We start from the raw sequence: 57,671 nt of genomic DNA, 5'->3' as shown, positions 1-57,671 counted from the left end.
TCTGCTCGCCAGTCGGCGATCTCGGGGTCGTCGGTTGCGGGGTCGTCGGTGGCGGGGCCGCCGGTTGCGGGGTCACTGCTGCGGACACCGGCACCGCCGGTATCGGCGGCCGGTGCCTCGAACAGTGCCGGGGCGCTGCGGCCGGCGATGGCGTCGAGAACCAGTCGCGCAGCCGCGTCGACCCCGGCCCGTCGCGCACCCAACCGGTCGGCGGGCCACGACGAACGAATGATCCGTTCGGCCAACGGGTTGGTGGCACCGTCCTCGGGCGGCGGTGCGAGTTCGTCGATCGCGAGGCCGTCGGAGTCGATGGCCGGATCGGCGATCGCGTCGGAGACGATCGCGACGAGCTCGTCGAAGAACTCCGATCCACCGCGCGGCTTGTCACCGGACTCGCCCCAATGATGAGCCGATACGAGCAGGTCGTGGCGAGCTCGCGTCAATGCGACGTAAAGCAGCCTGCGATCCTCTTCGAGTCGACGCTCGTCGATGGCCTCCTTGTGCAGCGTGAGTGCCTCGGCGAGTTCTTTGCGATCGCCGATGCCTGCCGAGGCCAGGTCGAAAGTGGGGAACCCCTCCCCCGTTCCCTGCTCCGCCAGGTCGCCGCGTAGCGGCCCCGGCAACTCCTTTGCACTGCGCATCCACGTCGTGTCGGCGCGTCCGCCCGGAAAGATCCGCGCAGCCACGTGCGGCAGAGCGACGACGTCCCATTCGAGCCCCTTCGCCGCGTGCACGGTGAGAATCTGCACACGTTGCTCGGCCACCTCGATCCGGCCGGGCTCGAGTCCCTTCTCGATGGTTTCCGCGGTGTCCAGAAAGGCCAGCAGGCCCGGCAGATTCGCGCCTGGGCGTTCCGCATAGACCGTCACGTACTCGGCGAACGCATCGAGATGCTCACGACCAGTGATTGCTCCACGCATACGACGTGCGCGAATCTGCGCCTCGATACCGACCCCGATCGTGTTCTCGACATCGGCCACGAGTTCGGGCAGGGGCTGGCCGATGCGCCTTCGTAGCGCTTCGAGCTGGGCGCCGAACGCCCGGATGCGTGCGTATCCCTGCGGCGTGTAGGCCGCGGGATCACCGGGATCGACGACGGCGTCAGCGATCCCGGCGCGATCGACGACCTCCGTCGGCAGCACCGCAACGAGTGCGGCGTCGAGTTCTTCACGGCTGGTGACCGTGCCACCCGACGCCGCGAAGGCGTCGGCCGCGAGACTGGTCGCCCGACGCCACAGTGCGGCGATGTCGGCGGCTCCCAGTTGCCATCGCGCTCCGGTGAGCAGCCGCATCGCGGCTGTTCCGGCCATCGGGTCGGCCATCAACCTCAGCGTGGCCACGACGTCCTCGATCTCGGGTACGTGCAGCAGGCCGCCGATGCCGATCACCTCTGCCGGGATGCCCCGGCTCTCCAGTTCCGCGGCCAACGGTGCCGAATCCTCGTTGCGCCGCACCAGGATCGCGATGGTCGGCGGGTCGACGGCGTCGCGCTCGGCGTCGCGATAGTGTCGCTCGATGTGGTCGGCGACCCAGGACCGTTCGGCGGTCACGGTATCCGTGAGTGCCATCGACACCGTCCCCCTCGGGGCGTCGGGTCGAGGTCGCAGCACGCTGACCGGAATACCTCTGCGCCGCAACTCCTCCGATGTGCGGTTGGCGAGATCGAGGGTATGTGAGGGGTTGCGCCAGCTCGTCAGCAGTTCGAGTCGGTCCGACGGGCTGCCGTCCGAGCGCCGGAAGTCGGCGCTGAAGCGCGGCAGATTGGCCGCCGACGCTCCGCGCCAGCCATAGATGGACTGGATCGGGTCGCCGACCGCAGTGACCGCGACGGTCGGATACTCGCCCCCCGCATGCCCGGTGTTCGCGCCGGCGCCGCCACCGAACAGCGTCGACAGGAGAATTCGCTGCGAGTGTCCGGTGTCCTGGTACTCGTCGAGTAGCACGGCGCGGAACATGCGCCGTTCCGCCGCGGCGACATCGGGATTGCGCTGCACCAGTTGCGCGGCCAGCGACATCTGGCTGCCGAAGTCGAGAGCCGACTGCTCGCGCATCGCCGCCCGCAGTGCGGCGACCATCGGTAACAGTTCGCGACGTTCGTCGATGACCTCCTGGATCTTGAGCAGGTCTTTGCTGGGTGCCGCGCGCTGGCGTGGTCCCGGCGGCAGCGTGTCGACCATCGATCGCAGGTCGTCGCCCCAGGCGGTCACGGTGTCGAGGTCGACGAGGTGCTCTGCCATCTCGCCGTGCAGGCGCAGCACGGCTTCGGTCACGCTGGAGGGCACCTTGGTGGTGTGCAACGGTCCGGTCCAGGTGGACACGATAGAGAAAGCGAGCTGCCATAGCTCGGTCTCGCTCAGCAGTGTCGAGCTCGGCTCGACGGGCAGCAGCAAGCCGTAGTCGGCGATGAGTCGGCCCGCGTACGCGTGATAGGTACTCACCTCGGGATCGGCGGAGCGCAGCCGGGCCGCGAGCGAGCCGTCGGGGTCCCAGTTGACCAACGCGGGCGAGCCGGCGAGCATCGACAGGCGACGCCGGATACGCGCCCCGAGTTCACTGGCCGCCTTCCGGGTGAAGGTGAGTCCGAGGATCTCGTCGGGGGCGACGAGTCCGTTCGCGACCAGCCAGACCACCCGCGAGGCCATGGTCTCGGTCTTGCCTGCGCCCGCGCCCGCGACCACGAGCAAGGGCTCGAGCGGAGCCTCGATGACGGCGACCTGTTCGGCTGTCGGCATGGGCAGGCCGAGCGCAGCGGCCAGCGAGGTCGCCGAGACACGCACGCCGGTGACGTCGAGGTCAGTCATCGATCACCGCCTTGCCACGCAGCTGTGCCGGGCAACTCGTGTGCAACGCGCAGTGCACACAGCCGGGGTTGGGCGTCGCGTCGAACACCGGCCCGACACTGGCCTTGGCCGCCGACCGCACCACCGTGATCCACTCGTCGAGCAGTTCGGGCGTCAACGGCGGCTGCACCCGCTCGGACGCCCCGGTCGACGTGTTGGTCGCCGACACGAACACCAGCCGCCCACCGCCCGGCTCGAGCGTGCCATCCGCCCCTGGCGGGAACTGCGACGCGCCACCGTGGGCCAGCGCCACCTGGTAGGCGGCGAGCTGCGCGTGTTCCTCGGCATCGGCACGTGAGACCGCGGTCTTCGCGGTCTTGACGTCAACGACGACCGGCCTGCCCGACGAGTCGGCTTCGAGCCGGTCGACGCGACCGCGCAACCGGACCGGCGGATCGTCGTCGACGCCGGGCAATGTCGCGTCGATGGCCGACTCGACGCCCCGCTCGTGCAGGTCGTCGCGCGAGATACGCAGCCAGTCCCGGAAATTGGTCAACATCTCCTCGGCACGCGCCAACTCGTGCGCCGAGTACCACGCCGCACCGGTGTCGACCCGCTCCCAGATGTCGCGGAGCGCACCGGTCACCTCGGCGGGATCGATGTTGCCTGCAACCGCCTGGACGAGCGTGTGCACCAGACTTCCTGCGATCGCGGGCGTCGCGTCGCCGTCGCGTCCGCCGTTGCGCTCGAGCAGCCACCGCAGCGAGCACCGGCTCAGACTCTCGATGTTCGACGGCGACAGCGTGACGGGTCCGTCCTCGGCGCGCCACAGCGGCTCGGTGCTGCTCACCTCTGCCAGACCGAACCAGTCGCGCGGGTGAGCGCCAGGGATATCGGAGTCGGCAAGGGTGGCAAGAAGTTCGGCTGCCGCTCGGGTGCGCTCGTCGGGTTCCGGGTCCTCTGCGCCCGCGAGGACGACCGACCGCAGCGTGGCCACCAGCGACGGGAGGGACAGCACGCGGTCGACGCCGGGATCGAGCGCAACGCCCTCGAGAACCTGACCCGCATCGGAGTCGTCGTCGGAGGTGCCACCGAGCGCAGCGGCGATCTCGGCGATGAACCTCGACGGCGACGCGTCGCCGCTGCCGTCCTCGACCGCCGTCACCAGTAGCCGACGCCTCGCCCGCGTGCAGGCGACGAGCAGCAGGCGTCGCTCGTCGGCCAGCGCGACGGCGCCGCGTGTGACCACGTCGATCCCCTCCGGCGCGACGCCGTCGAGCAGGTCGATGAGTTCTGCGGTACCGAGTACGCTGCCCCTGCTCCGCAGCGACGGCCACAGACCGTCGAGGACGCCCGCAACGACCACCACCTCCCACTCGCGTCCCGCAGCGGCGTGTGCCGAGAGCACCGTCACGGAATCGGCAGTGGCAGAAGGCGTTCTGGAGTCGCGCGGGATCTGCAACTGGCTCAGGTAATGCACGAACGACGCTGGTCCCGCCGAGGGCAGTGTGTCGGCGAAATCCGCTGCGGCCTCGAACATCGCCATCATCGCGTCGAGATCGCGGTCGGCCTGTTCACCAGCGGGCCCGCCTCGGATGGCGCTACCGACCCACCGACGCTCGAGCCCACTCGCTTGCCATGCGGCCCAGAGCGTCTCCTCGACGCCTCGACGGGCGAGGTGTGCGCGTTGCGCCGCCGCGATCACGTCGAGCGCGCGCCGCAGCGGCGCCGCCTCGGTGTCGGACAGTGTTCGCAGATAGCGTTGAGCGACCTCGTCGTCGAGTAACGCCTCACGCAAGGAGGTCAACGAATCACGCTGCTGCGCAGAAGGTTCCACAGGCGCATCGGCTGCAGCCCCTGCGCGCTCGGCCTTCTCGTCGCATCGGCGCACACCGCGACGCAGACGTCGCATCGCGCCGGGATCGGCTGCACCGATCGGTCCGGTCAGCAGGGCGACCGTGTCGTCGAGGGAGAACACCTCGTCGAGGGAGTCGGCCGCCTCGGTGGCGTCTGTCGACGCCGCGGGATCGGTGGCCGAGCGAGCGGCCACTGCGCGCAGCACCGTCATCAGCGCCGCGACCGACCGTTGCCTGTGGATCGGGAGGTCGGAGGTGGGCGTCGTGAGCGGAACGCCCGCGGACCGGAAGGCTCGACGCAGCGCGGGCAGCGCCAGGTGGACAGACCGGACGATGACCGCCATGTCCGACCAGGCGACACCGTCGAACAGATGAGCTCGACGCAGCAGGTCCGCAACCGCCGTCGCCTCCTTGGCCGCCGACGAGAAGACCCGCACGGAAGCACCTGCCTCCTCGTGCCCACCCGCAGTTTCTGACACGCCGCCCTCGGTATCGCCTGCCGACGACGGCCGCGGATAGTGATGTGGGCGTGCTCCCGGCAGGCGCGTCGCCAGTGCGCGACCCACGGCGCCGATCGCGGGATGTGAGCGGAAGTCCTCGCTCAGCACGATGTCGCGCTCGGAGCCCGCCTCGGCGAGCCCGTCGGCGAAGCGGGGGCTTGCCCCACGAAACCCGAAGATGGACTGGTCGGTGTCGGCGGCGATGATCGTCGAGTCGGTGCCGGTCCCGACGAGCCGCACGAGCTCTGCTGCCTGCGGATCGAGGTGCTGGGCGTCGTCGACGATGAGGTGTCGGATTCGGGTGCGCTGTCCGGCGAGCAGATCGGGGTCTGTCGCGAAGGCCGACAGTGCAGATCCGACGAGCTCTGCGGCGTCGACCGCGGGCGCCGACGCACCAGGTGTCGCGAGGCCGACGGCACCGCGCAGCAGCATGTTCTGTTCGTACTGCGCATACGCCCGCGCGGCAGCCACCCACGCCGGCCGACGGTGGTGACGTCCGAGCGCCGCGAGTTCCTCGGGCCCGACTCCGCGCTCGGCAGCGCGCATCATGAGATCGCGCAGCGCCTGCGCGAAACCGTCGGTGCCCAGCGCGGGACGCAGCAGTGCCGGCCAGTAGTCCGCGCCGTCCTCGATGTCGCCCGCGAGCAGTTCGCGCAGCACGACGTCCTGCTCGGAGCCGGTGATCAGCCGCGGCGGCGGATTGCCGTGAGCGCTCGCCTGCAAGCGCAGGATGGCGAACGCGTACGAGTGAACCGTGCGCACGAGTGGTTCGCGCAGCGCACCGCCCGCACCCGTCCCGAATCCGCCGGACGCCGCCAGCACTCTGCGGGTTATCCGTTCGCGCAGGGTGATCGCCGAACGCCTGCTCGATGCGAGCACCAGGATCGATTCCGGATCGGTGCCTTCGGTGAGCAACCGCGCGACAGCGGCATCAACGACCAGGGAGGTCTTGCCAGTACCCGGACCGCCGTGCACCCGCCAGGGCCGCCAGCCGGAGCTGTCGCCCTCGACCGGCACCGCACCGTCGATGACGGCTTGCACGTGGTCGGGCCAGACCCGCGGCTGTGTACCGCTGCCCTGTCCCGCGTCATCGGCGGTCGAGGCGACGAGATGAGTACGCAGCGCCGTGCCCCCGACCTGCCCCCGCCGGGGGCTGTTCGGGCGGGAGTTCCGCGTCCGGGAGGGTCCCGGCTCCCCTTGTCGTCGAGCCACGGGTCCATCGAATCACGCGCCTCCGACACTCCTCGAGACGACTTGGGACGCGAGCGGCGGCACGCACCGCGCTGCAGGCGGTACGAGGCATGATGTGTTCATGGCTCCGCTGCACACCTATGTCTTCGGTCCTCCCGACGGCGCTGCGGTCGTCGCGTTGCACGGCCTCACCGGCCACGGCCGACGGTGGGAGCATTTCGCATCGGCCACGGTCCCCGAGCTCCGGGTGATCGCACCCGATCTGCTCGGTCACGGCAGATCCCCGTGGCGTCCGCCGTGGGGGCTCGACGACCACGTCGACGCCGTCGCCGCGGCGGTCGAGGTACACACCGGAGCCACCGAGCAGTTCGTGCTTGTCGGGCACTCCTTCGGTGGCGCCGTCGCCGTGCGCCTCGCCGCCCGCATGCCCGACCGGGTCCGTCGACTCATCCTCCTCGATCCGGCGCAGGGCCTCGACCCGGTCTTCGCGCTCGAGGTCGCCACCGACAGCCTCGACAACTGGGACTATCCCAACGCCGACGCCGCGCGAGCCGCGAAACTGTCCGAGGGCTGGTCGGACGTCCCCGCAGGCGACCTCGACCGCGAGATCGACGAGCACCTCGTCGACCGGCCGCACGGTCGGGTCGGGTGGCGGATCAGCGAACCCGCCACGGCAACCGCATGGAGCGAGATGGCCCGTCCATTCGTGCTGCCGCCGCCGGGCGTCGGAACCGACGTGGTCGTCGCCGACCGCGTCGACCCGCCGTTCGTGACGACGTCGTTTCTCGACGCCTGCGCCGATCATCGTTCCGCAGACGTCACAATCCACCACGCCGACTGCGCGCACATGGTTCCGTTCCTCGAACCCGAGCTGTGCGCGCAACTCATCCGCGACGGGAGTTGACACCTCGATGGCGCGGATCAGCGAGGCCGACGTCGAAGCGGTGCGCGAGCTCGTCACCGCCATCCCCGCGGGAGAAGTGAGTACCTACGGCGATCTCGCGGAAGCGGCGGGGCTCTCGTCGCCACGGATCGTCGGCTGGATCATGCGCACCGACACCGCAGATCTGCCCTGGTACCGGGTGGTCCCGGCGTCGGGTCGGCCCGCCGCGCATCTTGCAGCCCGTCAGCTCGAGCGACTGCGCTCCGAAGGCGTTCCGATTCGTGATGGTCGCGTCGTGTTGCGCGACTGCCGGTGGGACATGTCGACGCGGTTGCCGTGCGACGCGCTAGAGCATCATCCGCACGATGTCGACGACCCGCGCGAGCCCCGGTAGCGCACCTGCCGTCGAGCGCGGATGCAGTGCATGCACCGCGAGCCGGAACATGGTGGCACGCAACATCATCTGGGCCCACTCGGGCTGGTCGGCCCACCGCTGCACCAGATCGTCATCGGCACCGCCCCACGCGAGCGAGTCGACGACGACGACGGCCGATGCCCACGGCGCCGGGCGCCAGTAGGGCACGATGTCGGTGATACCGGGTGCCGCAGCACCGGCGAAGAGGACCGTGCCGAACAGATCTCCGTGCACCACCTGCGACGGCACCTCGACGGGCTTACGCAGCGTCGCGAGCGTCTTGAGCATGTCGACGCTGCGCTGGCCGTCGTCGGAGGTCGGCTCGCTCATCCCGGCTGCGCGCGCAGAACGCAGCGGCACATCCTCCCAGGCTGCGCGATCAGCGGCGGCGAATACGTCGACGTCGGTGTGCGGCGGGGCAGGTTGCTGCAGTAGGAAGCGCGGACGCTCGAGGTCGGCGAGCACCTCGTGCAGACGATCGCCGACGGCGAGCACCTCGTCGTGGCGGGGCTCGGGACATCCCGCGATGTAGGTGTCCGCACGCCACCCGGATACGACGTACCGGCCGTCGGTGGCGCGGAAGGGGCGCGCGATCCGCAGGCCCTCGACGTACAGGTTCTCGCGCACCGACGCCGACCACGCGGCGCGCGCGTGATCGGGAACGAGCGACAACACCACCTCGCCGACCCGCCAGCCACCCACCCAGGTGTCGCCCATGGCGATGGGCGGGTGAGCGGTGAGCCCGAACGTGTTGAGCACGTGATCGGGCGGTTGCGGATTCTGCACGTCTGCAGAGATTACCGAGCGCAGCCCCCCAACTGCGGCAGCGACGCGGGCGCGCCGGGAGTTATGCCGACTCAGTACACCGGCAGTTCCTTGTCGACCTGGTTGGCCCACGCGGTCACGCCGCCCTGGAGGTGGGTGGCGTCGGCGAACCCTGCGCGCTTGAGCGCAGCGAGTGCCTCAGCCGAGCGGATACCCGTCTTGCAGTAGAGCACGGTCGGCCGATCCTGCGGGATCTGCGCGAGCGCCGTGCCCGAGAGGATGTCGCCCTTCGGAATCAACATCGCACCGTCGATGTGCACGATGTCCCATTCGACGGGTTCACGCACGTCGATCAGGGCCAGTTGCTCACCTGAGTCGAGCCGTTCCTTCAACTCTCGCGGGGTCAGCGTCGAACCGTCTGCTGCCTGCGCAGCCTCGTCCGACACCACACCGCAGAACTCCTCGTAGTCGATGAGGCCGGTGATGCGCTCGCCCTCCGGGTCCTTGCGGATCCTGATGGTCCGGTAGGTCATGTCGAGGGCGTCGTAGACCATCAGCCGACCCAGCAGCGGCTCGCCGATCCCGCAGATCAGCTTGATCGCCTCGGTGCCCATGATCGAGCCGATCGAGGCGCAGAGAATGCCGAGCACGCCCCCCTCGGCACATGAGGGAACCATCCCGGGCGGCGGAGCCTGCGGATAGAGATCGCGATAGTTGATGCCGCGTCCATCGGGGGCATCTTCCCAGAACACCGACGCCTGCCCCTCGAAACGATAGATCGAACCCCACACGTACGGCTTGTGCGCGAGCACCGCGGCGTCGTTGACGAGGTAGCGGGTGGCGAAGTTGTCGGTGCCGTCGAGGATCAGGTCGTACTGCGAGAACAGCTCGATCGCGCCCTCGGGCTCGAGCCGTTCGTCGTGGATGTTGACGGTGACGTACGGGTTGATCTCCTGGATCGAGTCACGAGCGCTCTCGGCCTTGGGCCGACCGATGTCGGATTGCCCATGAATGACCTGCCGCTGCAGGTTGGACTCGTCGACGACGTCGAACTCGACGATGCCGATCGTCCCCACACCCGCGGCCGCGAGATAGAGCAGCGTCGGCGAACCGAGGCCCCCGGCCCCGATAACGAGCACCTTGGCATTCTTCAGGCGTTTCTGCCCGTCCATTCCCACATCGGGAATGATCAGGTGCCTGCTGTAGCGGGCGACTTCGTCATTGGACAGTTCTGCCGCTGGCGCGACAAGCGGTGGCAGGGACACTTCGACGCCTCCGTCTGGAAAGGAAAACCGAGTCACCTACGCAACGGCTCGCCGCGCACGGGCATTCCCGACATGGTCGGCGTCGCGCGACAGTCACGCGCCGGACATCCTCACTTGTCGGGGAAGGGCCAGGGGTTCGGTTTGCAGATCAGCGCCTTGTCGGCCTGCATGTCCGGATCAAGGGCCATGATCTGGGAGTTCGCCACGCCGAACGACTGCTGCATCATCACCGGCGCCAGCGCTCCGTCGTGCTTGCACGGCTCATGGTTCTCGTAGCCGATGCCGTGGCCCACTTCATGATTGATCAGATACTGCCGGTAGGCGACGTCGTCCCCCTCATACGAGAGCGCTCCGCGCACCCAGCGGGCTTCATTGATGGTCACGCGCTTGTCGGGAGGATAGAAGCACGACGTCTCGAGTTTGATCTGGTATCCGCACAACTCGCGCGCCGTGCCAGGTGAACTCAGCGAGACACGAAGATCCGGCTCGCCGCCGGCGATGCGACGGAACGACACCTTGCCGTCGCCGATCCAACTCCGATTATTGGCCAGCGTGGCGTCGACCATCTTGCCGAACGCGCGATCGCTGCCGTAGTCCGACGGTGCGACACCGTCCTCCACCTCGACCGTGTAGGTGTACACCTGCGGTCCGGTGCCGATCTGCTTGCCCGCGCCGGGAACCACGTGGAAGGTCTTTTCGCCCTGCTGGGTGAACGGCCCCCCGTCGGGCAGCGTTCCGGCGGGCAGCGACACGTCCTTGATCGACGACGTCGGCGCGCCAACCGGCTTGGTCTCCTTGGTGATATCGGTGTTGCGCTGAGCGGCAGGAGTGACGTCCGAACTCGACGCATCGGTGCTCGACCCGCCGTCGCGTGCGGTCACCACGATCAGCACGATGGTGAGCAGGAGCAGGACCGGAATGGCGTATGCGCGCCATCCGTAGGTCGAGACGAAACGACCGAGCGCACTCTGCTTCTTACGCTCGGGCTGCGCGTCGCGGTCGACACGCGTGCGGCCGTTGTCGTCGGTGGGGTCCCATCGGGCTCGCAGCGGCTGATCCGGGAGCGGACGCGACCGCGGACGTCCGCCCGACGCCGGCGCCGAGCCTGCTCGAACCTTCTCGATCCGGGTGGTGTCGGCGAGCGACGAGTTCTCCACGCGCTGTTCGGAACGTCCCCCACGCGCAGCACGCGACCCCACGTCCCCTGCCCTGACCCGGCGTGTCGGCGCGTCGCCCCGACGAGGGTCGCCGCGCTCCGCCGACCGATCCGGCCCACTGTCTGTGTGGCTCACAGGGACAACTTTCTCACAGGTACCCACACAATCCGGGGAGGCGACCGGCGCCCAGCACGCATCGGGAAACGACACCGGGCAGCGGCGGCCCACTTTGGTGCGACCCCGGTCACGTCGCCTGACGCCCCGAGTACCCTGTATCCATGCCATCTGCCGCCAACGCCTCGTCGTCGGGCACCAGAAACGGGACCCGCATGCCCCGCAGCGCACGGCGGCGACAACTGCTCGACGCCGCCAGCGAGATCTTCGTGGAGCGCGGTTACCACTCGGCAGGGATGGACGAGATCGCCGTCCACGCCGGGGTCAGCAAACCCGTTCTCTACCAACACTTCCCGTCGAAGCTCGACCTCTACATCGCGGTCGTCGATTCACACGCGGAGAAGCTCGTGACGGATGTGAACAACGCGTTGCTCACCACAACGGACAACCGCCAACGTGTGCGGGCCGCGGTGGAGGCGTTCTTCGATTTCATCGACGAGGACAATTCCGGTTACCGGCTGATCTTCTCCTCCGACGCCATGGATCCCGCAGTGATCCGTCGGGTGGAGGGCGCGACCGAAGCCTGCGTCGACGCCGTCTACGGATTGGTCATGCACGATTCAGGCCTCGACCCGTACCGGTCGCGGATGCTGGCAGCCGGACTGGTCGGCGCAAGCCAGGTCAACGCCAGGTACTGGCTTGAAGCCAAGCGACCCATCGCCAAGCGCGAAGCGGTCGACACAACGGTCGCGCTGCTCTGGGGTGGACTGTCCCACGTTCCGAAACACGGAGAGCCGGGTGCCTCCGATCAGATCGGGCACACCCCGGACGAACTCACGCCCGCAGGCGACGTGACCGCGTCCAACGGTGGCGCGCCCGCCGAGTAGCAGGCGCGCTACACCGCTGTGAGCGCTGGATCTGTCGGGCGTTCAGCCACCGAACCCGACGCGTCGGGTCTCCGAGCTGCCGACCTCGACGTAGGCGATCTTGGTCACCGGGATCAGGAAGCGTGAACCCTTCTCGTCGGTCAGCGTCAGCAACGACTCCTTGCCCGCAAGCGCGGACTCCACGGTCGCCAATGCCTTGTCGCCGCTGAGCGCCGACTGGATGGACAGTTCTCGCGGGCTGTCGGTGATGCCGATCTTCACTTCGACGGACATGGCCACCCTTCCGTTGGCGACGCCGCGCGCAGCTCGCGCGACTGATGTGTGAGGCAACTGGTCTTGCACGACTCCGGCGCCCGAACAACTCGGGCGCCGCAGGGCCTGTGGCACAAGGCTAGTGCAGTGCCGCGGGACGCGGACACCCGCTCCGCTGACAGCGAACGAACCGTCCGGCGACCGTCGGGCGACTCAGCCGAGTCCGAGGTCGGCCATGCGCGCGCTGTGCCGGTCGGCGACGACGTCGAAGAATCCGGCCATCCCCTGAAGCGACGCCGCCCCCGAGAAGAGCAGGTCGGTGACCTCCTCCTCTGCCGCGAGCACCCACTGAGCGTGCGTGATGGCCTCACCGAGTAGTCGACGCCCCCACAGCGTCAACGGCGATCGCAACGCGGGATTGACCTCGATCGCCGTGCACACCTCCTCGCGGGCGAATGACGAGCTCCCGGTGGCGGACATGACCTCGGCCACCACCGCGCGTGGTCCCGGCGGCAGCGCGCCGGAGACCTCCGCGTAGAAATCGGCAGCCAGACCGTCGGCGACGTAGGCCTTCACCAGTGCCTCGTACCACGTCTTCGGATTGGTGACGCGGTGATACTCGTCGAAGACACCGCTGTAGCGCACCACGGCTTCCGCCGGATCGATCCCCCGTCGGCTCACCTGTTCGGAGAGCTTCTCGAAGTGGGCGATCTCCGAGGCGACCATGCGGGCGATGTTGATGCGCCCCTGCACGTCGGGCGCCATCGCCGACTCCTCGATCAAGCGGTGAAACGCGGCGAATTCGCCCGCGAGCAGGACCGAGTAGAGCTTGCCGATCGCCGGGTCCTCCGGATCGATCGACGTGGTGGACGACGGCTCGGAGGAGGGCGCAGCAGACGACATGAGGCGATGGTAGGTCGGTGACGATCTGTTCACCAAGTACACTTGACACCGGTGCACTGTCGCGACCGCGACGTCCTGGTACGCCGGAGTCCTCCGAGCGAGCCCTGGATCGTCGCCGTGACACCGCGCGACCTGTAGGCAGCGAACCACGATCTGGCAGCGACCACACCGACCGCGGGGCACCGGACATTGCGCGCGCACTCATCGAGCCCACGCCTTCGCAGACCGGACCGTTCCGGAGATGCGGAGAACCGCATGTCATCGCTGACAGATCGCGGTGACCTTCTCAGTGGAGCCTTTTCGTGCGTGCTGGAACAGATGCGAAAGGCACACAAGAAAACATGACAGAACCCGGCGTCCAGACGACCATCGTCGACGACACCCACACTCCCCCGACCTTCGCCGAGCTCGGCGTCGACGAGCACATCGTCGACGCGCTGATCGCAGACGGCAAGACCCACACCTTCGCGATCCAGGAGCTCACACTTCCCCTCGCCCTCGCCGGCAGCGATCTCATCGGCCAGGCCCGCACGGGCATGGGCAAGACCTTCGGCTTCGGCGTGCCGCTGCTGCACCGGCTGATGCACGCCGAGGAGAGCGGCCTCCGCCCCCTCGACAACACTCCCCGCGCACTCGTGATCGTGCCGACCCGTGAGCTCTGTGTGCAGGTCACCGGCGACCTCGAGGTCGCAGCCAAGAACCTCACCGTCACCCTCCCCACCGGGGAACAGCGCCCGCTGAAGATCGCCTCCATCTACGGCGGTCGCCCGTACGAGTCACAGATCGCCGAGTTGCAGGCGGGCGTCGACGTCGTCGTCGGCACCCCCGGCCGTCTGCTCGACCTCGCACAGCAGGGACATCTGGTTCTCGGCAAGGTTGCGGTTCTCGTCCTCGATGAGGCCGACGAGATGCTCGACCTCGGCTTCCTCCCCGACATCGAACGAATCATGGCGGCACTGCCCGCACAGAAGCAGACGATGCTCTTCTCCGCCACGATGCCCGGCCCCATCGTCACCCTGGCGCGCACCTTCCTGCAGCGTCCAACCCACATCCGTGCTGAGCACGCCAACGACTCCGCGGTCCACGAGCGCACGACACAATACGTGTATCGCGCGCACGCACTCGACAAGGCAGAACTCGTCGCACGCATCCTGCAGGCCGAGGGTCGTGGCGCGACGATGATCTTCACCCGCACCAAGCGCACCGCGCAGAAGGTCGCCGACGACCTGGCTGAGCGCGGATTCTCCGTCGGCGCCGTCCACGGTGATCTCGGACAGGTCGCCCGCGAGAAGGCTCTGAAGAAGTTCCGTACCGGCGAGATCGATGTACTCGTCGCCACCGATGTCGCAGCGCGCGGCATCGACATCGACGACGTCACCCACGTGATCAACTACCAGTGCCCCGACGACGACAAGACCTACGTGCACCGGATCGGACGCACCGGTCGAGCAGGCCGCACCGGTATCGCGATCACCCTCGTCGACTGGGACGAGCTGCACCGCTGGGAGCTCATCGACTCAGCGCTGAAACTGGGTGTGCCCGAACCCGCCGAGACCTACTCGACGTCGGATCACCTGCGCGAGGAGCTCGGTATCCCCGAGTCGGCCACCGGCCGTGTCGCCGCACCCAAGCGCGAGCACTCCGAGGGTGAACGCGTCGAGCGCAAGCCCCGCTCCGAGCGCACCGCGAGTTCGCGGACCCGACGTCGGACACGTGGCGGCAAGTCGACCGGGTCGGGCGACAGCGGAGCACAGAATGACACCGGGACCCAGAAGAACACAGGGGCACAGAAGAACACAGGGTCCGGGGACGACACCGCAACCACGAAGGCAGCGTCCGACAATGCGGCGACCACATCAGACGGGGGCGAGGGCAAGCCACGCAGGCGGCGTCGCCGTCGCGTCGGCAACCGCAACGCCGATGCGAGCGCCACACACGCCGCGGACGCCGCACCAGCGACCGCCGCAGCCGACTAGGACGCCCCCTCGGTGATCGAACCGCGCCCGGAGCGCCCGTGACACGCATTGCCCCCGAGCGGCGCACTCGCGTCGACCTGGTGGTCTCCGCCGTCATCGTCGTGCTCGTCGTCGTGGCCGGGGTACTGGTGTGGTCGGTCAGTCCGGTCCGACACACCGACAGCGCGCAGGCCTCGGCGCCTGCGCGCGACCTGTCTCCCGCGACGGCTGTGCCGCACGGCTTCCGCGTCGCGTGGACGGCCGCATCGAGTGCGACGAACGTCCCCGCGGTCTCCCGGTCGGTCGTCATCACCGCCGACAACGGGCGCAGCGGCAGTGCAGGCACCGTCGTCGGGCATGACCCGTCAACCGGTCGCGAGCTGTGGCGATACGCCCGGGATCTCCCGCTCTGCGCTGCTGCGGCTGCCTGGCCTGCGAGCACCGACGACGTACTGAGCGTGTACCGCAACTCGCGAGGATGCTCCGAGGTCACCGCCCTGGCGTCCTCGACGGGCCACCGCGCAGGCGCACGGACCTCCGACGCCGACGACGACCTGAGACTGGTGACCGACTCGGGGTACGTTCTCGCGCTGGGCAGCCACCGGCTCGAAACCTGGGGATCGAACCTCGTTCGTGGAATCGAGTACGGGCGCGTCACCGCCCCGGTCAAGCCGGGAACACAGCCCGGCCGTGCCGACTGCAGGTTCTTTTCCGGCACCATCAGCGGCGACCGCGTCGCGGTCATCGAGCGGTGCAGGAATGACCCCGGCTATCGGCTCACGGTGCTCGGCGCCGTGCTCGACAACGACGAGAAGGTCAGACAGTACGGGTCGTCACTGATCACCGACACGGCACTCGGTCCCCCGCCGGCCCTGGTCGCCATGAGCAGTTCGGCGATCGCCGTCTACGACGGTGGAGCCGACCGCGCGCCGGCAGACCGATCAGGAGCCCCCGGACACGGCGCCACCCTGCGCGTCTTCGACTCCGACGGCGCCCCCGGCCCGGTCAACACCGTTCAGGGGCCTGTCTCGCCGCCGTCGGACAGTGTCGCCTTGACCAGCGAGGGACTCGTCACCTACTTCACCGGGACGGCCACCGTCGTTCTCGACGGCCAGACCATGCGCCCCACCTACCAGGTACCGCAAACACTGGGGCCCGGCGAGACGATGGCCGGGCAACTGCTGCTCCCCACCAAGGCCGGAATCAGCGTTCGCGACCCCGCAACCGGACGCGAGACCGGCAGCATCGCCTTCCCGCGCGACGACGTCTCGGCCACGACGAGTCTTCGGGTCATCGGCAACGACGTGGTCGAGCAAACCGGCCCGAGGGTCCGAGCACTGGTCTCCACGGACGCGGGCTGACGCCGCGGTCGGACGCTCAGCTCGGGTCGAAGGTCCGCACGTCCTCGCCTGCCTCCCAGTGCTTCCAGAGGTTTTCGGCGAGCTCGCGATACGCGGTGGCGCCCTTGTTCTTACGGCCCCTCATGACCGATGCGCCCGAGGCCGACGCCTCTGCGAACCGAACCGTGCGCGGGATGGGCGGCTCGATCACCGGTAGGTCGTAGCGGTCGGAGACGTCAGAGAGGACGTCACGACTGTGGGTCGTGCGCGCGTCGAACAGGGTCGCGACAGCACCGAGCATGGTCAGGTTCGGATTGGTGATCTGCTGGACCTCGTTCACCGTGCGCAGCAACTGCCCGACGCCGCGGTGGGCGAGCGTCTCACACTGCAGCGGCACGATCACCTCATCCGCTGCGGTGAGCCCGTTGAGTGTGAGCACACCCAGCGAGGGCGGGCAGTCGATCAGAATGACGTCGTAATCCTCGGCAACCTCTGCCAGTGCGCGCTTGAGCGCGTACTCACGACCGGGCCGCATCAACAGCAATGCCTCGGCACCGGCGAGATCGATCGTCGCGGGCAGCAGTGTCACGTTGTCGGACGTATCAAGGAGCACGTCGGCGATCTCCTCGTCACCGAGAAGCACATCGTGCACCGACGCCTGGAGTTGGTCGGGATCATGCCCCAACGAAAAGGTAAGGCACCCTTGGGGATCGAGATCGACGACGAGCACCGACGCATCGAGGTCGGCGAGCGCGGCACCCAGTGACTCGACGGTGGTCGTCTTGGCGACGCCACCTTTCTGATTCGCTACCGCCAGCATCCGCGTCATGCGACCACTCTACGACCCGTCCGATCACAGCGGCGTCAGCGCATCGGGTTGTCACACACTGTTTCCACGATGTGACGTGCGGCAAGCATCGGGCATGGTCTCGACCGCACCGCCGATCACTCGGCCTCGTCGAGTTCGCCTGAGATCCACCGCACGGATGCCGGATGAAATAGCAGCACGAGCGTCACGACAGCCGCGAGGGCCAACGGGATCGCGAACCCGACCTGATGACTGGTGAACAGGTAGTAGGCAACGGGAAGGAGCAGGATCTGCGCGACCAGCGAGATGGCCCGTCCCCACCGACGTCCTCGCATCAGCGCCACACCACCGACCAGCACGCCACCGAAGATGATGCCGAACCAGGCTGCGGTCCCGTAGCCGCTGATCGCGGCTTCGTGGTGCCCCGCTGCGGCCCTGATCACGAGCACGATCGCAAAGATCACCGCGATAGTGCCTTCGAGTGCTGTGATAGCGCCGGCAACGCGCAGTTGAATCGGGCACTGCTCGGTCACGCCCGGAGTCACGTCGGTCCGGCTCTGACCGTCACGCTGCGACGACGGGCGCCCTCGTCGACCGGCGTGGTCCTGCTTTCTACTCACACGTCCAGAGTATGGGGTGCCCGGAGTACGGGGTCGCAGGGTCGGCGTTGGTCGGGACCCCATATCCTCGGAAGTCGTGCGCGTCATGCTCATCGTCAATCCGTTTGCGACCGCGACCACCGCCGCGGGTCGCGACGCGCTCGTCAACACCCTGCGGGCACACGTCCCCGTCGACGTCGAGCACACCACCCATCGTGGCCATGCGGGCGAACTGGGCGCCCACGCCAGACGTGAGGGGTACGACGTCGTCGTCGTGCACGGCGGCGACGGCTCGGTCAACGAGGTGGCCAACGGCATACTAGGACCACCCGCCGACCTGAATACCTCCCTGCCACGCCCCGCACTCGCGATCATTCCCGGCGGAAGCGCCAACGTGTTCGCCCGCACGCTCGGCATCGAGTCCGACCCGTTGCTCGCGACCCGCCAGCTGATCGACCTCCTCGACGCCTCGTCCGTTCATCGAATCGGGTTGGGACACACCGACACCCGATGGTTTCTGTTCAATGCCGGGATGGGCATGGATGCTGTCGTCGTGCACGCCATGGAGGACAAACGTCACGCAGGCAAGGCGGCAACACCCCTGCGCTATCTGTGGACGACGGTCAGCTGCTTTCTCCGTGACTCGTCGAATCAACCGCCCTTCCGCGTGCAGATCGAAGGTCACGAGCCGGTCGACGGCGTGCGGTTCGCATTCGTCAGCAACACCACGCCGTGGACTTTCCTGGGCAATCACGAGATCCGCACGAACCCGGGCACCGACCTCGCGACGCGACTGGGCGTATTCGCCGCGACGTCGACGGGTGTCCTGCGCAACGTCGGACTCGCCACCCGACTACTCACCCATCGCGACCCGAAGGCGCCGCATCTCATTCGCGACGACGACGTCGAGTGGGTGCAGTTCGACGCCGAACAACCGATCGACGTCCAGATGGACGGCGACTACGTCGGCGACTTCACGTCGATCCACTTCACTCACCGCGACGCCGTTCTCGACGTAGTCGCACCGTGACGAAAGGCGACACCGTCGCCGTGACGAAAGGCGACACCGTCGCCGTGATGACCGGTGACGCCGTCGCGGCGTGAGTCGATCCGCCCCGATCACGCACTGAGCGACAAGCACATCACGCCCGAGCAGCGCAAATCCGGAGACCGCGGCCGACGACACCTGACTCTCCGGTCAGATGAATAGTCGGTTACGCGCAGGCTGACGGCAATCGCTTGGTGATCACGATCACGACCGTCGACGCCGAAATGCGATCTACGCCACTAGCTGCAGAAACATATCGGCAATAATCGAACAACCGGCGTAGCATAGAACATTGGCACGGACGCGGGTGCACCACCCCCCTCCCGCAAGGGGCCACGGAGAGTGATATTGCACACGTGTCAGCGGAACACCATTGACTTCAGCTGGATTCGTGAAAGTATTCACAAGCAACAGCACGGAAACATTTGGTGTGTCTACGTGAACTGATGGTTACAGCCACAAGAAGCACGATTTCGATGACGAGTGGTGCGCGCAACACGCACCTGAAGGAGAAGGAATGGACTGGCGTCACAAGGCAATCTGTCGCGACGAGGACCCCGAGCTGTTCTTCCCGGTGGGAACCAGCGGTCCGGCCATCGCGCAGATCGCCGATGCGAAGCTCGTCTGCGCGCGGTGCCCCGTCACCGCCGAATGCCTGTCCTGGGCTCTCGAGTCAGGTCAGGACGCCGGTGTGTGGGGCGGCATGAGCGAGGACGAGCGCCGAGCACTGAAGCGTCGTACAGCACGCACGCGGACCCGCAGCAGCGTCTGATCGTCTCAGACCACGGCCCCCACATGGGGGGACGGAAGAAGACCCGGCCACGCGCCGGGTCTTTTTCATTGTCGAGACGCTCATGTGGGTGTGCGCGCATGGAGCGGAACAGCGATGCGCGCCTGCGCGCCCCGACCCTCCGGATTGGGTCCGATGTCGAGTTCGCCGCCGAGCTCGATCGTGACGAGCGTCTGCACGATCTGCAGCCCCAATCGCTCGGAGCCATTGATGGAGAAGTCCTCGGGTAGGCCGGAACCATTGTCGCGCACCGTCACAACCATGCGGCGTACGTCGCGGTCGGCGGAGATCTCGATGCGCGCGCCATCCTCACCGCGCGGTAGCGCGCCGTCCTCACCGCGCGGCTGCGCGAAACCGTGTTCGACGGCGTTCTGGATCAGCTCGGTCAGCACCATCACCAGTGGCATCGCCAGTTCGGCCGGCAGCACCCCGAGCCGATCGCGATGGCTGATCGACACCGGCGTCTCCCCCGCCGCGACGTCGACCATGCTGGGGAGCAGACGTGACACCGCCTCGTCCATGTCGACCTCTTCGTCGACGCTTCCGGAGAGCAACTCGTGCACGGTGGCGATGGCTGCAACCCGTCGCACGGCCTCTACCAGGGCAGATCGGGCTTCTTCGCTGGAGGTGCGACGCGCCTGCAGGCGCAGTAGCGCCGACACCGACTGCAGGTTGTTCTTGACCCGGTGGTGGATCTCCCGGATCGTTGCGTCCTTGCTGATCAGAGCGAGGTCTCGGCGCTTGACCTCGGTTACGTCGCGGATCAATACGACGGCGCCGGAGCTCACTCCGCGCGGACGCAATGGCACTGCCCTGAGCAGGACGGTCGCTCGCCGCGCATCGGCTTCCATCCGCATCCCGATGTCGGCGTAGGGCCCCTCCGGCGGGGCGATGACGCCTGCGGCGACGTCGATCATGGTTGCGGCGTCGTGCAATTCGAAAGGATCGGTCAGCAGGGAGGTCGTGACATCGGACAGCCGCTTCCCCGACAGTTCCGAGGTCCATCCCATGCGATGGAATGCCGAGAGCGCATTGGGACTGGCATACACGACGACGCCGCGCTCGTCGATCCGCACAAAACCGTCGCCGGCACGTGGGGTCGACAGGCCACGCGGATTGACCTCCAGTCGTGCGAACGTGCCGTCGGCAACCATCTGACACAAATCGTTGGCGGAGTCCTGATAAGCCAATTCCAACGGCGACGGCAGTCGCGGGTGTGTGAGGTCGACGGCCCTGGTGAGGACACCGATGACCTCGCCGGAGAATCCGACAGGGACCGCCTCGCGCCGAATTGCGACCGGGCCGACCCAGGTGGGGTCCTCCTCGCGCAGAATGTGCGCCTCGTCGAAGGCACGTAGCGCCTGCGGGTTGGCGTCTGCATCGACGACCATGCCGACCTGATCACTCGGGAAGACAGTCGACGCCGTATTCGGGCGGCACTGCGCGACCGTCACCACCTCGCCACTTTCGGCGCGCACCGCGAGCAGGAAGTCGGCGAACGAGAGATCGGCGAGCAGTTGCCACTCGGCGACGAGGCGCTGCAGGTACGCAGCTGCGCGATCGGACAGCGTGGTGTGTTCTGCGAGAAGATCCGCGAGAGTCGACATCGGCTACGGGTCGTGGTCGGCGACTACTCGTAGATCGCGATGACGTCGCCTGCCTGGATCACATCACCCACGGCGACCAGGACCTCGGCAAGGGTTCCCGATTCCTCGGCCAGCACCGGGATCTCCATCTTCATCGATTCCAGCAGCACCAGTGTGTCGCCGATCTCGATCTGCTGGCCGGGAGTTGCCCGGACTTCGAGAACACTCGCCACGATCTCGGCGACCACATCTTCTGCCATGGCACCAAATCTAATCCACCGCCGCGGCGGCACCGCCGCGACACCACAGGCCCGAGACCCGACGGCCACCGGCGAAACGCCGTCCATCCCGCGCGACGACACGAAAAAGCCCGGGCGGAACGCGGTCGAGATGACCGGCGATCACGCTCCGGGCGTTTCGTCTGGCACGCAGCTCAGGCGTTGGGGCGCTTGCCGTGGTTGGCTGCGCTCTTCTTGCGTGCGCGCTTCTTGCGTCCGCGCTTACCCATGACGGGCCTCCTTCGTCTCCGATGTGCTCAGTGATTGTCCCACGTCTGACCCCGAACTCTGGAATCGGTGCCGGTGAGACCGCGGGCCGAGCCCCGGGATCGAGGTCACTCTCCGGTGGAGTACCGGGTTTCGCGCACCACAACGGTCTTGCGGATCTCCACCCGCAGGCGGTCGCGAAGGCTGTCCGGAGCGCGGTCTCCCCCGCACTTCCGGTTGATCAGCGCCTTGAGCTGACTCTCGATGCCGTAGTGCGCAAGGCACGACGGGCACTCGTCGAGGTGCTGCTGTAGCCGGGCACGTGCCGCGGAATCGCACTCGTTGTCGAGCACGAGCCACACGTCGGCGATCACCGCGGAGCAGTCGAGGGAGCTGAATTCGGGATCGTCCGCCGGCGCTACGTCGGGAGTCGAGTCACTCATCGGGCCGCCCCGCTCTCCGACGCAGGCTCACGGATGAAACCTCGGTCGCGTGCGACATCTGTCAGCAGTTCACGCAGTTGACGCCGGCCGCGGTGCAGGCGTGACATGACGGTCCCGATCGGGGTGTCCATGATCTCGGCGATCTCCTTGTAGGGAAGGCCCTCGACGTCGGCGTAGTAGACAGCCATCCGGAAATCCTCCGGAAGTGCCTGCAACGCTGCTTTGATCTCGTCGTCTGGAAGTGCGTCGAGCGCCTCGATCTCGGCCGAACGCAGACCCGTCGACGTGTGCTCGGCGTTGGCGGCGAGCTGCCAGTCGGTGATCTCGTCGGTCGGGTACTGGGCAGGCTGGCGCTGCTTCTTGCGGTAGCCGTTGATGTAGGTGTTGGTAAGGATGCGGTAGAGCCACGCCTTGAGGTTGGTGCCCTCACGGAACGACGCGAACGCCGAGAACGCCTTGACGTAGGTTTCCTGCACCAGATCCTCGGCGTCTGCCGGATTACGCGTCATTCGCAACGCGGCACCGTACATCTGATCGAGCAACGGGAGCGCGTCACGCTCGAACCGTTCTGTCAGGTCGGCATCGGTTTCTGACGGATCGGCGCGGCGCGGCGCGGCCGACCCCGCCGAGCTGGAAGCGGACGCCTGGGCAGACTGGTCGGGGGCGGTGTCGCTTGTCCGGTCAGCACCGCCGGCAGAGTCGGGGGACTCGGGAGAAGCCACGTAATTCCCTTCGCTGATGACTCCGGTACCGCCAACCCCGGCAAAGGGCCTCGCGGATGCACCGGTGATGTCGATCAAGCTTACCGACCCCGCTCCCCTCTGGAGCTTCCCAGGTCGATCGAGCACCATTGCTCCCATCGACGATCCACCTCCTCGATCTGTCCTGCTGTCCTGTGCGTATCGGGCCGCAGCTGTGTGAACCACCCGCTGAGCAGCGGTCGGTCACGGCCCTGACATTGTTGGTCAACAGGGTGGTGACGACAATTGTTCCGCGCATGTCCGAATTCGTGGACACCCGCAGCACACACAGGAGGGTTTCGATGGCGGCAACTCCGGCGCTCACATCGCTCACGGCCGCGGGGGTACCGCACGAGGTGCACAGCTATACCCACGACCGGAAAACCGAGGCGTTCGGGGCCGAGGCGGTCGATGCATTGTCGTCGTCGCTTGGCGTGGCGCCGGAACAGATCCTCAAGACCCTCGTCGTGGCACTGACCGGCGGTCCGGGTGGCCTGGCCGTCGCCGTCGTACCGGTCCCGCGCAAACTGTCGCTCAAGGCCGCCGCAGCGGCGCTCGGGGCGTCGAAAGCGGTGATGGCCGACGCCAAGGCCGTCACCCGATCGACCGGTTACGTGCTCGGCGGCGTATCCCCGCTGGGACAGCGCACAGCGCTACCGACCGTCGTCTACTCGTCGGCGCTGAACTGGGACCGTGTCCTGTGCAGCGCGGGCAGACGCGGCCTGGAAGTCGAACTCGCCCCGGCCGACCTGGTGGCCGCGACATCCGCTGTCACCGCCGACATCGCTGTCTGAAGCGTGTCGGTCCCGCGTGACAGCATGGAGCCATGTGCGGACGTTTCGCGGTGACCACCGACCCTGCCAAACTCGCTGCCGAGATCGATGCGGTCAATGAGGTACCCGCCTCAGCTGCATCGGGGCCCGACGACGCAGCTGGTACCGCCGCGACGGACAGCGGTCAGTCGGGTGCCGGCAGCGACGACCGCGCGGCGCGACCGCTCGGTACGAACTACAACGTGGCGCCCACGACGACGATCCTGACCGTCGTCGAACGTCATTCCCACGACGACCCGCACGACGACCCACGCCTGCGCGTCCGCGCGATGCGGTGGGGATTGGTCCCGTCCTGGGCCAAGGAGGTGGGCAAGGGGCCGCTGCTGTTCAACGCTCGTGCCGAAACCGCGGCTGAGAAGAGTTCGTTTCGCACGTCGGTGAAGTCCAAGCGGTGCCTGGTACCGATGGACGGCTGGTACGAGTGGAAGCCCGGCCCAGCCGACAGCAGGGGCAAACCGACCAAGATCCCGTTCTTCATGTCCCCGAAGGACGGGACACGAGTGTTCATGGCAGGCCTCTGGTCGACCTGGCACGACCGATCGAATCCCGACAGCCCTCCCCTGCTGAGCTGCACGATTCTGACGACCGACGCAGTCGGCGACCTGCGCGAGATCCACGACCGTATGCCGCTGATCATGCCCTTCGACAACTGGAGCACCTGGCTCGATCCCGACCATCAGGCCCCGCCCGAGTTGTTCTCGCCCCCTGGCGACGACGTGGCGGGCGCGATCGGAATCCGTGAGGTCTCGCCCCTGGTCAACAGGGTGGCGAACAACGGCCCGGACCTGCTGGCACCGGTCTGAGCTCTCGTGGTCATGCGTCCGGGACGAGGACCGCGGCTCCGTCGAATCGTCCGGCTTTGAGGTCGGCGAGCGCCTGATCGGCCTTCGACAGCGGATACGTGTGCGTGGTGGCCGCGATGCCGTAGCGCGCGGCGAGTTCGAGGAACTCGCGTCCATCCTCGCGCGTGTTGGCCGTGACTGAGCGAATCTCCTTCTCGTAGAACAGTTCTCGCTCGTAGTTCAACGCGGGGATGTCGGAGGGATGTATTCCCGCGATCGACAGCACGCCCCCGCGGTCGAGTGCACGCATCGCGACGGGTACCAGGTCGCCGACGGGCGCAAACGTGATGGCGGCATCGAGCGGTACCGGGGGAGCATCGTATGCATCGTTCACCGATGCTGCGCCCAGCGACCGAGCGAGTTGTTGTGCCTCGGCGCCACGGGTCATCACATGGACCTCGGCACCCTGTGCGATCGCCAGCTGCGCACACAGATGCGCGCTGCCGCCGAATCCGTACAACCCCAGTCGACCACCCTCGGGCAGTGACGCACGCACGAGAGCGCGATAGCCGATGATCCCCGCGCACAGCAGCGGCGCGAGCGTGACGTCGTCGACGCCATCGGGAAGGCGGTAGGCGAATTCGGCAGGCACCGTCGTGTATTCGGCGTATCCACCGTCGACGTCCCAACCGGTGTACGTGGACGCCGGACAGAGGTTCTCATCACCTCGCGCGCAGTACCTGCACGTCCCGTCGGTGTGGTGCAGCCATGCGACCCCGACTCGTTCGCCGCGACGCCATCCGCGCACACCCTCACCCGACTCGACGACCTCACCGACCACCTCATGTCCCGGCGTGACCCCCTCACGATGGACCGGGAGGTCGCCCTCGGTGACGTGCAGGTCGGTACGACACACGCCGCAGGCGCGCACCTTCACGAGCAACTCGTCCGGGCCGGGCGTCGGCACCGGTTTGTCGACGAACTCGATGGGGTGCTCACCGATGGGGCCGGGCCGGTTGACTGACCATGCGCGCATGTCCCCACTGTAAATTCGTCGCGCCCGGTGTGTACTTGGTCCATGAATGCCGACCGAACGAGTGCCGATCGAGGGCGTTCCGGGCAAGAAGATTCCGGACCGTCGAGTTCTGAATCGTCGAGTTCTGGATCGTCGAGTTCTGGGCGGGACTGGCTCCGGATGCCCCATCGTGGTGACGCGCCCGCGCTCGTGCGGCTCGTGGTGAGTATCGCGGTCGGAGCTGCGGCCGCCGTGGGCATCGCGCAGGAGATCCCCCGGGGAGCTCCGCTCGCCGGGTGGGCGATCGGCGCGGGCCTGTTCGTGATCTGGACGTGGCTGGCGTTGTGGCCGATGGACAACACTGCCACCGAAACCCACGCCAGCAAGGAGGAACCGACGCGGTTGGGTGCGTTCGCCATCATTCTCGTCGCGGCCTTCATGAGTCTGATCGGCATCGTCGAAGTGCTCTCCAGGAAGGACCCGGTGCTGCTCCTCATCGCACTGCTGTCCGTCGTCGCCTCGTGGGCGGCGATCCACACGATGTACGCCATGCACTATGCGCGCGCGTATTTCGGGACCGACGGTCCTGCCGGCGTCGACTTTCACCAGGACGATCCCCCGCGCTACAGCGATTTCGCCTACATGGCGGTCACCGTCGGGATGAGCTACGCGATCTCCGACACCGACATCGGATCGTCGAAATTACGGCGTGTCATCGTGTTCCACGCATTGCTGAGCTACTTCTTCGGCACGGTGATCGTCGCGCTGCTGATCAACCTGACCGCCAACGTCGGTTCGTGACCGCCGGGACACACCTACGCAACCCGAACGCGATCAGCGGTAGCTGTAGGAGTCCAGCGGGAAGGTGTCCATGTCGCGCAACGTGGTCAGCGTCGAGTTCGGGCGCAGAAGCGTCGCCTCGCCGTGCGGATCGAAATAGTAGCTACGCGACGTCGCGCAGTTTCCGCGGTAGAACACCGAGGATTGCAGATTCTCGGTGACCTCCTCGAGGAACTCGGTGTTGGCGGCGTCGGTCACCTCGAAGACCTCGCACCGACGACGACGCAGCTCCCCGAACAGGCGGGCGATGTGCTTCATCTGTCCCTCGATGGTGGTGAAGTACGAGAGTCCGCTATAGGAGTACGGACTGTTGAGCGACAAGAAGTTCGGGAAGCGCGGGATGGTGATGCCCTCGAACGCCTGGAAACGATTCTCGCGCCACCATCGTCCGAGGTCTCGACCCTCGCGCCCGAGTACCGTCATGGCAGGAAAGTTGGTGTCCCACAGATCGAATCCGGTGGCGAGCACGAGCGTATCGATCTCATGTCGCGTCCCGTCCCCGCTCACGATGGCATCGGCCTCGAAGTGCCCGATGCCAGCGGTCTCCAATGAGACGTTCGACTTCGCGTACGCACGAAAGTACTTGTTGGAGAACGTCGGTCGCTTACACCCGAAGTCGTAGTCGGGTGTCAGCGCACGTCTGGTGGCCCGATCGGGCACCTGCGCCCGCAGGTGCGCACGCGCGAGCAGTGCGGCGGCCTTGTTGCCCGGCTTGAACTGTCGGAAGTGCAAAACGCCGAACACCATGAGGGCCTCGAGCAGTGAGGTGTTCACGACCCGGGCAGCGCGCTGCGTCAGCGGCACAGCGGAGAACAGCTTCTGCACCGCCGACGGGATGGGGAAATCGACCTTGGGCACCACCCAGATCGGTGTGCGCTGGAAGACCGTCAGATGACGTGCGTCGCGGGCGGCCTCCGGAATCAACTGCACCGCTGTCGCGCCGGTGCCGATGACCGCCACGCGACGCCCGGTGAAGTCGAAGCCGTCCTCCCAGTCGGCGGTATGCAGCACCTTTCCTGTGAAGGAGTCGAGCCCGGGAAAGTCAGGGATGTGCGGGTGGGACAGAAATCCCGTGGCGGTGACGAAGTAGCGGCAGGTACGACTCGCGCCATCCGAGGTGTACACCGTCCACAACCGCGTCCGCTCGTCCCATTCGGCCTTCTCGACGCTCGTTCCGAACTCCATGTGCCGCTTGAGGTCGTACTTGTCAGCGATGTGCTCGGCGTACCGCTTGAGTTCTGCTCCAGGGGCGAACAGCCGAGACCAGAAGGGATTCGGCTCGAAGGAGTACGAGTACGTCACCGACGCGATGTCGACCGCGAGTCCCGGATAGTGGTTGACGTGCCACGTACCGCCGAGATCGTCCTCGCGCTCGAGTATCGCGATCGATTCGACGCCCTGCCGCTTGAGTTCGATGGCACCGCCCATTCCGCCGAAACCGGCGCCGACGACGACAACCTCATGATCTGGCACAACCACGGCACACCCCGCTCCCGAACTATCTGTTACCTATGATCACAGTAACCCAGGTCACCATCGGAGCATAGAGTGGCTCACGCCGATGCTCAGTGCTCAGCGGATCGCGGAGCCGTCATAGAGGACGTCGAAGAACTGCGTGGCGACGAGTTGCTCGCCCTTCTTACGGTTCACCCCGAGCTGCTTGCGGTAGGCGGCGACGTGTTGCAGCGACAGCGCAGAGTACAACAGCGGGAGGTGGTCTTTGCGCTGGTCGTAGACCCCTGACGCACCGCGCACCGCTGCGCGGTTGACCTTCCAATGCGACGGGTGCATCAGTACGTCGCGGACGACGGCGGCCGTGATCATCTTCTTGCGGCCGGGCGGAACGACGACGAGCTCACCGGGATCGAACAGTGCGGCGTCGAACTCCTCCGGTGTGGCCACCGTGCAGCCGGCGGTGGGACGCGGATTGCACTCCACCATGTGGTGCACACCGTCGTCGGTCACCAGGAAGTCGAAGCTGATCTGTCCATGCCAGTTCAGTTCACGCGCGATGGTCTGCGCCGCGTGCAGCGACTCGGGAGAATCGACCGACTCGAACACGATCCCACCACGATTGTCGATGGCCAACGGATGCTCGTAGCACGAATGCAGGACCACCTCACCGTGATGCACGACGCTCCAACTGCAGCGATCGACACCCCTGAGGTACTCCTGCACCAGCCACGGGTCGTCGACGGTGGGGTGCACGGCATCGAGACTCGTCTCGGCAGCCAGCGGCCCGGTGTTGGTGACGACGTCGAGCCCGCCGCGGCCGTAGGCGGCACGTGCGAACCAGTGGTCCCAGCGGGTCGTCGCCGCACGCAGCTCGTCGGGGTTGGTCGCGGTGATCGACTCTGCCACAGGTAAATTCAGCGATCGACACAGCTCGGCAAAGCCGACCTTGTCGTGCACGCGGTGCAGTGTCTGGAACTCGGGAAAGAACAGCTCGAGGTCGCTGTGCCCTGCCGTCAACCGGTCACGATGGTAGGCAAGGTAGAACACCTCCTCGAACATCGGCAGCAGCCAGGTGACGTTCTCTGCGTCGATGATGTCGATGATCGCGGAGATGAAGGCCTCGGTCTCCTGGGTCGGTGCGGGCACCGTGTAGTGCTTGCTGGCCCCGCGCGAGTGGCTTCCCGGCGCAGACTTGAAGGTGTCTGCGGCGATCACCCGGCGGCCTGTCACGCCGAGCTTGTGGATCTCGTCGACGGCGAACGGCATGCGCGAGGTGGTGGCGAGGACCGTGGGATCAGTGGCTGGCACGCATCAACACTAACGGCGGGTGCGGCGGTATGCGTCCGTCCCGACATTCCGGGCACAGTTCTCACCCACGCATGGCACAACCCGGACCTGCACTGACAGCGCGAGGTACGTCCGGAGGAATACGACGAGCGGTCGGGGCGCTTGGTGACGTATGACGCAGACGCCTGACGCACAATCCCCTGAGTCGACGGCATCGGAGGACACGCCCCGGTCCGGGATGCGTTCGTTCGTCGCGGCCATCGCGGCCTTCGCCGTCGTGATGCTCGGCACCACGCTGCCGACTCCGCTGTACTCGATCTACGCCACCGATCTCGGCTTCGGCGTGACCACGACGACGATCATCTTCGCCGTCTACGCAGCCGGCGTCATCGTGGCGCTCGTCTGCTTCGGACGGTGGTCGGACATCCTCGGCAGACGTCCGCTGCTCATCGCCGGAGCGCTTCTGTCGGCGCTCAGCGCTGTCGTGTTCCTGACCGCGGGCCCGGTGTGGCAGCTGATGATCGGGCGGGTGCTCTCCGGCCTGTCAGCGGGAATCTACGCAGGTGCAGCGACCGCAGCCGTCATCGAACTCGCCCCGCCGAACTGGCGTCACCGCGCACCGGCACTCGCGACCGCAGCCAACATCGGCGGCCTCGGTCTCGGCCCGCTGATCGCCGGACTGCTCGCACAGTTCGCGCCCGGACCGCTGCGCACCGCCTTCATCGTCGACCTCGTTCTGCTGGGCATCGTGTTCGTCGGCATCTGGTTCATGACCGAACCCGTGACCCGCAAGCGAGGAGTCCGACTGTCGGTGCAGAGACTCTCCGTGCCACCCGAGACGCGCGGGGTGTTCGTGCGCGCCGCTATCGCAGCCTTCGCCGGGTTCGCGGTGATGGGTACGTTCACCGGCGTCACGCCGTCGTTCGTTTCGCACGTACTCGGCATCGACTCGCACGCGCTGGCAGGAATCCTGGTGTTCCTGCTGTTCGGGGCCTCCGCGGCCGCACAGATCGCGGGACGGTCGGTGCCGACCGAACGCGCGCTGCTCGTCGGCTGCGCGCTGCTGGTCGTCGGCATGGCGGTCCTGGTCGGCGGCCTGCTCGCGGCGTCGTTCACCCTACTCGTCATCGGGGCGCTCATAGCCGGTGCCGGACAGGGGCTTTCGTTCAGCAAGGGACTCGCATCGGTCGTCGCCGCCAGCCCCGAGGACCGCCGCGCCGAGGTGATGTCGACGTTCTTCGTCGTCGCCTACGTCGCCATCTCGATCCCGATCGTCGGCGAGGGCATCGCGGCGTCGCACTGGGGACTCAGGACATCGGGGGTCGTGTTCAACGTCGCCGTCGGTGTTCTCGCCCTCATCGCATTGGTCTCGACCGCGATCGCGGTACGACGCCAAAACGCTCGCACCTACGCGTAGCGTGTGACGCGCCCGGACCCCGACGCACCCCACCCCCGACGCACCCGGACTTCTCAGCCCTGGCTGCTCCCGCCGTCGCTCCTGCCACGCCGATGCGCGCCGACGCCCTCGCTCACGAGCGCCGAGACCAGATCGGCGAAGCGACGACTGCTGGCGAGATCCTCGACGAGTACGGCGGTCCCGTCCTCGTCGGCGAGCGGAATGCACCAGTTGGGGTACTGATCGCTGTCGGTACCCGGCTGGTTCTGAATACGCCGCTCCCCGACCGCGTCGACCAGCGCGACGCCGAGCAGCACCGACGGGCTGGCGGCGATGAGTCGGTACAGCGCCTCCACGGTGTCCTGACTCGTGAGGTCGGCGTCGGCGTCGAGTAACCCTCGTGCACGCGCCATGTCGAGGATGGCGTCGCGATCACGTGCGTCGCGCGCACGTTCGTCTGCCTCTGACGTCTCGAGCAGTCCGAGTTCGGAACGCAGGTCGATGTGCTCACCTGCGAGATAGCCCAGCGTCGGGGGAAGATCATGGGTGGTCACAGACGTGAGGCAGAGTTGCCGGTAGTCCTCGGGCGGAATGGGCGCGGAGTCGCCGTGCTCGAACCACAGGATCGACGTCCCGAGAATGCCGCGTTCGGACAGCGCTGTGTGCACGGTCGGTTCGAAGACTCCGAGATCTTCACCGATCACCACAGCACCTGCACGTTGCGCCTCGAGCGCCAGGATGCCCAGCAGCGCGTCATGGTCGTAGCGGACGTAGGTTCCGCCGGCCGGCCCCATCCCGTCGGGAATCCACCACAGCCGGAACAGCCCGAGGATGTGGTCGACGCGAAGTCCGCCCGCATGCCGCAACACGGTGCGCAGCATGTCGCGATACGGCGCGTACCCGGCCGCCGCGAGCCGACCGGGGTGCCACGGCGGCTGATTCCAGCCCTGCCCCTGCTGGTTGAAGCCGTCCGGCGGTGCGCCGACGGTCGCGCCCGAGGCCAGCACGTCGCCGAGCATCCAGGCGTCGGCTCCGTGCCGGTCGACCCCGACAGCCAGATCGGTGATGATCCCGATGTCCATACCCGACGACGTCGCCGAGTGCTGGGCTGCGGCGAGTTGCTCGTCGCAGATCCACTGCAACCACATGTAGAAGTCGACGCGATCGCCGTAGCGTCGTCGCAACCGCTTCAGGTATCTCGGGTCACCGGCTTTGTCCGGCCAGTTCGTCTCGTCATTGCCGAAACGTTCGACGAGCACGCACCACGTGGCAAAGCTCTTCAGGCCCTTGCCTTCTCGCTTCCGAAAGCGCAGAAACGCGTGTTCTCGGCGTTTGCTCCGCGGAACGTCGTGAATCAGCTCCAGGACGTCGAGCTTCGCCCGATAGGACTTGTTGCGCTTGATTCTCGACGCATCGAGGTCGTCGGCGAAGAACTCCTTCTGCAGCGCCTTGATCTGTTTGCGCTGCGGCTTGGGTAGGTCGTCGACCTCGGGGATCTCCTCGATCCTGATGTAGAGCGGGTTGACGAATCGCCGCGTCGCGGGCAGATACGGCGAGGCCTCGACGGGTGAGCGTGGGGCCGCGGCATGCAAGGGGTTGACCTGCACGAAATCGGCGCCGTAGACGCTTCCCGCGATCTCGCAGATTCGCGCGAGATCGGCGAAGTCGCCGACTCCCCACGACGCCGCAGACCGCACCGAGTACAACTGCACCGCGAGCCCCCATCGCTGTTCGCCGAGCAGGTCGTCGGCGGTAGAGAGTCGACGCGGCGTGACGATCAATGGCGCGGTGCCGGTGATATCGCGCGCCGGGTTGGCCGCGACAATCTCGTGGTACCCCTGCGGCAGATCGCTCGGCACCGCGAAGGTCGCCCGACCGGTGAGCACACCGTCGACGTCACGCGGCTGGGTCCATATGTCGAGTTGTCTCGGCGTGATGGCGTCGCCGGATTCGGTGCGGATGCTGACCGCGACCGGGTCGCCGTGGGGAACGTGCACCGCGAAGCTCGCGTCGTCGCCTTCGGTCACGACGGTGACAGCAGGCAGGAACGATCTCCACGGAGCCAGACCGAGTTCGGCGAGTGAGTATTCGACGTCGGTGTCGGTGTCGGCGGCGACGCCGAGCGATGCGAGCACGCCGACCACCGTGGCCCGCGATACCTCGTGATACTTCTGATCCCAACCGGTGTAGCCGGTACTCACCCCGCATCGGTGTGCGAGCTCCGCCAGCCGGTCACTCACCTGATCGGTCGTCACGTCTGCATGGTCTCACCGATTCGCCGCTCGTGCGCGCTCACTGACAACCTGGTGCGGCGTCGACTCGAAGAGCCTGCCGCCTCAGAGAAACTGGTCGCGACGGCGGATCAAGAATGTGGCGACGACGCTGATCACGCCGGTCAGCACCAGGTATCCCGCAGCCAACCAGGGTGCGCCGTGCGCGGCGCCGAGTAACGCGGTGAGGATCAGCGGGGTGAGGCCCGACGCGTAGATTCCGGAGAACTGGTACACCACCGACAGCCCCGTGTAGCGGACGGGCGTCGGGTACAGACTCGCGAACAATGTGCCCTGCGCGCCGTAGAACAGCGCGTGAATCACGCCGAAGACCGCCACGAGTCCCACCGTGAACCAGACGAGTTCTGCGGTACCGAAAAGCGCGAAGACCGGATACACCGCGATCGCATAGGCGATCATGCCCGCCAGGTACACCCGTCGGGGACCGAAGCGGTCGGTGAGTGATCCCGAAACCGGAAGAAGCACAGCCATCACCAACGAAGCGATCGTCACCGACACCAGAACCGACACCTTGGGCAGGTGGAGCTGTGTCGTCGCATAGGCGATCGCGAAGACGCCCCACGTGTTGAACGCCGACCCCTCGCCCCACCGTGCGAGCATTCCGAGTACGGTGTTGCGCGTATACGGTTGGCGCACCACCTCTTTGAGTGGAGCGGATGATTTCTGAGAGAGCTCGTCGACTTGTCGGAAGGCGGGCGTCTCGTCGACCTTGAGACGCACCACGAATCCGATGACCACCAACACGATGCTGCCGAGGAAGGCGATCCGCCAGCCGTAGGCGAGGAATGCGTCGTCGTCGAAGACCACCTGCAGCAGGGCGAAAGCCGCAGTGCCGAGCGCCAATCCGAGTGCGAGACCGATCTGCGGTATCGAGCCGAAGAAGCCACGCCGGGCCCGCGGGCTGTGTTCGACGGCGAGCAGCACCGCACCAGCCCACTCCCCGCCGAGCGCGAACCCCTGGACGATACGGAGCAGCAACAGCAGGATCGGCGCGACGATGCCCACCTGCGCTGCAGTCGGGAGCGCGCCCATCAGTGCGGTCGCGACGCCCATCCCCATCGTCAGCGCGAGCGTCTTCTTCCGACCGATCCGATCGCCGATGTGACCGAACACGACGCCGCCGATCGGGCGTACCGCGAACCCCACGGCAAACGTCGCGAACGTCAGGAGTGTGCCGACGAACCCGCTCTGCTGCGGGAAGAACACTGTGTTGAAGACGAGACTCGCCGCGGTCGCGTAGAGAAAGAAGTCGTACCACTCGACGGTCGTGCCGAGCAGGCTGGCCAGCGCGACGGTCCGAAGTCGGCGACGCCGCTCGTCGTCGGTCTCAACTCGCGCGCGGCGGTGCGCCGGTGGCGCTCGCCGAATCGATGGGCCCTCCAGATGAGGTCACGGAAGTCGCAGTCACGGTTGTTCGACGCTACGCACCACCACCGGATCTGCCCAGCCCAAGAATCAGGCTGAGTTCAAGTGCCGTTCGCGCGGACGTACGTCACCGCGCGATGCACACCGGCTCGACGTCGGCGCCGAGGCCGCGAAGCGCCAGCGATTGCACCCGCGGGGAGTAGGTGAAGTCGGTGTGCTCGGTGTGATCGCCCGCGCAGCCGTCCTGGATGACGATGTTGCTGACCCGCGCGCCGGGCCCTGCGGTCAGAAACGACGCCGTGTACGGCGTGGAGACCTCGTCGTACATCGTCGTCAGCACCGTGTAGTCCACGCCGGGCACGGTGTCCGCACCACTGCTGAGACGCGTGATGAATGCCGATCCCACCTGTTGGTCTGCACCGCCGGGGCCCGACGCCGCGTCGACCTCCTTACCGATCTCGATGCCTGCTGCGCGCATGGACCGCTCGAGATCGACCATTCCGTCCATCGTGGTCCCATGATTGGTCGCGGCCATCGTGACCACGCGGGACACCTTGTTCCGCAGGGGATTCGATACGTCGGCTCCCCCGTGGAACTTCAGGTATCCCCGCGCGATGATCCCACCCTGGGAATGACCGACGAGATCTACCTGACGCGACCCTGTCGCCCGCAACACCCTGTCGACGAACACCGCGAGTTGCGTCGACGATTCGTCGACATGACCCGCTCCGTACCGGCCACCCATCTGCAGCGCGGGCAGGCCACCGCCGGACTCTTCCGGGAGGATGCCCAGTTCCGGTGCGAACACACAGAATCCGTGCCTGGCCAGAAGCGGCGCGAAGCCCGCCCAGGTCTGATACGCCGACTCCCAGGTTCCGTGCACGAGGACGACGGGACGCGGGTGTACGCGGGAGGGGCGGCATGCCCAGTTGTTGGCTCCGGGAGGGTTGGCCTCGGGATGGGGGAACCGCGCAGCCGCGCGGAAGTTCGACTGAGTCGGTCCCGCCCCCACCGGATCTGCGCTGCTACTCGTCGCCGCTACGGCCGTCGGTGCGAGGATCGCCGACACCACGAGCGCGGCCGACAACGCTGCGACGACACTCACCCCTACACGACGTCGCGGAATCGGACAAATACGAAATCCCCTGCGCAGCACTGATTCCCCCGTTATTTGCTCGTCTCGATCAGAAATTCGAGATGAGCATATGGCGAGGAGATGGCAAGCGGTGTGCTGTGTGGCGGGTCAGCAACCGGGGGACCAATTGTGCCTTCGATCGCATCGCGTACTGCGATCTGTCGCCGACAACACCCGTGCTCGGTCGTGCCGATCGCTACCCGAAGAGGACTCCGGGGTTGAGCAATCCCGCCGGGTCGAGCGCCGTCTTGATGGCACGCATCGTGTCGAGGTCGACCGACGAACGTCCCAATCCGGTCCATTCGACCTTCGCGCGGCCGATGCCGTGTTCGGCGCTGATGCTGCCTCCGTACGCCGATACGATTCGAAAAACCTTGTCGCTCAACGCTGCTACCGAATCCTCTGGTACATCGAGCAGGTTCACGTGAATGTTTCCGTCGCCCACGTGTCCGAAAAGAATGGGGCGACAAGGGCTGCCGTCGTCGGCAAGCGCAGCGAGTTCGTCGAACGCTTCGGGCAACGCTCGCAGCGGAACCGAGACGTCGAGTTTGACCACCGGCGTGGTCGTCGATCGTGCGATGGATTCGGTGTGGCTTTCTCGCACGCGCCACAGATCGCGCGCCGGTCCGGGTTCCAGAACCGCGTCGAGCACGCCACGCTCGGCATCGAGCACCCCCAGCACAGTGTCTTCTGCCCCATCAGAGCCCGAGACCTCCAGGAGGACATAGAAATCTGCAGCACTCGACACGGGACGGCGCACGCCGTGCTCGTGCACCAACTCGATGCCTGCGCGGCTCATGATCTCCGCGGCTTCGACGGTCAGCCCGGCTTCGGAGATCGCATCGATCAACCGGCCCGCGACGGACACCTCGTCGACCGCCGCGACACACACGGTGGTCGCACCGGTGACCGGAACCACTCGGACGAGCACCCGCGTGATGACCGCGAGAGTTCCTTCGCTCCCCGCCAGGAGCCCCGGGATGTCGTATCCCACATTGTCTTTCACAAGACTCAGCCAGCGACGCAGTACGCTCCCATCGGCACGGACGGCCTCGATCCCCAGGAGTTGACTGCGCGTGTTGCCGTGCCGGATCATCCTGGTGCCACCCGCGTTGGTAGCCACCATCCCACCCAGCGTCGCCGACTCCCGCGAGGCGAGGTCGACGCCGAACCGAAGCCCGAAAGGCGTTGTCGCGGCGTCGAGCGCCGTCAGCGTCACCCCGGCCTGCACTCCGACGCAGCGCCCGACCGTGTCGAGGACGTCGATGTCGGTCATGCGCGCAGTGGAGAGCACGATCGCCGGGGTCGACGCTCCGGCGGGCGGGATCGATCCGCCGACGAGCCCCGTGTTGCCGCCCTGGGCGCAGATCGCAATGCCTGCGTCGGCGCAGATCCGGACGACAGCCGCGACCTCGTCCGTGGTGCGCGGTCTCACGACCGCGACGGCCGAACCGGTCCACCTTCCGGTCCAGTCCGTGAGGTAGCCGGCCATGGCGTCGGGGTCGGTGAGCACGTGAGCCCTGCCCACGATGTCGGCGAAGCAGCTGATCGAGCCGCCGATGTCGGCAGTCATCAGGCGATCGTGCGGGATGTGATCATGCGGGCTTGATGGCCTCCGCGATCGGGGTGGAGCCGTCGTTGAACTCGATGAACGTCCCGATCGTCTTCGGCTCGGAGATCACTGCCGCGGCAACCTCGGCGACGTTGTCGCGGCTGGTCTTGCCCTTCGTCCAATCACCTTTGTGCGTGACGTCGATGCGACCGGTCCCCGGGTCGTCGGTAAGCGAACTCGGCCCGAGAATCGTCCACTCGAGGCCGGTCTTCTTCAGATACTCGTCGGCCGCCGCCTTCGATTCGGCGTACGGATAGAACGGATCGTCCTCGGGCACGCCGTGGTCGGGACCGGCACCGAAGTACGACACCATGATGTAGCGGTCGACACCCGCCGACTTCGCCGCATCCATCGACCGGATGGCGGCATCACGATCAACGGCGTAGGTCCGTTCCGGGCTGCCCCCGCCCGCACCCGCCGACCACACGACGACGTCCTGACCGGCCAGAACCGACGCGATCCCAGCGGCGTCGAGCTTCTCCACATCGGCGACCAGCGGTTGGGCGCCCGCCGCGGTCACGTCGTCGGATTGGGCCTCCTTACGGATGACAGCGGTGACCTTGTCGCCCCTGGTGCTCAAGATCTTGGCCAGCCGCAGACCGATCTTGCCGTGTCCGCCGATGATGATCACCTGTGTCATGAGAGTCCTCGATTCGTCGGTGAATGGATCGTCGGGCTTCGTCGGCTACCGGTTCGGCCGCGACGAATGCCTCGCCCCATCCAACGTACCCACGCCCCAACCGTTGCACCGGTGCCTTCAACGTCTGCGGGCTCTCAGCGTGGGTAAGCGTGCCGCGTCGTCGAATCCATGCGCCGAGTTTACGATTCGATTACTTAGCATCAAACAACTATATTGGACTCGTCCTGGTCGGTTGACCAGTAGTTCTCGACGACGAGACATGTCACCCACCCAGATCGGTGCCATCGCAGGGACCGACGCCAGACAGGGACACCAGACGACTCGACGAAGAAGGTGATGACCGTGCCCAACCCCGCTTCGCTCGTCGACGACACCGGCGACGCGCACGTCGGCACTACCAGCGACGTGGCGGTGCTGCATCACCAACTGGTGCGGGTCACCCGCGCACTGCGCACCAGCGGTGCGGGCAACAACCTGAGCGTGGGAACCGCGTCGGCACTGTGGACGATCAACGCCCACGGACCGCTGCGGATGTCGGCCCTCGCCGAGCGCGAGGCTGTCGCACTGCCAACCGTCTCACGTCTGGTGGCCGGTCTCGAACAACTCGGTTATGTCACGAGGACCCCCGATCCCGAAGACGGGCGGGCCCGACTCCTCGTGGCGACACCCGAGGGCGCCGATGTCATCACCCACGCGCGTTCGAAGAAGGCCCAGCTGCTGCGCGCGGCCATGGACCGTCTCGACGTGCAGCAACAACAGCGGGTACACGCCGCGATCACGGATCTGGCCGACGCACTCGCAGAAGAGATCTCGACCTGACCAGATCACCACCTCGTTCATTCTCTCCTCACTTCCGAACTCGTAGAAGGACTTTCATGACCACTGCGGTTAACGACGCCGGGTCCGCCGACTCCGCACGGCCGACACCTGCGCCCACCCACGATCCCCACTACAAATGGATCGCACTCTCGAACACGACGCTCGGCATGCTGATCGCAACGATCAACTCGTCGATCGTGCTCATCGCGCTGCCCGACATCTTCAAGGGCATCAACCTCAATCCCCTCCTGCCCGAGAACACCAGCTACCTGCTGTGGATGATGATGGGATTCCTCGTCGTCACCGCCGTTCTCGTGGTGAGCTTCGGTCGCCTCGGCGACATGTTCGGGCGCGCCCGGATGTACAACATGGGCTTCGCGATCTTCACCGTGTCGTCGATCCTGTTGGCCATCACCTGGTTCGACGGCAGTGAGGCCGCGATCTGGCTGATCTTCTGGCGCATCATCCAGGGCATAGGCGGTGCGTTCCTGATGGCCAATTCGTCGGCCATCCTCACCGATGCGTTCCCGCCGAATCAGCGCGGACTCGCGATGGGCATCAACGGTGTCGCCGCAATCGCCGGATCCTTCCTCGGCCTGCTGGTCGGTGGCCTGCTCGCGCCGATCCAATGGCACTACATCTTCCTGGTCTCGGTGCCCTTCGGTGTCGTCGGCACCATTTGGGCCTACCTCAAACTCCGCGACACCGGTGTCCGCAAGCACTCCAAGATGGACTGGTGGGGCAACATCACCTTCGCGGTGGGTCTGGTCGCGATCCTCGTCGCCATCACCTACGGCATCCAGCCCTACGGCGGCGCGAATATGGGCTGGGGCAACCCGTGGGTCCTCGCCGGACTGATCGGCGGCGTCATCGTCCTGGCGATCTTCGTGCTGATCGAGACCAAGGTGGCCAGCCCGCTGTTCGAGCTCTCGCTGTTCCGCAACCGGTCGTTCGCGTTCGGCAACCTGGCCAACCTGATGGGCTCCATCGGTCGTGGTGGTCTGCAGTTCCTGCTCATCATCTGGCTGCAGGGCATCTGGCTGCCGCAGCACGGGTACGACTACAGCCGTACCCCCCTGTGGGCAGGTATCTACATGGTGCCGATGACCATCGGCTTCCTGCTCAGTGCCCCCATCTCCGGCGCACTGAGTGACAAGCTGGGCACCAAATGGTTCACCACGCTCGGCATGCTGATCACCGCGGGCACCTTCGCCGCACTGATCGCGATCCCTGTCGACTTCGACTACTGGGTCTTCGCACTGATCCTGCTGATCAACGGCGTCGGCATGGGCCTGTTCGCCTCGCCGAACCGCGCAGAGGTCATGAACAGCCTGCCCATCACCTCTCGAGGGTCGGGTGCCGGCATGATGACCACGTTCCAGAACGCAGCGATGGTGTTGTCGATCGGTCTGTTCTTCTCCCTCATGATCGCCGGCCTCAGCCAGCATCTGCCGACCGCCATGTACAGCGGACTCACCGCGAACGGTATGCCGTCGGAGGCTGCGAACGGTATCGCGCACCTGCCGACGGTCGGCATCCTGTTCGCCGCGTTCCTCGGGTACAACCCGATCAAGGAGGTCGGCGGCCAGGCGCTGCAGTCACTTCCGCAGTCCAGTGTCGATCACCTCACCGGGCTGGACTTCTTCCCGCACCTGATCAGCGATCCGTTCTCCGACGGTCTCACCGCGGCGTTCACATTCGCATTGATCTGCTGTGTGATCGGCGCCATCGCGTCGCTGTTCACCGGAAGCAAGAAGATGAAGGTCGAGTCGGTCGACGGAGAACCGGGCACGCCTGGGGCTCCCGCCGAGTCGCTCGGCGAAGAGCTGGCCGCCGTCGCCGCTGACGCCAGTGAGATGCCAGGCGAGCTGGTGACCCCCGACTCGTCACGCCGTTCCTGACAAGAGATTCCGACATCACCGCCCTGGGCGCCGAACCGACGGCACTCAGGGCGGTGGTGTATCAGTCGTGGAACTCGTTCTTGGGCAGCCGCTCCCGCGCATCGGCCGACCACCGTGCGGCGCGAACCCGCAGGTTCCATCGCGCGGGCGGCACGGTGAACTCCATCCATCGGCCATCGCCGAGCCAGAGCGACCAGAGGTCTTCGTCGGGAAAGTCGCCCATCCGGACGTAGATCTGTTCTCCCGCAGCCGTTGCGGTCAGCCAGCCCTGGTCGGCGGGGTCGTCGACGAACTCGGTCTCAGCGGCGAGAACCGCCTCCAGGTCGACGACCCGATCAGCCCGGCTCACCATCACTCTCCCCCTCGTTGCTTCCTCATGTCGCGCACGACTCTCGACCGGCCGACAGTCGGGCCGCCCGATCTTCCTCAGTCGTCGAGTCCCACGCTGCTGACCGCTGTGACGACCTCACTGCAGAACTCCCTGCCCTCGCGCAACGGCACAAGGCCTGTCGTGTGCACCAGGTATGCGACGTTGCCGCGCGCGAAGACCTCGTACCGCAGCGCACAGAACCTGCGCTCGCCGGAGTCCAGGTAGGTTCCGGTCTGCAGCGACGCTCCCTCGGTGCGGAACCCGCGGGGACTGGTGACGACGTCGTCTTCGACCCAATCCGGCAGACCCCGTGCCTCGACGGGCGCGTGGTCGAGGAGCGCGGTCAGATCGGTGTGATGGTCGACGACGAACCGGGTGAGCACGATGGCGATCGTGCCTTCACTGCCATGCCCAGCGACGAAAAGCCGCAGACAACCCGGAGACTGAGCCGTCTGCCAGGAATCGGCGAGGTCGATGACGATCTCGCCGGGTACCGACATCGGATCGGTGACCCGGTGCGCGGAAACCGCCATCCGGGTGAGCCGCTCGAGAATCGGGATGGTCGTTCCCGGGTCGCAGACGACCGACTCGGTCGATCGTCGACGATGCGCCGCGCGCGTATCGCGGGTCCGGTGACCGACCTCGTCGGCGAGGCGCGCTGCCCCTGCCGTCGTGGCGGACGGGCGGGCGCGACTGTTCATCCGGGTGAAGAACTCACCCGTACGCGTGTCGATCTCGCCCGTGCAAGCGCCGGCGTCGACCACAGCCCTGATATCGGGAGTCCTGATATCGGAAGTCCTGATATCGGCCGGTCCCGAGTCGCCCACCGGAGTGACCGACTCGGTCGACTCGACCGCACCGGTGCCGCGCAGATGCGGCGCATCCGGGCTCGGGGCATCCCCGCTCCTACGAGGTCGGTTCGGGGCATCCGGCTTCGGGGCATCCGGACCGGTCTGCACGAGCAGCCGGGTCACCGGTACGGCATCGCTGTCAACGGACACCGGACAATGGTACGCACGTCACAATCCCGGTGACCATCTCACTCACTGAATGCCCACCAGCCCCGCGTCGAATTCAATGAAGTGAATTCTTCTGTCTCGCTGGCGGATTCACGGGCGAGCGATTGATGGAAGTCAGAAACCCGTGGAGCCCTGGTCCGACTTCGAGGACCGTGAGGACCGAAAGAGCATGTAACCGCCGTAGATCGCGAGGACGACGAGTCCGATCCAGAAGAGTCCCTTGAGGATCGGGCCGAGAAGCGCGAGTGCGATCAGCGCTATGACGACGATGCCGAGGACCTTCCAGAAGCTCATCCCCGAGCCGTTGCCGTTGTTGTTCGATGATGTGCCGGTGCTGTTGTATGAAGTGGTCATGACTCCACCTTGCGCGTGTGCGGTACGGAAAGCACCAGTTCGGCGGTCAGTTGGGGGAAAGATCAGGGGCATCCCCGAGCCGGCTGCGGCGCGGTGTAGCTCCATCCCATCGTGTCGGGAGAGGGCCAGGCGCACCTATCTCGGAACCAGCCGATGCACACGTCCGCGATGAGCTCGGCGGAATCGCTGGTGAGGTAGCCGTGAGTGCAATCGGGGAACCGGTCGTCGAGGTGCCAGCGGTGTCGGGCCGACCGCGGTACCGAGTAACCGGCCAACCGCGGGCGCTCCATCAGCCCTGTCGAGAGTCGCACCAGGTACACCTTGCCCTGCAGGACATGTATCTGCGCACACTCCACGTCGGCATCGATGTCCGCGGCGGCGTCGTGCCCTGCGGGTCCGAGGTCGAGTACGGCCGCCGATGGCATGACGCGTAGCTCGGTGACCAGCCACTCTCGGGCGGCCGTCCAGGCCGACTCGGCAGAAGGGCGGCGGGACACGTCGTGCGGGGTGGGATCGTTCATGCGGCCAGGCCTCGTCTCGGCGATCGGATGCGCTGTGTGCCGTTCATCCGCAACACACGGCGCCGCGCGCATGTTCAGTGGCTCAATGCGGCGCACATGACAGTGAAGCACCGCCCACCGACAGATTCGCCGCACACGGGCGTCGCCACACCGTGTGTCGCTGCACACGGCCGTCGTCGACGGGCTCTCGGCCCTACCTCGGCGGTGTGTCGTCGCGGCCGAGTGCAGCGTCAGTCTCCGCGTCCGAGTAGCCGGGTTTGACCACCCAGTTGGCCGGTAACCCGTCCGCGCGTTTCTGTGCCTCGTACTCTTCTGCGATGTTCTCGTCGGTGACGGTGACCAGCGGCTGTCCGCCGAATTCGCGGTACACGGCGAAAACGACGAGTACGAGACCGAGGGCGGCGCACACCCACGTGCTCCCGGGAACACTCGCCCAACCACGATCGATGACGTCGACAACCGCCCAGACGATGCCGATCACTCCGATGGCGATCACGCCGGCGAAGACTCCCTTACCACGCATCGATTCCACCTTTCGCCTGCGCGTTCTACCCAGAACCGATCCTGCCATGCGCCCGCGCGCGGGTGGTCGTTCCCGCACACCGCCAGCGTTGCGACGGTCATCTGCGCACAACCTTCGACGTGCTCGCAGCGTCTGCGCCACGGCAAGATGGTCGCCATGCCCATTCCCGAATTCATCACCGACCTGCGCTCCCACGTCGGGCATGCGCCGCTGTGGCTCTCCGGAGTGAGCGGGGTGGTCCGCGACAGCCGCGGACACATCCTGCTCACCCGTCGTGCCGATACCGGCGAATGGGCCGTCGTATCCGGCGTGCTGGAACCGGGCGAAGAACCTGCACGCGCCATTGTCCGCGAAATTGCCGAGGAGACCGGAGTCGAGGCCGAGGTCGTGCGCCTGACCAGCGTCGACGTCACTCCGATGATCACCTACCCGAACGGGGATCAGACCCGCTACCTCGACGTGTGCTTTCTGGTCCGCTACGTCGCCGGGACCCCCGGCGCCGCCGACGACGAGAACACCGACGTGGGATGGTTTCCGCCGAGCGATCTGCCCGTCGGCCTCGCCGAGACATCGAGGCTACGGATCGAGAAGGCACTCGCCGACACCGCCGAGGCCTGGTTTCGGCGCTGAGAACCGATGAGTAGCGGTGCTTCGCGCGTGCGATGACCTTGGGGCTTCAACTGCCCAGACGCTCATGTGCTGGCGAGCGCCGGCCGGAGATCGGTATCCGCTTTGTCCGGGTTCACTCAGATCGACACCGGACAGTGACCTTCGGAATGGAATAGCTCCGTGGCGCCCACGCCTTGAACCAGCTATGGCCGATTCAACGAACGCAGACCCCTCGACCCCCGGCTCGACGAACACTGGCTCGACGAACACCGGCTCGACGAACACTGGCTCGACGAACACCGGCTCCCCGACTGCTGGTTCGGCGACCACACCGACCAACGAGAACACACTCGACATCGAATCGGCTGCCGTCACCGCACGGCAGGCCATCGCGACCGAGTACGGCGATCCAGCCTCCGTGGTGGAGATCGTGAAGGCGGAACTTCCCCTCCCCGACACCGGCCAGGCCGTCATCGACGTCACCGCAATCGGGGTGAACCCCATCGACGCGAAGACGGTCAGCGGTGCGATGGGCGGCGACACGTCGAAGTTGCCGCTGGCGATCGGACACGAACTGGCGGGCGTTGTCCGAGCCGTCGGCAGCTCGACCGGCGACACTCCCCCGACCGCTTTCACGCCCGGGGATGAGGTCATCGTGTATCCGACACCCGGCGCTTTCGCCGACCACGTCGTCGTCGACCTGTCTTCTGTGCATGCACGCCCCGCCGGCCTCGACGCCGAGCACGGCGCCGGGCTCCTCCTGGTCGGTGTCACAGCAGCCGACACGGTGGCCACGGCGAAGGTCACCGCCGACGACACCGTGCTGATCCACGGCGGCGCGGGCGCCGTCGGGTCGATCGCCGTGCAACTCGCCCGCGCGATCGGGGCAACAGTGATCGCCACCGCCTCGCCCGCCAATCACGAGCATCTACGCGAGCTCGGTGCCATACCGGTTGCCTACGGCGACGGACTGGCAGACCGGGTGCGCCAGGCGGCACCCGGCGGCGTCACCGCGGCGATCGACACCGTCGGCACCGACGAGGCCATCGACGTCTCACTCGAACTCGTCGCCGACCATGACCGCATCGTGAGCATCGCCGCGTTCGGACGTGGTGACGACGGCATCGTGCTGGTCAACGGCAGCACGCCGCAGAGCAAGGAGAATCGGGCCAACGCGGTGGACCGCCTGATCGCCGACGCGGCCTCGGGTGCCCTCATCACCGATATCGCGGCCACCTATCCCCTCGACGAGGCGGGCCAAGCACTCACCGATCTGTTGACCTCGCACCCGCGAGGCAAGTTCATCTTGTTGCCCTGATGTGCGGCACGCCCCGTGCGACAGCGGTTCGCCCCTCCCCGCGCGAGAACCTGCCGCGCGACACGGCCCGCCCAGATCCAGCACCAATGTTCGACCATGCGGATGCAGACCGATCGTCCGCACCACTCACCGACATGCCGGACCTCCCGGCGAAGTGAAAGGTGTTCTATGACAGTGCCATTCATCACCCTCAACAACGGGGTTCAGATTCCTCAGCTCGGTTTCGGCGTCTTTCAGATCGAGCCGGAGAAGACCGTCGACGCGGTGCGCACCGCGCTCGACGTCGGCTACCGCCACATCGACACCGCCGAGATGTACGGCAACGAGAAGCAGGTGGGCGAGGGCGTCAACGGCTCCGACATTCCCCGTGACCAGGTGTTCATCACCAGCAAGCTCAACAACAATCATCACGACTACGACGACGCGATCAAGGCGACAGATCAGACGCTCGCCGACCTCGGCGTCGACGCCGTCGATCTGTTCCTGATCCACTGGCCGCTGCCTGAGGTCGGTGACTTCGTCGACACCTGGAAGGCCATGGAGAAGATCTATGCCGACGGCAAGGCGCGGGCGATCGGCGTATCCAATTTCCAGAAGCATCACCTCGAACGGCTCTTCGCCGAGACCGAGATCGTGCCAGCCGTGAACCAGATCGAGGTGCATCCGTACCTGACGCAGGACGAGCTACGAGCATTCAACGCCGATCACGGTATTGCCACCGAGGCGTGGTCGCCGATCGCTCAGGGCGACGTACTCGGTGACCCGGTACTGAAGAAGATCGCCGAGGAAAAGGGGAAGTCGCCGGCCCAGGTCACTCTTCGGTGGCACATCCAGCGTGGCGACATCATCTTCCCCAAGTCGGTCACCCGCTCGCGTGTCCAGGAGAACTTCGACATCTTCGATTTCGAACTGTCCCCCGACGACATGGCAGCCATCGACGGACTGAACAAGAACAAGCGACGCGGACCCGATCCGGACACGTTCAACTACGTGCCCTGACGGCCTCGTGTCCTGACAATCCCGCGCACTAACGCATAGTGCTTCGCGCCCGGTTCGGCCCCTGATCGAGCCGGGCGCGAGTGTGAGCGATCACCTCGCGCGTGAGAGCACCCACTACCGCCCGTTCAGCCGTCGGCGGCCGACGCGCAGAATGACCCCATGAGGTTGTCGCAGCGCGCACGGCAGGTCGCACCGTTCTACGCGATGGAGTTCGCGGGTAGAGCGGCTGCCGTCGAGGCGCATGGCGAGCGCGTGATCAGGCTGAACATCGGCGAACCCGATTTCGGCGCTCCGCCCGCCTTCCTCGCGGCGGCACGCGATGCCGCCGACGGTCGTCCCCTGACCTACACGGGTGCAGTCGGGCTGCCCGAACTCCGCGAAGCCATCGCCGACTTCTACCGGCACCATTTTCGCGCGCCCTCGGTGACGGCAGACCAGGTGGCGGTGACCTCGGGCGCGTCGGCGGCGCTGCTCCTCGCATGTGCCGCACTGATCGATCCGGACGACGGCGTGCTGATCGGCGATCCGTCGTATCCGTGTAACCGACAGTTCGCGCAGGCATTCGGAGCCCGGGTGCAGTTGGTCCCGACGGGTGTCGCCGATCGCTTCCAACTCACCGGTGACGCGGTCGAGACCGCTTGGACCGACGCCACCCGCGGCGTCATCGTCGCGTCGCCGTCGAATCCCACGGGCACCTCGCTTCGCTATGACGACCTCACCGATCTGTGTCGCCGGGTGGCCGCCCGCGGCGGCTGGAGCATCGTCGACGAGATCTATCTCGGTCTGTCCGACCCCGGTGACGACGGACGACCCCCGAAGAGTGTCCTCGCCGATCCCGCCATTGGTACCGATGTGGTTGTGGTGAACAGTTTCTCGAAGTATTTCGGCATGACCGGCTGGCGTCTGGGATGGTGCATCCTGCCCTCGGACATGGTCGACGTCGTCGAGCGTCTCGCACAGAACTTCTACGTGTGCCCGCCCACCCCGGCCCAACTCGCAGCGTTGAACTGCTTCACCCCGGAATCCCTTGCGGTCTGCGAGGATCGGCGGCGCGAGTTCGTCGCCCGTCGCCAACTGGTGCTCGATTCACTTGCTGGGATGGGCTTACGGGTGCCGGTCATCCCCGATGGGGCGTTCTACGTCTACATCGACGTTTCCGGGACCGGGCTGGGTTCGTGGGAGTTCTGCGAACGCGCACTCGCCGAAGCACACGTCGCCCTCACGCCCGGTAAGGATTTCGGGATCGCCACCGCCGACGATCACGTTCGGCTCTCCTATGCCGCCGCGACGGCCGACCTCACCGAGGGCCTGGACAGGCTCGCACATTTCGTCGAAGGACTCGCATGACCACCAGCACGCGCAGGATCGCCGCCGCCATCGACGATCATCTCGACCACCTCGATGTCGGCCCCTCCGGCCTGCCCGGGGTCATCGCGGGGGTCACCACTGCCCACGAAACACAGTGTGTCGCAGCGCGGGGTGAGGTGACGATCGGCACGGGCGAGCAGATCGCGCGGGACGCGATCTGCTCGATGTACTCGGTGACCAAGTCGTTGACGGCAACCGTGGCCGTCCAACTCGTCGAGCAAGGACTCCTCGATCTCGACGCTCCTGCCGCGGACTACGAGCCACGCTTGGGTGACGTAGCGGTTCTCGACGGCTTCGACGCCACGGGCACACCCCGTCTCCGTGCTCCGCGCACACCGATCACGACCCGGCAGTTACTCACGCACACATCGGGTTTCGGCTACACGTTCTTCGACGCGGATACGTCACGCGCCGCGCAGGCACTGTCGGTTCCCGATGTCGCCACCGGGAGTCTCGAATCGCTCCGGACGCCACTGGCGTTCGATCCTGGCAGCAGGTGGCTCTACGGCATCGGCCTCGATTGGGTCGGCCTGGTGATCGAGAGCATCACCGGCAAGCGTGTGGGCGCTGCGATGCGCGAACGACTCCTCGACCCACTGGGCATGCGCGACAGCACTTTCGTCCGCGACGAGGCAATGCTCAATCGAGCTGCGACGATTCATGCGCGTGTGCCCGACGGATCACTCAAGCCGTTACGACGACCGACAGTCCCCGACACGCCGGCCGTCGACCTCGGTGGCCAGGGTCTGTACTCCACCGTCGACGACCTGCTCGCGTTCCTGCGGATGTGGCTCGCCGACGGCCGCTCCGACGACGGTGAGCAGGTCCTGCATCCCGAGACCGTCCGCTCGGCAACAGCCAACCAGTTGCGCCCCGGTGCGGTCACCCCGCTGCCGGGCATCGACCCACGCCGCACATACAGCATGGAGTTCTTTCCAGGAATTCCGAAGGGGTAGGCACTGATCGGGATGACGAACGAGCAGGATGCGCCGACCGGACGGTCCGCCGGCAGCTTCGGCTGGGCGGGACTGGCCAACATCTACTTCTGGGCGGACCGTCGCGCCGACATCGCAGGAGTGTGGGCGACGCAGGTGTTCCCATTCGGTGATCCGACGGCGTTCGCAGCGTCCACGCGGTTCGAGAAGGCTGTTTACGAGTCGCTGCGCTGACGAGCAACGCCTGCCGGGGCGGGTCTCGCCTGCCGCTGTTGTCTGCGGCTCAATGTGTGTCGAATCGACAGATGTGGGTGCTGCAGCACCCACATCCTCGAAGTCGACCACATTCACGCGCTCACAGGTTCGACGATGAGCGCCAACCGGACCAGCCAGCGACGGATCAATGCCACGACCCGGCCGCCTCGGAGGTCATCCCAGGTCCAGCGGATCACCATGACACCCATCGACCGCAGGCAGTCCTCGCGATGTTTCTCGCGCAGCACGACCGCGGTGGCGTCCTCGCCGGGTTTGCGTAGCTTCTCGTACTTCACCTTGCCGTCGAACTCGCCCACCAGACGCCCGTCCCAATCGAAATCCGTGCGTGCGACGTGTTCGCCGTCGTCGTCGCGGAACGTGTGCTGCAACCGGGCGGTGGGCAACCCGGCTTCGATCATCTGGGCTCTACTCCACGACTCGCCCGGGTTGTCCGACCGGCCATCCGCGTGATGCAACGCGCGACGCGCAAGCCCGACGCCCCGACGCCTGCCCACGAGCATCCGCTTCATGACCTCGCGATCCGCACCGAGGCGTAGCGCCGAGTCGACCACCGCGAGAGCCTGCGCGAACGATGCTGCGCCACAGGCGATATCGACCGCAGTTCGCTCGATCGATGTCACCAGCACGCCGTCGACGGTGACGAGTTCGTCGTCAGTCAGCGTCGCGACGTGACGATGGTGAGTGGCGGTCCGAAATCCCGTCCCTGCGACCGTCGTCGAGTGGACTCGGGTCAGCGTCGGCGACAGCATCTCCAGTCCGTGCACCGCCGCGGCACTCTGATGACTCAGCGCCGCACGCGCACGCGAATCCGTTTCCTCCACCTCCCCCGCACACTCGGCCTTTCCTGCGTTCTCAGCTTCCGTTGACCCGATGCCATCGCCCGATGCCGTGCTTACCGGCGAGGCTCCCTCGCCGGTCCCCGCCGCGTCGAACGACTCTCCTGCCACCTGTCCGCCAGCTGCGGCGAGCACGGACGCGAGCGCGATCAGTCGGTGTTGTTCGAGCCGGCTCCTGTCGATACGCACGACGAACACACCCCGGTGGACCCGCTCGATCTCGCGCCGGCGTAGCGAGGTGCGCAGGTCGTTGTCGGTGTATCCGGCGGCGATCACAGCAGTGCGGTGGATGAGTCCGAAGCGGTCGGTAGGAAACCTGTCGGCAGTCGTTGCGTGCATGGCATATCCGACGTACCCGGCGGCCGTCCGGTTCCCACCCCGCTCACGCCCCTCGCAGCTGTGGGTCGAATCGACAGATGTGGGTGCTGCAGCACCCACATCCTCGAAGTCGACCCACATTCACGCGCTCACAGATTGGTTATGCCCACCCACTCCTGGGGCCCTTCGACGACCCGCCATCGCACGGTGTCCGACGGAATCGCCGCTCACCTCCTGAGTCCACCAGCCCGCGAGACCGTCGATGGTGGTCAATGCGTCGTACACATCTCGTGTGGTGGCGCCTTCGACGCCGTAGCGTCGCTCACGCCCCGCAGGCGTGGCATGCAGCAGACCCGCCCTGTCGAGTACGCCCAAGTGTTTCGCCACTCCCTGGCGACTGACCGGGAGTTGCTCACTCAGCGACGTCGCCGTACCGCCGTTACCGGCAAGCAGGAGGTCGACGATGAGGCGGCGCGTCGGATCTCCGATGGCCGACCACAGCGCGTCGTCGACGCCGCCTGCCGATCCGCCGCGCTGCGGCGTCACGACCGCGCCTGCAGAGTTGCGGCGTGCTCTGTGTCAGCCAGTTTCTTCATGCCATCCTCCTGCAACTCTTGGTTGCGTATCGCTCTACGGCGGCATCGTCCTGGGCGCAACCATTGGTTGCTAGTGCGACACGTCGACCTGCGACGAGAGCCGCGACATCGAGGTGAGACCTCAAGTAGAGATGCCAGACCCACGCCGTCTCACTGCGCCGAGACCGGCCAAGCGGCTACCGTCGAAGATGTGGACATCGTCGATCAGCGGTTACCCCTGTGCGCCGCTGCACATCAGCTCGCCGCCGCGGGTACATCGCTGAGCACGGGCGGCAACCTTTCCGTCCGCGTCGGCGATCGCGTGCTCGTGACACCGTCCGGCGCCCGACTCGATGCCGTCCAGCCCGACCAACTGATCGTCGTCGACATGGACGGTGCCGTCATCGAGGAGACGCGCTACCGACCGACGAGTGAACTGCGATTCCATCTCGACCTCTACCGGTCGACCTCCGCATCGGCCATCGCACACGCCCATCCGATGGCGTCTGTCGCGGTGTCGGCGATCACCGAGTTGCTGCCGCCGATTCATTACGACGCCGCGATGGTCGGCGGCTCGGTGCGCGTCGCGCCCTATGCGGTGTTCGGAAGCGCAGAGCTGAGCGAGGGCGTGGTGGCAGCACTGTTCGAGCGCACCGCCGCCCTGATGCGCAACCACGGCTCGGTCGCCATCGGCGGCAACATCGAAACCGCGTGTGAACACCTCGGCGTCGTCGAATGGCTGAGCGAGGTCTATCTCAAGGCACTGAGCGCCGGGTCGCCCGCTGTCCTCAGCGACGAGCACCTCACCGAGGTCGTCGCCACAGCGGCGCGCCGGTCCTACCGCCCGTTCCCCGGCCACGATCGCTGACCGGTTGGCGGGATGCGGTACCGTCCGGCGATCCCCTCGATCGGATTCGCCGAGCAGCCCCCTTCTCCCGGAACACCTTTCGGCAACCTCGCGGCGTCGGGTTTCGATTCAGACCCCTCGGTCCACGCCATCGACAAGTTCACCGGCCTGAAGGCGACGTGGTTCGCGCGACACTGACCACCATGGCATTACTCGAAAACCTGTTCACAAAAATCCTGGACAGCACCGCACGACGCGGGTAACATAGAACACATATTCGATCGGTTCCGATTCGATCGCTAGATCGCCGGGGGGTGACCACGTGGGCAGACGCAAGCGTCGCGTGAGTAGTCAAGCCGTCGAAACCAGCTTGGCCACAGCCCAACCCGGAACACCCGACGGCGCAGCCAAAGAAGCGCTCGACCAACTCGGCGCGGCGATCGACCGACTTGCTGAGGTCGAACTGAGCACCGTCTCCGACGGGGTGCTGGCCGAACTATCCTCGCGCACAGAGCAACTCGCTCGACGCACCGCCGCGATCACCGATCGTTCGATAGTGGAAGCCTCCGATCGGGACCTTCCCTTCAACCTCGGCTACCGGGATGTCCGTAGCTTCATGTCTCGTCATCTGCACATCGGGCATGCACCCGAACGGTATCGGGTGATCGCCGCGACCGGGACGTTCCACTCGGTCACCGGCGACTTACTGGAGCCCGGATGCCCCACACTCGCCCAACATCTCACAGATGGCGCGGTGGCGCCCGCACATGCTCGCGCCGTGCTCGACGTCTTGGAAAAGATTCCCCACGGCACCCCGATCGACACGCGGATGGCCGCAGAAGTCCAGATGAGCGACTACGCCACACATTTCACTCCTCTGGAGATCACCAATCTCGGCAGCCGCCTGCTTGCGCATCTCGATCCGGACGGCACGGTCACCGACGACGCAGACCGCAAAAGGCAGCGTCGGCTGTCACTCGGCCGACAGAACGCGCAACTGATGTCCCGGCTCACTGCCGACCTCGATCCCGCCACACGCGTCCGCCTCGACGTCCTGCTGGACACGTGGGCCCAACCCGGAATGAACAATCCTGCCGACCCCGATTCGCCTCGCGGAGCAGTCGGCGACGCCGAACCCGAAGCTCTGGCGGCCGCCGCCGAAAGAGACTGCCGCAGTGTCGGACAACGCAACCATGACGCGCTGTCGGCCTTGTTGACGCGCATGCTCGACACCGGAACACTCGGCAAGTCTCATCGCGGGCTGCCGATCCAGGTCATCGTCAAGACCACGCTGCGGGAACTGGAAGAGGGCGCCGGCCTGGCGCACACGGCATCCGGTGCGCTGCTCCCCATCAAGGATCTCGTGGATATGGCCGCAGGCGGGGCACAGCAGTACCTGGCGGTGTTCGGCGAGCACACCAGCGTTCCGCTCTACCTCGGCCGGTCTCGACGTCTTGCGAATCTCGGCCAACGCCTCGCATCCTTCGCCTCCGACGGCGGTGAGATGTGTTCGGCGCCAGGGTGTACCCAGCCGGCAACCCGGGTCGAGATGCATCACGCGGCCAGGGACTGGATAGACGGTGGACTCACCAACATCGACGAACTCGCGCCCGCCTGTGGGATTCACAACAGAATGGTCGGAAGCCGACCGGGCCAGTATCGCACCCGCATCATCACCGAGGGACCCGATGCCGGACGTGTTGCGTGGCGTCTGAACTCCCAGCCACACCTTCCGCCCAATCCCGAGTACGTCAACCGGGCCACCGATGTCCCAAGCGACTTCCGAGACCATCTCACCCGGGTTCGCGCCGAACTCTTCGAGACGCACACGCCCGCTCCATCAGCACAACCGGAGCCCGGGCCCACGAGCGACGTCGAACGACATCTGGCCGGGACGCTGCTGTCGTTCTCCGATCGACGCAGTGTCAACGTGTCTCGCACGGTCTGCACCATCGAAATCCCCAACGCCCCACCGGCGGCCTGACACCTACCGGTACTCGGAGCCCCCATCGATCACCGTGCGAGCGCCATTCGAAGTGCCATCCGTGCATACGCCTCGCCCAACGTCGCGGGGTCGCGGTGCTCGCGGCTGGGAAACCATCGGCACACATCCACACAGAGCGACGAGATCGCGAGGACGACGTCGTCGGGATCATCGGCCACGAATTCGCCGGTCGCGACGCCTCCGACGACGATGGTCGTGACGATCGCGGTCGTCTTGCGCCGCACGGCGCCGATGGCACGGTAGTGCTCAGGAGTGAGTGCTCCGAGCTCATACTGGACCACCTTGGCGAGCTCGTGATGTTCGGCCTGCCACCGGGCAAACCTGCTCACCACCGCGTTCAAGCGCACCGCATACGGCAGGCTCGGATCGTCGACGTCGCGCAACGCCTCATAGACACTCCGATGTCCATCGAGGGCGATCGAATAGAGCAGTTCCTCCTTGGACCGGAAGTGTGGGTACATCGCGGCAGCGCTCATGTTCAGCGAGGCGGCGATCTGTCGCGTCGACGTACCCGCGTATCCGAGCTGGGCGAACGACACCACCGCCGCGTCGCGGATGCGCTGCGCAGCGGCCGACTCCCGCGTCGCCATACCCGTCACCTCGCTTCTGCCGTCACTCGGTCAGTCTTTTACGGTCCGGCACATGGTTGACCTCGGCCGGCACACCAGGCAGTATAAGCGAGTGCTCATAAAATGAGCGAGTGCTTAGGCGTCACAAAGGAGTGTCATGGCCGAACCGATCTCCAAGCGCGACCTCGAATTCATGTTCTACGAGTGGCTCGATGTCGAGTCACTGACCGAGCGTGAACGCTTCGCCGAACACTCCCGCGAGACATTCGACGCCGTGCTCGCACTCGCCGCCGACCTCGCGACCAAACGATTCGCGCCGGTCAACCGCCTCGGCGACACCGTCGAGCCCTACGTCGGCGACGACGGCGCGGTGGTCATGCCCGAGGGGATCCGGTCAGGCATCGCCGAGTTCCTGAAAGCAGGATTGGTCGCGGGCTCCTTCGACGAATCGCTCGGTGGAATGCAACTGCCCACCGTGGTGAGCCGCGCGGCGCAGGCATGGTTCCAGGCGGCGAACGCGGCGATGTCCTCGTATTCGTTCCTCACGATCGGCAACGCGAACCTGATCGCCGAGTACGGCACTCCCGAGCAGATCGACACCTGGGTTCGACCGATGGTCGAGGGGCGCTACTTCGGCACCATGTGCCTCTCCGAACCACAGGCCGGATCATCGCTCGCCGACATCACCACCAAGGCAATTCCCGCAGACGACGGCACCTATCACGTCACCGGAACCAAGATGTGGATCTCGGCAGGTGATCACGAAATGGGCGAGAATATCGTGCATCTCGTGCTCGCGAAGGCTCCCGGCGGTGGCCAGGGCGTCAAGGGGATCTCGCTGTTCATCGTGCCCAAGTATCTTCCGGACGGTACCCGCAACGACGTTGCCCTGGTGGGCCTCAACCACAAGATGGGACAGCGGGCGACCACCAACTGCCTGCTGAACTTCGGTGACGGCACCTACGGCGACCACGCCGTCGGCTACCTCGTCGGCGAGGAACACAAGGGCCTGCAGTACATGTTCCACATGATGAACGAGGCGCGCATCGGCGTCGGATTCCTCGCCACGGCACTGGGGTACGCGGGCTACCTCGCGTCACTCGAGTACGCAAAGGTCCGCACGCAGGGGCGCCCCGTCGACCACAAGGACCCCACGTCCAAGCCGGTGCCGATCATCGAGCACCCCGACGTCAAGCGCATGCTGCTCGCGCAGAAGTCCTACGTCGAAGGCGCGCTCGCACTGGGCCTATACTCCAGCAAACTCGTCGACATTCAACAGACGTCCGACGCCGACGAGGCCGCCCGCGCGGGCCTGCTTCTCGATGTCCTGACCCCGATCTCGAAGTCATGGCCGTCGCAATGGTGTCTCGCCGCAAACGATCTCGCCATCCAGATCCACGGCGGCTACGGCTACACCCGCGAGTTCCCGGTCGAACAGTTCTATCGCGACAACCGGCTCAACCCCATCCACGAGGGGGCACACGGCATCCACGGGCTCGACCTCTTGGGCCGCAAGGTCGTCATGAACGGCGGCGCAGGACTCGAGCTGCTCGCGAACACGATCGGCGAGACCATCGACAAGGCCGCAGCAACGCCCGCAACAGCCGCATTCGCCGACGACTTACGCAGCCGTGTCGAGCGACTGGTCACCGTCACCGGACAGGTGTGGTCCGCGGGCGACGTCGCGGTCTCGCTGGCCAACGCGACCGCATACCTCGAGGCCACCGGGCACATCGTCGTCGCATGGATGTGGCTCGAACAGGTCCTCGCGGTCTCGGACAAGACCGGACACTTCTACGACGGCAAACGCGTTGCCGCGCAGTACTTCTTCACCTACGAACTCCCGAAGGTGGATGCACAGTTCGACCTCCTTGCATCGCTCGACCGCACGACCCTCGACGCACGTCCCGATATCTTCTGAGTCGCAACACCTTCCCACCTGATCAACACAGGAGAAATGACATGTCAGTACTCGATCTGTTCACCGTGACCGACAAGGTCGTCGTCGTCACCGGCGCATCGTCGGGACTCGGCGTCAGCTTCGCCACGGCCTTCGCGGAGGCGGGCGCCGACGTCGTGCTCGCGGCCCGGCGCGCCGACCGACTCACCGAGACGGCCGCGAAGGTCGAAGCCCTCGGACGCAAGGCGCTGTCGGTAGCCGCCGACGTCTCCGACCCCGCCGACTGTCAGCGCGTGATCGACAGCGCGGTCGAGACCTTCGGTCGCGTCGACGTCCTCATCAACAACGCGGGGATCGGCACCGCTGTGCCGGCAACACGTGAAACGCCCGAGCAGTTCCGCTCGGTCATCGACGTCAACCTCAACGGGTCGTACTGGATGGCGCAGGCCGCGGGGCGTGTGATGGCGCCGGGCAGTGTGATCGTGAACATCTCCAGCATCCTGGGGCTGACCACCGCCGGACTCCCCCAGGCCGCCTATGCCGCCAGTAAGGCCGCAATCATCGGCTTGACACGCGATCTGGCTCAGCAGTGGGGTTCGCGAAAGGGCATCCGGGTCAACGCGATTGCCCCGGGGTTCTTCGAGAGCGAGATGACCGACACCTACGCGCCCGGCTACATCGATTCACAGATGCCGCGTGTTCTGTTGGGCCGCATGGGTGACCCTGCCGAACTCGCCGCCACGGCCATCTGGCTCAGTTCGGCCGCTGCCGGCTATGTCACCGGGCAGACGATCGCCGTCGACGGCGGCATCACGGTCACCTAGAGGCAAGACCGTCGTCACCCGCGGACGGCATGCGGCCGGTCATGTCCCGTCGGGACTCAGCAAGTCCTCGAGTCGATCGATGAATTCGGCCTGAGCCGGATTGAGTTTCACACGCGCGACGTCGGGTGAGCACCATTGGGCACGATCGACCTCCGGGAACATCTGCATTCGCCCCGACCGCGGCGGCCATGCCATCTCGAACGTGTTGCTGGTGACGGTCGCGGCGTCGAGGTCTCCTTCGACCGCGAATGCGGTGACGATCTTGCCGCTCTTCTGTCGCACCTCGCCGAGTTCCAGTATGTCTCCGGTCGGCGCCGGATGTCCGAGTTCCTCGCTGAACTCCCGGCGAGCGGTGTCGAGCGGAGCCTCGCCCACCTCGGGTAGACCCTTGGGCACCGACCACGCACCGTCGTCCTTGCGCGCCCACAGCGGACCGCCGGGATGCGCGATCAGCACTTCGAGTCCCGTGCCCGCGCCGCGGTACATCAACAATCCGAAACTGTGTCGTCCGCCGTTCTGCCCAGCGTCAGTTCGAGCCATAGAACCCAGTGTGGCGGAGAATATATTGTCGCGGAAACACATGCGTCACGCGATCGCGTCATGCCGGAAAACGTCCGAACCGTACACACAGTGCATGACCGTTCTCGACACGATCACACACGGCAGGAAGTCGCCCAGGCCGGTCGACGACATCCCTCCGCTGACACGCCTCTTTCCGCTCGGACTGCAGCACGTCATGGCGATGTACGCGGGTGCGGTGGCCGTGCCGCTGATCGTGGGCGGCGCGATGGTCGGTGCGGGCCAGATGCGCTCCGACGAGATCGTCCATCTGATCACCGCCGACCTCTTCGTCGCAGGTATCGCCACCATCCTGCAGGCGGTCGGATTCTGGCGGTTCGGTGTACGGCTGCCGCTGATGCAGGGCGTGACCTTTGCCGCGGTCGGTCCGATGATCACCATCGGCCTCAACCACGGGATCACCGCGATCTACGGATCGGTGATCGTGTGCGGCGTCTTCATGATGTTGGTCGCACCGATCGTCGGGCGTCTGATCCGATTCTTTCCGCCACTGGTCACCGGAACGATCATCCTGATCATCGGCATCTCGCTGATGAGTGTTGCGGCAGGCTGGTTCGGGGGCGGCACCGCGAAGGGCGCCGACTTCGGCGCACCCAAGGCCATCGGATTCGGCTTTCTGACGCTGCTCATCATCATCCTGTTGGAGCGGCTCGGCCGCCAGCCGTCAAGCGCATCTCGATCCTGCTCGGCCTCATCGCAGGAACGCTGATCTCCATCCCGTTCGGCATGACGGACTTCAGCAACGTCGGTAAGAGTTCGTGGTTCGCCGTCCCCGAGCCCTTCTACTTCGGCT

Annotated in this window: 54 protein-coding genes and 2 pseudogenes (2 of these 56 running past the window's edge); 25 read left to right on the top strand and 31 right to left on the bottom strand. The window is 66.4% G+C overall.

From position 1 onward, the window contains the following. Positions 1-2,801: the 5' portion of an ATP-dependent helicase gene (locus GOACH_RS03770; protein WP_005170773.1), read on the bottom strand. 730 nt of this gene lie to the left of the window's left edge; the window shows 2,801 of its 3,531 coding nt (coding positions 1-2,801); it begins with the start codon at positions 2,799-2,801; the stop codon falls past the left edge of the window. Further along, entirely contained in the window at positions 2,794-6,258 is a 3,465-nt protein-coding gene (locus tag GOACH_RS03765; RefSeq protein WP_157227526.1) for an ATP-dependent helicase, read from the bottom strand. Before GOACH_RS03765 ends, GOACH_RS03770 begins: the two co-directional genes overlap by 8 nt. 190 nt (positions 6,259-6,448) lie before the next feature. Here GOACH_RS03765 and GOACH_RS03760 point away from each other — a divergent pair, with 190 nt between their 5' ends. Further along, the gene (locus GOACH_RS03760; RefSeq protein ID WP_040517566.1) at positions 6,449-7,231 is read left to right on the top strand and encodes an alpha/beta hydrolase; all 783 of its coding nucleotides are present in this window, start codon (positions 6,449-6,451) and stop codon (positions 7,229-7,231) included. Positions 7,232-7,238: 7 nt separating this feature from the next. Continuing rightward, positions 7,239-7,532 (top strand): annotated as a pseudogene (locus tag GOACH_RS03755) (MGMT family protein); the annotation flags it as partial. Positions 7,533-7,556: 24 nt separating this feature from the next. Here GOACH_RS03755 and GOACH_RS03750 read toward each other — a convergent pair. The 3 genes from GOACH_RS03750 to GOACH_RS03740 form a co-directional block, all read right to left on the bottom strand. Beyond that, positions 7,557-8,411 carry a TIGR02569 family protein gene (locus tag GOACH_RS03750; RefSeq protein ID WP_005170764.1) on the bottom strand — a complete coding sequence of 285 codons (855 nt, stop codon included), beginning with the start codon at positions 8,409-8,411 and terminating at the stop codon, positions 7,557-7,559. A 71-nt stretch (positions 8,412-8,482) separates the two neighbouring features. After that, entirely contained in the window at positions 8,483-9,655 is a 1,173-nt protein-coding gene (moeZ, locus tag GOACH_RS03745; protein WP_005170762.1) for an adenylyltransferase/sulfurtransferase MoeZ, read from the bottom strand. 110 nt (positions 9,656-9,765) lie between these two features. Next, entirely contained in the window at positions 9,766-10,779 is a 1,014-nt protein-coding gene (locus GOACH_RS03740; protein ID WP_052003902.1) for a DUF3152 domain-containing protein, read from the bottom strand. Between the two features lie 311 nt (positions 10,780-11,090). Between GOACH_RS03740 and fasR the strand changes: the two genes are divergently transcribed. Next, the gene (gene fasR, locus GOACH_RS03735) at positions 11,091-11,813 is read left to right on the top strand and encodes an HTH-type transcriptional activator FasR (RefSeq protein ID WP_040517563.1); all 723 of its coding nucleotides are present in this window, start codon (positions 11,091-11,093) and stop codon (positions 11,811-11,813) included. Positions 11,814-11,855: 42 nt separating this feature from the next. Here fasR and GOACH_RS03730 read toward each other — a convergent pair whose 3' ends face one another. Both GOACH_RS03730 and GOACH_RS03725 read right to left on the bottom strand, forming a co-directional pair. After that, positions 11,856-12,086, bottom strand: coding sequence for a DUF3107 domain-containing protein (locus GOACH_RS03730; RefSeq protein ID WP_005170756.1), 231 nt, complete (start codon positions 12,084-12,086; stop codon positions 11,856-11,858). A 192-nt stretch (positions 12,087-12,278) separates the two neighbouring features. Next, on the bottom strand, positions 12,279-12,968 hold the full coding sequence (locus GOACH_RS03725) for a ferritin-like fold-containing protein (protein WP_005170753.1): 690 nt from the start codon (positions 12,966-12,968) through the stop codon (positions 12,279-12,281). A gap of 341 nt (positions 12,969-13,309) precedes the next feature. Between GOACH_RS03725 and GOACH_RS03720 the strand changes: the two genes are divergently transcribed. Continuing rightward, complete coding sequence (locus GOACH_RS03720) at positions 13,310-14,944, top strand: DEAD/DEAH box helicase (protein WP_005170750.1); 1,635 nt, start codon at positions 13,310-13,312, stop codon at positions 14,942-14,944. Positions 14,945-14,982: 38 nt separating this feature from the next. Beyond that, the gene (locus tag GOACH_RS03715) at positions 14,983-16,284 is read left to right on the top strand and encodes an Rv3212 family protein (RefSeq protein WP_005170747.1); all 1,302 of its coding nucleotides are present in this window, start codon (positions 14,983-14,985) and stop codon (positions 16,282-16,284) included. Between the two features lie 16 nt (positions 16,285-16,300). Here the strand turns inward: GOACH_RS03715 and GOACH_RS03710 are convergent, their stop codons facing one another. Together GOACH_RS03710 and GOACH_RS03705 are read right to left on the bottom strand one after the other, a co-directional pair. Further along, positions 16,301-17,092, bottom strand: a complete 792-nt coding sequence (locus tag GOACH_RS03710; RefSeq protein WP_005170744.1) for a ParA family protein — start codon at positions 17,090-17,092, stop codon at positions 16,301-16,303. Positions 17,093-17,208: 116 nt separating this feature from the next. Then, positions 17,209-17,616 carry a hypothetical protein gene (locus GOACH_RS03705; protein ID WP_005170741.1) on the bottom strand — a complete coding sequence of 136 codons (408 nt, stop codon included), beginning with the start codon at positions 17,614-17,616 and terminating at the stop codon, positions 17,209-17,211. Positions 17,617-17,776: 160 nt separating this feature from the next. Here GOACH_RS03705 and GOACH_RS03700 point away from each other — a divergent pair, with 160 nt between their 5' ends. Together GOACH_RS03700 and GOACH_RS03695 are read left to right on the top strand one after the other, a co-directional pair. Further along, positions 17,777-18,700: a diacylglycerol/lipid kinase family protein gene (locus tag GOACH_RS03700; RefSeq protein ID WP_005170738.1), complete on the top strand. Its 924-nt coding sequence runs from the start codon at positions 17,777-17,779 to the stop codon at positions 18,698-18,700. Between the two features lie 535 nt (positions 18,701-19,235). Beyond that, on the top strand, positions 19,236-19,490 hold the full coding sequence (locus tag GOACH_RS03695; RefSeq protein WP_005170735.1) for a WhiB family transcriptional regulator: 255 nt from the start codon (positions 19,236-19,238) through the stop codon (positions 19,488-19,490). A gap of 80 nt (positions 19,491-19,570) precedes the next feature. Here GOACH_RS03695 and GOACH_RS03690 read toward each other — a convergent pair whose 3' ends face one another. From GOACH_RS03690 to GOACH_RS03675, 5 genes are all read right to left on the bottom strand, one after another. Continuing rightward, positions 19,571-21,115 (bottom strand): sensor histidine kinase, encoded by a 1,545-nt coding sequence (locus GOACH_RS03690; protein WP_005170728.1) that lies wholly within the window; start codon positions 21,113-21,115, stop codon positions 19,571-19,573. A 23-nt stretch (positions 21,116-21,138) separates the two neighbouring features. Beyond that, complete coding sequence (locus tag GOACH_RS03685) at positions 21,139-21,354, bottom strand: biotin/lipoyl-binding carrier protein (protein ID WP_005170725.1); 216 nt, start codon at positions 21,352-21,354, stop codon at positions 21,139-21,141. 173 nt (positions 21,355-21,527) lie between these two features. After that, positions 21,528-21,602: a 50S ribosomal protein bL37 gene (locus tag GOACH_RS24585; RefSeq protein ID WP_109239415.1), complete on the bottom strand. Its 75-nt coding sequence runs from the start codon at positions 21,600-21,602 to the stop codon at positions 21,528-21,530. Between the two features lie 105 nt (positions 21,603-21,707). Beyond that, complete coding sequence (gene rsrA, locus GOACH_RS03680; RefSeq protein ID WP_005170724.1) at positions 21,708-22,022, bottom strand: mycothiol system anti-sigma-R factor; 315 nt, start codon at positions 22,020-22,022, stop codon at positions 21,708-21,710. Continuing rightward, positions 22,019-22,744 carry a sigma-70 family RNA polymerase sigma factor gene (locus tag GOACH_RS03675; RefSeq protein ID WP_040517694.1) on the bottom strand — a complete coding sequence of 242 codons (726 nt, stop codon included), beginning with the start codon at positions 22,742-22,744 and terminating at the stop codon, positions 22,019-22,021. The genes rsrA and GOACH_RS03675 overlap by 4 nt, the downstream gene beginning before the upstream one ends. Before the next feature lie 320 nt (positions 22,745-23,064). On the opposite strand from GOACH_RS03675, the gene GOACH_RS03670 reads away from it, so the two are divergent. Beyond that, positions 23,065-23,556 carry an aminoacyl-tRNA deacylase gene (locus tag GOACH_RS03670; RefSeq protein WP_005170721.1) on the top strand — a complete coding sequence of 164 codons (492 nt, stop codon included), beginning with the start codon at positions 23,065-23,067 and terminating at the stop codon, positions 23,554-23,556. A gap of 32 nt (positions 23,557-23,588) precedes the next feature. Then, entirely contained in the window at positions 23,589-24,398 is an 810-nt protein-coding gene (locus GOACH_RS03665) for an SOS response-associated peptidase (RefSeq protein ID WP_005170719.1), read from the top strand. Positions 24,399-24,408: 10 nt separating this feature from the next. Here GOACH_RS03665 and GOACH_RS03660 read toward each other — a convergent pair whose 3' ends face one another. Further along, a complete protein-coding gene (locus tag GOACH_RS03660; protein ID WP_005170718.1) occupies positions 24,409-25,413 on the bottom strand; it encodes a zinc-binding alcohol dehydrogenase family protein in 1,005 nt (334 codons plus the stop codon). Between the two features lie 159 nt (positions 25,414-25,572). Between GOACH_RS03660 and GOACH_RS03655 the strand changes: the two genes are divergently transcribed. After that, positions 25,573-26,193: a DUF1345 domain-containing protein gene (locus GOACH_RS03655; protein WP_005170715.1), complete on the top strand. Its 621-nt coding sequence runs from the start codon at positions 25,573-25,575 to the stop codon at positions 26,191-26,193. Positions 26,194-26,226: 33 nt separating this feature from the next. Here GOACH_RS03655 and GOACH_RS03650 read toward each other — a convergent pair whose 3' ends face one another. Both GOACH_RS03650 and GOACH_RS03645 read right to left on the bottom strand, forming a co-directional pair. Further along, a complete protein-coding gene (locus GOACH_RS03650) occupies positions 26,227-27,711 on the bottom strand; it encodes a flavin-containing monooxygenase (RefSeq protein WP_005170712.1) in 1,485 nt (494 codons plus the stop codon). A 93-nt stretch (positions 27,712-27,804) separates the two neighbouring features. Further along, complete coding sequence (locus tag GOACH_RS03645) at positions 27,805-28,953, bottom strand: ATP-grasp domain-containing protein (RefSeq protein ID WP_373279070.1); 1,149 nt, start codon at positions 28,951-28,953, stop codon at positions 27,805-27,807. A gap of 193 nt (positions 28,954-29,146) precedes the next feature. Here GOACH_RS03645 and GOACH_RS03640 point away from each other — a divergent pair, with 193 nt between their 5' ends. After that, a complete protein-coding gene (locus tag GOACH_RS03640; protein ID WP_005170706.1) occupies positions 29,147-30,391 on the top strand; it encodes an MFS transporter in 1,245 nt (414 codons plus the stop codon). 53 nt (positions 30,392-30,444) lie between these two features. Here the strand turns inward: GOACH_RS03640 and malQ are convergent, their stop codons facing one another. From malQ to GOACH_RS03615, 5 genes are all read right to left on the bottom strand, one after another. After that, entirely contained in the window at positions 30,445-32,625 is a 2,181-nt protein-coding gene (gene malQ, locus GOACH_RS03635; protein WP_005170704.1) for a 4-alpha-glucanotransferase, read from the bottom strand. 81 nt (positions 32,626-32,706) lie between these two features. After that, entirely contained in the window at positions 32,707-34,029 is a 1,323-nt protein-coding gene (locus GOACH_RS03630) for an MFS transporter (RefSeq protein ID WP_083859011.1), read from the bottom strand. Positions 34,030-34,153: 124 nt separating this feature from the next. After that, positions 34,154-35,131 carry an esterase/lipase family protein gene (locus GOACH_RS03625; RefSeq protein WP_005170700.1) on the bottom strand — a complete coding sequence of 326 codons (978 nt, stop codon included), beginning with the start codon at positions 35,129-35,131 and terminating at the stop codon, positions 34,154-34,156. A gap of 226 nt (positions 35,132-35,357) precedes the next feature. Next, the gene (locus GOACH_RS03620) at positions 35,358-36,734 is read right to left on the bottom strand and encodes an FAD-binding oxidoreductase (protein WP_005170697.1); all 1,377 of its coding nucleotides are present in this window, start codon (positions 36,732-36,734) and stop codon (positions 35,358-35,360) included. A 22-nt stretch (positions 36,735-36,756) separates the two neighbouring features. Next, positions 36,757-37,413, bottom strand: coding sequence for an SDR family oxidoreductase (locus GOACH_RS03615; protein ID WP_005170694.1), 657 nt, complete (start codon positions 37,411-37,413; stop codon positions 36,757-36,759). Between the two features lie 336 nt (positions 37,414-37,749). Between GOACH_RS03615 and GOACH_RS03610 the strand changes: the two genes are divergently transcribed. Beyond that, entirely contained in the window at positions 37,750-38,232 is a 483-nt protein-coding gene (locus tag GOACH_RS03610; protein WP_005170691.1) for a MarR family winged helix-turn-helix transcriptional regulator, read from the top strand. A 56-nt stretch (positions 38,233-38,288) separates the two neighbouring features. Next, positions 38,289-40,133, top strand: coding sequence for an MFS transporter (locus GOACH_RS03605; protein ID WP_005170687.1), 1,845 nt, complete (start codon positions 38,289-38,291; stop codon positions 40,131-40,133). Between the two features lie 61 nt (positions 40,134-40,194). Here the strand turns inward: GOACH_RS03605 and GOACH_RS03600 are convergent, their stop codons facing one another. From GOACH_RS03600 to GOACH_RS03580, 5 genes are all read right to left on the bottom strand, one after another. Continuing rightward, a complete protein-coding gene (locus tag GOACH_RS03600; protein ID WP_005170684.1) occupies positions 40,195-40,485 on the bottom strand; it encodes a hypothetical protein in 291 nt (96 codons plus the stop codon). Positions 40,486-40,559: 74 nt separating this feature from the next. Continuing rightward, a complete protein-coding gene (locus tag GOACH_RS03595; protein ID WP_005170682.1) occupies positions 40,560-41,504 on the bottom strand; it encodes an LpqN/LpqT family lipoprotein in 945 nt (314 codons plus the stop codon). A 132-nt stretch (positions 41,505-41,636) separates the two neighbouring features. Continuing rightward, on the bottom strand, positions 41,637-41,876 hold the full coding sequence (locus GOACH_RS03590) for a hypothetical protein (RefSeq protein ID WP_005170680.1): 240 nt from the start codon (positions 41,874-41,876) through the stop codon (positions 41,637-41,639). 62 nt (positions 41,877-41,938) lie between these two features. Further along, positions 41,939-42,397 (bottom strand): hypothetical protein, encoded by a 459-nt coding sequence (locus GOACH_RS03585; RefSeq protein ID WP_005170677.1) that lies wholly within the window; start codon positions 42,395-42,397, stop codon positions 41,939-41,941. Positions 42,398-42,590: 193 nt separating this feature from the next. Further along, positions 42,591-42,920, bottom strand: coding sequence for a hypothetical protein (locus GOACH_RS03580; RefSeq protein WP_005170674.1), 330 nt, complete (start codon positions 42,918-42,920; stop codon positions 42,591-42,593). 156 nt (positions 42,921-43,076) lie between these two features. On the opposite strand from GOACH_RS03580, the gene GOACH_RS03575 reads away from it, so the two are divergent. From GOACH_RS03575 to GOACH_RS24165, 6 genes are all read left to right on the top strand, one after another. Further along, entirely contained in the window at positions 43,077-43,550 is a 474-nt protein-coding gene (locus tag GOACH_RS03575; protein WP_005170672.1) for an NUDIX hydrolase, read from the top strand. A 184-nt stretch (positions 43,551-43,734) separates the two neighbouring features. Next, positions 43,735-44,847, top strand: coding sequence for a zinc-binding dehydrogenase (locus GOACH_RS03570; protein WP_005170670.1), 1,113 nt, complete (start codon positions 43,735-43,737; stop codon positions 44,845-44,847). Positions 44,848-45,015: 168 nt separating this feature from the next. After that, positions 45,016-45,846, top strand: a complete 831-nt coding sequence (locus tag GOACH_RS03565; protein WP_005170667.1) for an aldo/keto reductase — start codon at positions 45,016-45,018, stop codon at positions 45,844-45,846. A gap of 159 nt (positions 45,847-46,005) precedes the next feature. Beyond that, positions 46,006-47,193: an aminotransferase class I/II-fold pyridoxal phosphate-dependent enzyme gene (locus GOACH_RS03560; protein WP_005170665.1), complete on the top strand. Its 1,188-nt coding sequence runs from the start codon at positions 46,006-46,008 to the stop codon at positions 47,191-47,193. Continuing rightward, positions 47,190-48,170 (top strand): serine hydrolase domain-containing protein, encoded by a 981-nt coding sequence (locus GOACH_RS03555; protein ID WP_005170662.1) that lies wholly within the window; start codon positions 47,190-47,192, stop codon positions 48,168-48,170. Before GOACH_RS03560 ends, GOACH_RS03555 begins: the two co-directional genes overlap by 4 nt. Before the next feature lie 12 nt (positions 48,171-48,182). Further along, positions 48,183-48,383 (top strand): hypothetical protein, encoded by a 201-nt coding sequence (locus GOACH_RS24165; protein ID WP_005170660.1) that lies wholly within the window; start codon positions 48,183-48,185, stop codon positions 48,381-48,383. A gap of 113 nt (positions 48,384-48,496) precedes the next feature. Here the strand turns inward: GOACH_RS24165 and GOACH_RS23090 are convergent, their stop codons facing one another. Continuing rightward, a complete protein-coding gene (locus GOACH_RS23090) occupies positions 48,497-49,600 on the bottom strand; it encodes a hypothetical protein (RefSeq protein ID WP_157227477.1) in 1,104 nt (367 codons plus the stop codon). Positions 49,601-49,720: 120 nt separating this feature from the next. Beyond that, the gene (locus tag GOACH_RS24160; RefSeq protein ID WP_005170657.1) at positions 49,721-50,125 is read right to left on the bottom strand and encodes an ArsR/SmtB family transcription factor; all 405 of its coding nucleotides are present in this window, start codon (positions 50,123-50,125) and stop codon (positions 49,721-49,723) included. Between the two features lie 240 nt (positions 50,126-50,365). Here GOACH_RS24160 and GOACH_RS03540 point away from each other — a divergent pair, with 240 nt between their 5' ends. From GOACH_RS03540 to GOACH_RS03535, 3 genes are all read left to right on the top strand, one after another. Continuing rightward, positions 50,366-51,022, top strand: coding sequence for a class II aldolase/adducin family protein (locus tag GOACH_RS03540; RefSeq protein WP_005170655.1), 657 nt, complete (start codon positions 50,366-50,368; stop codon positions 51,020-51,022). A 12-nt stretch (positions 51,023-51,034) separates the two neighbouring features. Continuing rightward, complete coding sequence (locus GOACH_RS23675; protein WP_005170653.1) at positions 51,035-51,199, top strand: hypothetical protein; 165 nt, start codon at positions 51,035-51,037, stop codon at positions 51,197-51,199. A gap of 145 nt (positions 51,200-51,344) precedes the next feature. Beyond that, complete coding sequence (locus GOACH_RS03535) at positions 51,345-52,985, top strand: HNH endonuclease signature motif containing protein (RefSeq protein WP_245551795.1); 1,641 nt, start codon at positions 51,345-51,347, stop codon at positions 52,983-52,985. A gap of 29 nt (positions 52,986-53,014) precedes the next feature. On the opposite strand, the gene GOACH_RS03530 is transcribed toward GOACH_RS03535, so the two are convergent. After that, positions 53,015-53,605: a TetR/AcrR family transcriptional regulator gene (locus GOACH_RS03530; protein ID WP_005170636.1), complete on the bottom strand. Its 591-nt coding sequence runs from the start codon at positions 53,603-53,605 to the stop codon at positions 53,015-53,017. 127 nt (positions 53,606-53,732) lie between these two features. Between GOACH_RS03530 and GOACH_RS03525 the strand changes: the two genes are divergently transcribed. Both GOACH_RS03525 and GOACH_RS03520 read left to right on the top strand, forming a co-directional pair. Then, the gene (locus tag GOACH_RS03525; RefSeq protein WP_005170634.1) at positions 53,733-55,496 is read left to right on the top strand and encodes an acyl-CoA dehydrogenase; all 1,764 of its coding nucleotides are present in this window, start codon (positions 53,733-53,735) and stop codon (positions 55,494-55,496) included. Between the two features lie 41 nt (positions 55,497-55,537). Then, entirely contained in the window at positions 55,538-56,299 is a 762-nt protein-coding gene (locus GOACH_RS03520; protein WP_005170632.1) for an SDR family NAD(P)-dependent oxidoreductase, read from the top strand. Between the two features lie 39 nt (positions 56,300-56,338). Here the strand turns inward: GOACH_RS03520 and GOACH_RS03515 are convergent, their stop codons facing one another. Continuing rightward, the gene (locus GOACH_RS03515; RefSeq protein ID WP_281168876.1) at positions 56,339-56,839 is read right to left on the bottom strand and encodes an NUDIX hydrolase; all 501 of its coding nucleotides are present in this window, start codon (positions 56,837-56,839) and stop codon (positions 56,339-56,341) included. Between the two features lie 94 nt (positions 56,840-56,933). Here GOACH_RS03515 and GOACH_RS03510 point away from each other — a divergent pair. Next, positions 56,934-57,671: pseudogene (locus tag GOACH_RS03510) on the top strand (nucleobase:cation symporter-2 family protein) (it continues 962 nt past the right edge of the window).

It is taken from the genome of Gordonia aichiensis NBRC 108223, assembly GCF_000332975.1.
GTDB classification, from domain to species: domain Bacteria; phylum Actinomycetota; class Actinomycetes; order Mycobacteriales; family Mycobacteriaceae; genus Gordonia; species Gordonia aichiensis.
Note: the sequence above shows the minus strand (reverse complement) of the source record. Positions and strands in the feature narration are given on the sequence as shown.

Excerpts from the sequence above, each read along its gene's own strand:
- GOACH_RS03760 (WP_040517566.1), top strand. The coding sequence starts at position 6,449 with ATGGCTCCGCTGCACACCTATGTCTTCGGTCCTCCCGACGGCGCTGCG.
- fasR (WP_040517563.1), top strand. The coding sequence starts at position 11,091 with ATGCCATCTGCCGCCAACGCCTCGTCGTCGGGCACCAGAAACGGGACC.
- GOACH_RS03730 (WP_005170756.1), bottom strand. The coding sequence starts at position 12,086 with ATGTCCGTCGAAGTGAAGATCGGCATCACCGACAGCCCGCGAGAACTG.
- GOACH_RS03725 (WP_005170753.1), bottom strand. The coding sequence starts at position 12,968 with ATGTCGTCTGCTGCGCCCTCCTCCGAGCCGTCGTCCACCACGTCGATC.
- GOACH_RS03720 (WP_005170750.1), top strand. The coding sequence starts at position 13,310 with ATGACAGAACCCGGCGTCCAGACGACCATCGTCGACGACACCCACACT.
- GOACH_RS03710 (WP_005170744.1), bottom strand. The coding sequence starts at position 17,092 with ATGACGCGGATGCTGGCGGTAGCGAATCAGAAAGGTGGCGTCGCCAAG.
- GOACH_RS03700 (WP_005170738.1), top strand. The coding sequence starts at position 17,777 with ATGCTCATCGTCAATCCGTTTGCGACCGCGACCACCGCCGCGGGTCGC.
- GOACH_RS03695 (WP_005170735.1), top strand. The coding sequence starts at position 19,236 with ATGGACTGGCGTCACAAGGCAATCTGTCGCGACGAGGACCCCGAGCTG.
- GOACH_RS03690 (WP_005170728.1), bottom strand. The coding sequence starts at position 21,115 with ATGTCGACTCTCGCGGATCTTCTCGCAGAACACACCACGCTGTCCGAT.
- GOACH_RS03685 (WP_005170725.1), bottom strand. The coding sequence starts at position 21,354 with ATGGCAGAAGATGTGGTCGCCGAGATCGTGGCGAGTGTTCTCGAAGTC.
- rsrA (WP_005170724.1), bottom strand. The coding sequence starts at position 22,022 with ATGAGTGACTCGACTCCCGACGTAGCGCCGGCGGACGATCCCGAATTC.
- GOACH_RS03670 (WP_005170721.1), top strand. The coding sequence starts at position 23,065 with ATGGCGGCAACTCCGGCGCTCACATCGCTCACGGCCGCGGGGGTACCG.
- GOACH_RS03665 (WP_005170719.1), top strand. The coding sequence starts at position 23,589 with ATGTGCGGACGTTTCGCGGTGACCACCGACCCTGCCAAACTCGCTGCC.
- GOACH_RS03660 (WP_005170718.1), bottom strand. The coding sequence starts at position 25,413 with ATGCGCGCATGGTCAGTCAACCGGCCCGGCCCCATCGGTGAGCACCCC.
- GOACH_RS03655 (WP_005170715.1), top strand. The coding sequence starts at position 25,573 with ATGCCCCATCGTGGTGACGCGCCCGCGCTCGTGCGGCTCGTGGTGAGT.
- GOACH_RS03645 (WP_373279070.1), bottom strand. The coding sequence starts at position 28,953 with ATGCCGTTCGCCGTCGACGAGATCCACAAGCTCGGCGTGACAGGCCGC.
- GOACH_RS03640 (WP_005170706.1), top strand. The coding sequence starts at position 29,147 with ATGACGCAGACGCCTGACGCACAATCCCCTGAGTCGACGGCATCGGAG.
- GOACH_RS03620 (WP_005170697.1), bottom strand. The coding sequence starts at position 36,734 with ATGACTGCCGACATCGGCGGCTCGATCAGCTGCTTCGCCGACATCGTG.
- GOACH_RS03615 (WP_005170694.1), bottom strand. The coding sequence starts at position 37,413 with ATGACACAGGTGATCATCATCGGCGGACACGGCAAGATCGGTCTGCGG.
- GOACH_RS03610 (WP_005170691.1), top strand. The coding sequence starts at position 37,750 with ATGACCGTGCCCAACCCCGCTTCGCTCGTCGACGACACCGGCGACGCG.
- GOACH_RS03605 (WP_005170687.1), top strand. The coding sequence starts at position 38,289 with ATGACCACTGCGGTTAACGACGCCGGGTCCGCCGACTCCGCACGGCCG.
- GOACH_RS03600 (WP_005170684.1), bottom strand. The coding sequence starts at position 40,485 with ATGGTGAGCCGGGCTGATCGGGTCGTCGACCTGGAGGCGGTTCTCGCC.
- GOACH_RS03590 (WP_005170680.1), bottom strand. The coding sequence starts at position 41,876 with ATGACCACTTCATACAACAGCACCGGCACATCATCGAACAACAACGGC.
- GOACH_RS03585 (WP_005170677.1), bottom strand. The coding sequence starts at position 42,397 with ATGAACGATCCCACCCCGCACGACGTGTCCCGCCGCCCTTCTGCCGAG.
- GOACH_RS03580 (WP_005170674.1), bottom strand. The coding sequence starts at position 42,920 with ATGCGTGGTAAGGGAGTCTTCGCCGGCGTGATCGCCATCGGAGTGATC.
- GOACH_RS03575 (WP_005170672.1), top strand. The coding sequence starts at position 43,077 with ATGCCCATTCCCGAATTCATCACCGACCTGCGCTCCCACGTCGGGCAT.
- GOACH_RS03570 (WP_005170670.1), top strand. The coding sequence starts at position 43,735 with ATGGCCGATTCAACGAACGCAGACCCCTCGACCCCCGGCTCGACGAAC.
- GOACH_RS03565 (WP_005170667.1), top strand. The coding sequence starts at position 45,016 with ATGACAGTGCCATTCATCACCCTCAACAACGGGGTTCAGATTCCTCAG.
- GOACH_RS03560 (WP_005170665.1), top strand. The coding sequence starts at position 46,006 with ATGAGGTTGTCGCAGCGCGCACGGCAGGTCGCACCGTTCTACGCGATG.
- GOACH_RS03555 (WP_005170662.1), top strand. The coding sequence starts at position 47,190 with ATGACCACCAGCACGCGCAGGATCGCCGCCGCCATCGACGATCATCTC.
- GOACH_RS24165 (WP_005170660.1), top strand. The coding sequence starts at position 48,183 with ATGACGAACGAGCAGGATGCGCCGACCGGACGGTCCGCCGGCAGCTTC.
- GOACH_RS23090 (WP_157227477.1), bottom strand. The coding sequence starts at position 49,600 with ATGCACGCAACGACTGCCGACAGGTTTCCTACCGACCGCTTCGGACTC.
- GOACH_RS23675 (WP_005170653.1), top strand. The coding sequence starts at position 51,035 with ATGCGGTACCGTCCGGCGATCCCCTCGATCGGATTCGCCGAGCAGCCC.
- GOACH_RS03525 (WP_005170634.1), top strand. The coding sequence starts at position 53,733 with ATGGCCGAACCGATCTCCAAGCGCGACCTCGAATTCATGTTCTACGAG.
- GOACH_RS03520 (WP_005170632.1), top strand. The coding sequence starts at position 55,538 with ATGTCAGTACTCGATCTGTTCACCGTGACCGACAAGGTCGTCGTCGTC.
- GOACH_RS03515 (WP_281168876.1), bottom strand. The coding sequence starts at position 56,839 with ATGGCTCGAACTGACGCTGGGCAGAACGGCGGACGACACAGTTTCGGA.